Here is a 55,701-nt window from a genome sequence, read left to right on the forward strand (position 1 = left end):
TCGAGCGCAACGCCCGCACCTACGACTACACCCCGCCGCTGCCCGGCGAGGCCAGGCAGCTCGACCCGCTGACCGGCCAGCCCAGCGGCGGCGTCGATGCCTTCCTCGACCTGCTGCGCGAACGCATGCGCCCCATGGTCGCCGCCGTCGCCCCCATCGACGCCAGCCGGCAGACCCTCTGGGGCCACTCCTACGGCGGCCTGGCCGTGCTCCACGCGCTGTTCACCCGCCCCGGCGAATTCAGCGCCTACGCCGCCGCCAGCCCCTCGCTGTGGTGGCACGACGGCGCCATCGTCCGCGAAGCCGCGGGCCTGGAGCAGCGCCTGGGCGAAAGCCGCCCGCGCCTGCTGCTGATGCGCGGCGGCGACGAACCGGGCAACCCGCGCGGCCCGGCGAAAGGCGACGCCGAACGCCCGGCCCGCGAGCTGAGCGCCGACCTGGCGAAGGTGCCGGGCCTGCAGGTGCAGTACCAGCGCTTCGACGGCCTGGGGCACGGCCCCATGCTGCCGGCGTCGCTGCGCTACCTGATCGAGCACTACCCGTAGGGCGCATAACGCCTAAGGCGTTATCCGCCGTTGCCCCGGCACCGGAGCGTACGGAAACGGGGGCTTCGGGTTCGGATCCGCAGCGGCCGGGGAACAAGGTCAAGCGGCGGATAACCGCGAACGGTTATTCGCCCTACGCCCCGATCACCCTCGTAGGGCGCATAACGCCTAAGGCGTTATCCGCCGTTGCCCCGGCACCGGAGCGTACGGAAACGGGGGCTTTGGGTTCGGATCCACAGCGGCCGGGGAACAAGGTCGAGCGGCGGATAACCGCGAACGGTTATTCGCCCTACGCCCCGATCACCCTCGTAGGGCGCATAACGCCTACGGCGTTATCCGCCGTTGCCCCGGCACCGGAGCGTACGGAAACGGGGGCTTCGGGTTCGGATCCGCAGCGGCCGGGGAACAAGGTCGAGCGGCGGATAACCGCGAACGGTTATCCGCCCTACGCCCTGCCCTCCCCCTTTGCGTTGCTGGCAATCGGCAACCGGGCGGGAGCACAATCCGGGGTTCACCGTTCCAGGAAGCCTCCGGATGTCCGATAGCCTGCACGCGGCCTTGCGCCACTTCGTTTCCGCCCAGCGCCGCGACCCGGCGTTCCGCTCCCTGCGCCTGGTGCAGCGGCACAGCCTGGATTGCGGCGTGACCCGCGACCAGGTCGACCCGGTGCGGCACGGCCTCGACCAGGGGGCGATGCTCTGTGCCGAAGTCGACGGCGTGGAAGCCTTCGCCGCCACCAGCGACCTTGGCGAAAACGGCCTGCGCCAGGCCTTCGAACGTGCCCGCCAACTCGCCGCCAGCATCGCCGCCCGCGCCCTGCCGCGCCCGGCCCAGGCCGGCGCCGACCTCGGCCAGCAGCGGCGCAGCAGCCCGCATTTCGCAGCCCCGCTGCCGGACCTGGCGCAATGGCTGGACCTGCTGCGCGCGGAATGCGCCGCTGTGCCCCGTGACGAACGTATCGTCGACTGGAGCGCCAGGCTGGGCGTGGTGCGCGAACGCCAGCTGTACCTCGACCGCCACGGCAGCGACCTGCTGCACGAGACCCAGCGCCTCTACCCCTGGCTGTCGGTGACCGCCTTCGACGGCCAGCAGAGCCAGACACGTACCTTCGAAGTGGCCCGCCAGGGCGGTGCCGAGGTGATGTTGCACAGCGGCTTCGCCGGCGCCGCCGCACGCGTCGCCGACGAGGCCCTGCAACTGCTGCTGGCGCCCAACACCCCGGAAGGCACCCGCGACCTGCTGCTGATGCCCGACCAGATGATCCTGCAGATCCACGAATCCATCGGCCACCCGCTGGAGCTGGACCGCATCCTCGGCGACGAACGCAACTACGCCGGCACCAGCTTCGTCACCGCGGACATGTTCGGCCACTACCAGTACGGCTCGCCGCTGCTCAACGTCAGCTTCGCCCCGGACGTGCCCGACGAACTGGCCAGCTACGCCTACGACGACGAAGGCACGCCCGCCGAGCGCCAGCTGCTGATCGCCAACGGCATCCTCCTGCGCCCCCTCGGCGGCGCCCTGTCCCAGGCCCGCAGCCAACTCGCCGGCGTCGCCAACAGCCGCGCCTGCAACTGGAACCGCGCGCCCATCGACCGCATGGCCAACCTCAACGTCGAGCCCGGCGACAAGAGCCTGGCGCAGCTGATCGGCGGCATCGAGAAAGGCATCCTCATGGCCACCAACCGCTCCTGGTCCATCGACGACGCGCGCAACAAGTTCCAGTTCGGCTGCGAATGGGGCCAGCTGATCGACAACGGCGAACTCGCCGGTGTGGTGCGCAACCCCAACTACCGCGGCATCTCCGCGCAGTTCTGGCGCAGCCTCGGCGCGGTGGGCGACGCCTCCACCTTCAGCGTGATGGGCACCGCCAACTGCGGCAAGGGCGAACCCAACCAGGCGATCACCGTCGGCCACGCCTCGCCGGCCTGCGTGTTCAAGGACGTCACCGTGTTCGGAGGGCAGGCCTGATGCATCTGCGACTGTCCCCCGAACACCTGCGCGAACTCGCCGGCTGGCTGCAGGGCCGGCTGCGCGGCGGCGAGGAGTTCAGCCTGTGGCTCGCCGCCGAGGATTCAGACTTCGTGCGTTTCAACCACGCCCGGGTACGCCAGGCCACCCGCGTGCTGCAGATCGAGGCGCAGCTGCGGCTGATCCGCGGCGCCCGCCACGCCAGCCTGGAGCTGAGCCTCACCGGCACCGCGGAACAGGACCGCCTGCGCCTGCAACAGGGCCTGGAGCAACTGCGTGGCACCCTGGAGGCGATCCCGGAAGACCCCTACCTGCTGCTGGAGGACGAACCCTGGACCAGCGTCCAGGAAGCACCCGGCCGGTTGCCGGAAGTACGCGAGGTGATCGACCAGGTGGACGCCCAGGCGCGCGACCTGGACCTGGTCGGCATCTACGCCGGCGGCCCGCTGTACCGCGGCTTCGCCAACACCCGCGGCAGCTTCGGCTGGCAGGCCAGCGGCAGCGCCAGCCTGGACTGGAGCCTGTTCGCCGACAACGGCGAGGCGGTGAAGACCACCTACGCCGCCCGCGACTGGGACGCCGCCGAACTCGGCCGGGCCTTCGCCCGCGCCCGCGAGCAGCTGGAGTACCTGCAACGCCCGCAGCGCACCCTGCAGCCGGGAGCCTACCGTGCCTACCTGGCGCCGGCGGCGCTGGAAGAGATCGTCTCGCTGCTGTGCTGGGGCGGCTTCTCCGCCCGCGAACTGGCCACCCGCCAGAGCCCGCTGCTGTCGCTGCACCTGGGCCATGCCAGCCTGTCGCCCCAGGTCAGGCTGGAGGAGGCGGCCAGCAGCGGCCTGGAACCGCTGTTCGACAACGACGGCTTCCTGCGCCGCGACCAGACGCTGATCGACGGCGGGCGCATGGTCGGGCAACTGGTCAGCCCGCGCTCGGCGAAGGAATTCGGCCTGCCCGCCTATGGCGCCGGCAGCCACGAGATGCCGCGGTCCCTGGTCATGGCCGGCGGCGACCTGCCCGAGGACGAAGTGCTGGCGCGCCTGGGCACCGGCCTGTACATCGGCAACCTCTGGTACCTGAACTACTCGGACCTGGCCGCCGCGCGCATCACCGGCATGACGCGCTTCGCCAGCTTCTGGGTGGAAGACGGCCGGATAGTCGCCCCCCTGGCCAGCATGCGCTTCGACACCAGCCTGTACAGCCTGCTCGGCGAGCACCTGCAGGCCATCACCCGCGAACGCTCGCTGCGCATCGACACCAACACCTACGGGCGCCGCAGCGCGGCCACCCAGTTGCTGCCGGGGGCGCTGGTGGAGGGGTTCACGCTGACGCTGTAGGGCGTACAACCGTTCGCGGTTGTACGCCGTTACACCCATCTCGACGTTGGCCTCCTGGTCAAGCCCGGAGCGCTTGGAAACGGGAGCTTCGGGTTCGAATCCGGCGCGGCCTGGGGCCAAGGTCAAACGGCGGATAACCGCGAACGGTTATCCGCCCTACGCCACGGTCGGGCCTGGCGTAGGGCGCATAACGCCTACGGCGTTATCCGCCGTTTGACCTTGATCCCCGGCGGCTCCGGGGTTGAATTGGGCGCTGGCGGTGGCCTCGGTGTATCGGCGGATAACCGCGAACGGTTATCCGCCCTACGCCACGCCCAACGCCGTTACCAGTCGCAATAGCAACCGGTGGCCAGGGTGCTGGGGGACTTCACCTGGCGGCCTTCGACCAGCGCCTGGATCACCGGCTCGATGAAGCTGTTGGCCGAGGTGCAGGTGGCGCCTTCGCTGTAGGGGCCGAAGTAGGCCAGCTTGCCGTCGCGGTCCCACACCGCCACCGAGGGGCTGGCGGCGATGGGCGGCGGCGAGGGGAATTCCGGCAGCGGCTTCAGGCCCCACAGCTCGCTGGCCAGGCGGCCCTGGGTGCCGGGCTTGCGGTAGGCGTAGAAGTCCACGCCCTGGGGCTCGAAGCGCTTGATCAGCGAGGCCAGGTGCTGCTGGTTGGCGACGTTGCACGGGCATTCCGGGTCCCAGAAGTGCACCACGCGGATAGGCCCCGGGCCGGCCAGTTGCGCCGGCAGTTGCAGCGCCTGGCCATCGAACAGCTGGGTGGTGTCCGGATAGGTGCGCAGGTAGCGGCCGTGGAACGACCAGAAGGCGGCGAACAGGATGCCGAGCCAGGCCAGGATCAGCACGCCCGCGAGAACGACTTTGCGATTGAGCGACATGATGCGGAAGGGGGTGGACGGGAGGGCCGCTAGCTTGCCACGTCCAGCCGCCAGGGCAAGCCTTTCCTGACCGACAGGCTGCGGCCGGGGGGCGCAGTCAGGCCAGGTAGCGGCGGAACCAGGCCAGGGTGCGGTCCCAGGCGAGCCTGGCCGCGGCCTCGTCGTAGCGTGGCGTGGAGTCGTTGTGGAAACCGTGGTTCACGCCGGGGTAGATGTACGCCTGGTAGGTCTTGCCGGCGGCCTTCAGCGCCTGCTCGTAGGCCGGCCAGCCCTCGTTGATGCGCGTGTCCAGTTCGGCGTAGTGCAGCAGCAGCGGCGCCTGGATCCGCGGCACGTCCTCGCTGCGTGGCTGGCGGCCGTAGAAAGGCACCGCCGCGGCCAGCTCCGGGTAGGCCACCGCCGCCGCATTGGCCACCCCGCCGCCATAGCAGAACCCGGTGATACCGACCTTGCCGGTGCCGCCCTCGTGGCGCATCAGCCACTCCAGGCCGGCGAAGAAGTCGTTCATCAGCTTCTCGGGGTCGACCTTCGCCTGCAGTTCGCGCCCCTTGTCGTCGTTGCCCGGGTAGCCGCCGACGGAGCTGAGCCCGTCCGGCGCCAGCGCGATGAACCCGGCCTTGGCCAGCCGCCGCGCCACGTCCTCGATGTAGGGGTTGAGCCCACGGTTCTCGTGCACCACCAGCACCGCCGGCACCTTGCCCTGGACCCTGGCCGGCCGCACCAGGTACGCGCGCACCCGGCCATTGCCCCTGGGCGAGTCGTAGCCGATGTACTCGGGGGCGATGTCCGGGTCGGTGAACGGCACCTGCTCGGCCAGCGCATAGTCCGGGCTCAGCGCCGGCACCAGCGCGGCCGCGCCGACGGTGACCAGCGAAGCGCGCTGGATGAACTCGCGGCGGTTGATCAGGCCATGGGCGTAGTGGTCGTACAGCTCCAGCAGCTCGGGCGGGAAATCGCGGGCGGTAAGGCGCGGCATGGCGGGTTCCTCCTGAAAAGCGACGGGCAGACCTGCAGACTAGACCAGATACGCGCCCTTCCGCCGCGCCGGTGTAGCGCGACACCGATAGAACCGTAGGAAAGTTCCAAATCCAGCCCGACCCTCCCCTCGAACAGGAGGCTCCGTGGATACTCAGCACGCCGCCCCTGGCCACTCACCGACATACAGCTTGAAAAGCACAATATTCAGCGCATAATGCAACACACTTCAATTAGCCAAATAAACCGGCTAATAAAGCGCTGAAAGATCCACCGACGGGAGACCAGGCAATGGCAGCACTCATGGACCGCGCTGATCAGGCGGTGTCCGTCACGAGCATGGCGCGAAGCTTCAGTGCGAAGCTGCGGGACGTGGCGACTCGGAAGACCGAGAAGCTCGTCGTTTTCAAGGACAACGAACCCGCTGCGGTCATCCTCAACGTCGAGGCCTACCAGGAACTGCTCGACGAACTGGAAGACCTGCGCGTGGAGCGCGTCGCCCGTGACCGCCTGGACAGCTTCGACGCAAGCAAGGCGATCAGCCACGAGGACATGGTGGCTCGCTTCGCCGACTGAAGAAGGCCAGGCCGCATGGCATGGAACGTCATCTATCACGAAGCGGTCACGGACGACCTGTTGCGCCTCGGTAGGGTCGAGGCGCAGCGAATCCTCAAGGTCATCGGGCAGCGCATCGTCGAGGGCGAGCCCGACAAGCTGGGCAAGGCCCTGGCGGGCAGCCTCGCCGGCTGCCGCAGGATCAGGGTGGGCAACACCCGCATCGTCTACCGCGTGGACGGCCCGCGCATCGAAGTACTGATCATCGCGGTGGGCGCACGCCGCAACGACGAAATCTACGACCTGGCCAGCAAACGGCGCTGAAGCCTTGCCGCTCCAATCCAAGGGAACGGCGAGGTTCAGTCACCAGCGTCCATCACCCCGCCCAGCCACCCACATCCACCACCGCCTGGGCGAACGCCTGTGGCGCCTCCTGCGGCAGGTTGTGGCCAATGCCGCCACTCAGCGTGCGGTGCTCGTACTTGCCGGTGAACCTGGCGGCATAAGCGCTGGGTGGCGGGTGGGGGGCGCCGTTGGCGTCGCCTTCCAGGGTGATGGTGGGCACCGTGATCGGCGGGGCCTTGGCCAGCTTCCGCTCCAGCTCGTCGTACTTCGCCTCGCCTTCGGCCAGGGCCTGGCGCCAGCGGTAGTTATGGACGGTGATGGCGACGTGGTCGGGGTTGTCGAAGGCCTTGGCGCTGCGTTCGAAGGTGGCGTCGTCGAAGCGCCACTTCGGCGAGGCCTGCTGCCAGATGAGCCTGGCGAAGGCGTGGGTGTTCTGCTGGTAGCCGAGCCGGCCGCGCTCGGTGGCGAAGTAGAACTGGTACCACCAGAGGAACTCGGCTTCCGGCGGCAGCGGCTTGCTGCCGGCCTCCTGGCTGCCGATCAGGTAGCCGCTTACAGCCACCAGGCCCTTGCAGCGCTGCGGCCAGAGCGCGGCAATGATGTCGGCGGTGCGCGCGCCCCAGTCGAAGCCGGCGAGGATGGCCTTGTCGATCTTCAGCGCGTCCATCAGGGCAATGATGTCCGAGGCCACCGCCGCCGGCTGGCCGTTGCGCATCGTCCGTTCGGAAAGGAAGCGCGTGCTGCCGTAGCCGCGCAGCCAGGGCACTATCACCCGGTAGCCGCGCGCCGCCAGCAACGGCGCCACGTCGACGAAGGCGTAGATGTCGTAGGGCCAGCCATGCAGCAGGATCACCGGCGGCCCGTCGGCCGGGCCATCCTCGGCGTAGCCCACGCTGAGCAGCCCGGCATCGATCTGGCGGAGGGCGGCGAACGCGGTGTGCGCGCCGGCCTTCGTCGCCGGCGGGGTTTTCTCCACGGGCTCGCCGGCGGCCTCGGCAAGGCGCGGCAATTGCGCCGCCACCACGGCCACTGCCGCCATGCGCATCAGGTCGCGCCGTCTGGAATCGAAGTCCTCTGCCATATGTCCCCCTGGTTGGTTGCGGTACGGGGTGAAGCGTAGGCGAAAGCGCCCATGACGCACCGGCGCCTGTCGCCCTGCCTTCGCCGCGCCCGGCGCCGGTGTTAGCATGCGCGCCCCATGCGCCTGACCGACTTCGACCAACGCCTCGCCGACCTCGGCGCCCTGCCCCGCCACCGCGGGCGGATGCTGCGTGCCTGGCTGCAAGGCCGCGCGCTGGACGCCGGCACCCGGCGCCAGGCCAGCGAGGACTTCCTGCCGCTGGCGGTGCGCAATGCCGTGCCGGAACTGGCGGCGCAGTTGGAAGGCCTGGCGCGCCTGCATTCCCGCCACCCCGCCGGGGACGGCTCCGAGCGTCTGCTGGTGAGCCTGGCCGACGGGCAGATGGTGGAGAGCGTGCTGCTGCCGCGCGAGGGCCTGTGCGTGTCCAGCCAGGTCGGTTGCGCGGTGGGCTGCCGCTTCTGCATGACCGGCCGCAGCGGCCTGCTGCGCCAGGTGAGCGCCGCCGAGATGGTCGCCCAGGTGGTGCTGGCGCGGCGCCTGCGGCGGGTGAAGAAGGTGGTGTTCATGGGCATGGGCGAGCCGGCGCACAACCTCGACAACGTGCTGGAGGCCATCGACGTGCTCGGCAGCGACGGCGGCATCGGCCACAAGCACCTGGTGTTCTCCACGGTGGGCGACCCGCGGGTGTTCGAGCGCCTGCCGCGGCAACGGGTGAAACCGGCCCTGGCCCTGTCGCTGCACAGCACCCGCGCGGACCTGCGCGAACACCTGCTGCCCAAGGCGCCGAAGCTCACCCCGGACGAACTGGTGGAACTGGGCGAGACCTACGCCCGCCAGGTCGGCTACCCCATCCAGTACCAGTGGACGCTGCTCAAGGACGTGAACGATGGCCAGGACGAGCTGGATGGCATCCTGCGCCTGCTCAGGGGCAAGTTCGCGGTGCTCAACCTGATCCCCTTCAACGCCCTGGAAGGCGACGCCTACCAGCGCCCGGACGGCGCGCGCATCGTCGAGATCGTGCGCTACCTGCACAGCCGCGGCGTGCTGACCAAGGTGCGCAACAGCGCCGGCCAGGACGTCGACGGTGGCTGCGGGCAGTTGCGGGCGCGGGCGCTGGACCTGGTGAACACCAGCCGTCTGCACGGTTGAGGATTTCTGTACGCGTCCGATTCATCCGCGATTTCGCGGCGGGGCCCGGCCTATCGCGGACGGAGTCCGCTCCTACGACCGTGCTTCCCTGGAATTGTAGGAGCGGGCCCTGCCTGCGATTCGCGCGCAGGGCGCGCTCCTACAGGGGCACGACGTCAGGGCAACCTGTAGGAGCGGACTCTGTCCGCGATAGCCGGAAAATGCCGGCATCGGTGCCAGTTATTCGCCCTACGCGGCCCCACCCACATTGCGCCTACGGGCCTGCGCCCTCGGCGATCGCGCAGGGCGCCAGGCTCTGGCGGGCTTGCTCGATCCAGTCGTGCTCGCTGGCGAAGTCCGTCGAGTAGTCGGCCAGGCCCATGCTCAGCGACAGCGGCGGCAGCGACGCCCCGTCGAAGTTGCCGAACAGCTGGGCGATGCGTTCGACGCAGGCCCGGGCGCCGGCGCCGTGGGTCTGGCGGAACAGCACCAGGTACTCGTCCGGGTGCTTGCGGCTCACGTGGTCGGTGTTGCGCACCTCGGCCTTGATCAGGTGGCCCAGGCGCACGCTGAGGGCCTCGGCGGTGAGGTTGCCGTAGCGCAGGCGCAGGCGGGCATGGTCGTCGATGCGGATCAGCGCCAGGGTCGCCCGCGGCCCGCCGCGGCGGCAGCGGCCGAACTCCTGGGCCAGGCGGTGCAGCCAGACGTCGTAGGACAGCAGCAGTTGCTGCTGGTCGAAGCAGTCCACCAGGGAGAAGGCGCGGCGCTGGGCGTGCAGGCGGCGCGCCAGGCTGTAGCTGGTCCAGCCCACCGCCAGCGGGTAGAGGAACAGCATCGGCAGGCAGGCCCAGATCACCCGCCCGGGGGTCTCCAGGTCCACCTGGTAGCCGGTCAGCAGCCCCACCACTGCCATGCCCGCGACATTGGCCAGCAGGCCCTTGAGCATGAAGCCGGGCCCGTTGGCCGCCACGTTGTGCATGGTGACCATCGACAGCAGCAGCGCCGAAGGCAGCAGGCTGAAGTGCATCACGGCCACCCAGCCGCCGGCGAACAGCGAATCCAGCAGCAGGTTGCGCAGTTCGGCCCGGTAGGGCACCGCGGCACGCACGGCGATGGCCCGGGCCAGGCCCGGCCAGAGGAAGCCGTTGAGCAGCATCCAGGCCCAGAGCAGGGGGTTGCCCGGATAGACGAGCACCGCGATGAAAACGAAGCTCAGACCGCACCCCAGGCTGCGCGGCGCATGAATGCGCCTGGCGAAGGCGATACCGGCGGAAGTACTGCTTTCCATTTCCATACATCGATCCAGAGACGGCCTTCGGCGAAGGCTCGCCAGGCGGCATCGGCAACTGCGCCTGTAAATTGCCAGCATGTCTGACGTGCCTTTCCCGCTGGGCGCGTTATGCTTCCCCATTGGGTGAAAGCGTCAGCCTTCCGTCCACATGGGGAGCGACACCCACCCGCAAGACCGGCAATGTCAAAAAATCGCCATTGCCATGAACATTGATGACTTGCCCCCGCCGAGCGGGCGGCAAACGTTGACGAATCGGTCAGGAATGGAAGCCACCGCCTCCCTGCCGGCTATGGTCCCTGGCCATCACCGGAAGCGCACAGCTCTCGCGGCGGCTGCGAATCGAGAAGGGCCGTGCCGTCCCATGGCTGCCAGGTGCAGCGGGACAGAACGGGCACGGGCGGCCGCACGGCTGGCCAACCTTAAAATACGACCGTATTCTAATGCAGAAGAGGCCTGATGAGTAAACGCCCCGTCATTGATAGAGGCAAGGTCCTGGATGCTGCCGAAGGCGTAGTCATGCGCGAAGGCGTTGCGGCGCTGTCCATCGGCGAGGTGGCCAAGGCCGCCGGGATCAGCAAGGGTGGCGTGCAATCCTGCTTCGGCACCAAGGATGGCCTGATCGAGGCCATGTTCAACCGATGGAAAGCGGAGTTCGAGGTGGCTGTGCGCGACAACGCCCCAGACGAAGCGGAACCGCTCGACAGCCTGCGCGCCCATGTCCAGCTGATGGCCGCCAGCGACGAGGCCCTGGGCAAGCGCGCCGCGGCCGTGCTCGCGGCGATGCTCAGCCGGGAGGAACTGCGCCAGCGGTCCAGCGACTGGTACCGCCCCCTGCTCATCCAGGAAGGCGGCGAGGACGAGCGCAGCCGCAACGCCCGCCTGGCCTTCCTCGCCGCCAAGGGCGCCTTCCTGCTGCGCTCCTTCGGCCTCATGGAGGTGAGCGAGGAGGAATGGCAGGCGATCTTCCGCGAAATCGACACGCTGCTCGCCCCGCCGGAGTGAACCGGGCGCCGGGCGGCGCCTCCTCGCCCAGGCGCCACTGCAACTTCGGCAACTTCACCGGAAACCGTAACCATTTCATGACTTGTGGATATTCAAACAATGCCTAGACCAAACAACTAGCACCATATGGATATACCCAAAAGAACCGGCACGACGAATAATCAAAACAATAAAATCCCATTTATACGTGCCTTGGACAAAACCCCGTCATGCAAGCAAGCGCCAACTACGAAGACCAGGGCCTGGTCTGGATGTACGGCCACTTGAGAAGGATCGGCTGCACCGTTCCCACGTCGCTCTACCGCAGCCTGCGCTTCAGGCTGTGGGGCGATACGGGGCACTTCAGAAGCACCATCGGCTGGCAGAAGCTCCGCTTCCGCCGGACCGCCCACCACTAGTCGCCCCGCCTCGCATCCCGCCCTGCGCGGCCCTCCAGGCCGCTCCCCCACGCCGTGAACATGCCGCCATCCCCGCCGCCGGGATGGCTCCCCGCCCCCGCTGCGCTCATTCGTCCCCGGCATCGCGCCGCCGCCTGCGGGTGGAACTTCTCAATACCCGCAGGAATTCCAGGACGATAACCACGAACACGCCAGCAAGGATCGCAAAAAGCATGGTAGAGCCCTCGCTCTATATATCTTCGCAGCCAAGCGTTGTTTATCTTCGATAAACCTCTACAGCCTCGGGCCCTCGCTGAAAGAGCCCTGCCAATCAACTTCCAAACTTCCTGAAAAAACCACAGGGAGCGAACTTTCGTTCGCCCCCATCAACCCTCCGCCAACGGCAGGCGGATGACGAACAGCGCCCCCGCCTCGGCGTTGCTGACGCACAGGCTGCCGCCCATGTTGCGGATCAGGTCGTGGCTCACCGACAACCCCAGCCCGGTCCCCTGCCCCACCGGCTTGGTGGTGAAGAAGGGTTCGAAGATGCGTTCGAGCAGCGCCGGCTCGATGCCGCCGGCGCTGTCGCACACGTGCAGCTCCAGCCAGCCGGGTTCGGTGCAAGGCTGCTGGCCCAGGCGGATCCAGCGGGGGCCTTCGCGCTTTTCCAGCAAGGCGTCGCGGGCATTGGCCAGCAGGTTCACCAGCACCTGCTCCAGCTGGTCGGCGAACCCCATCACCTGCGGACGCGCCTGCGGCACCGCCAGTTCCAGCGCGATGCCTTGCTGGGCCATGCTCTCGCCCAGCAGCAGCACCACCGCCTCGCAACAGCCATGGGGGTCGAACGGGGCCATGTCCAGGTCGGACTTGCGGCTGAACACCCCCATGTGGTTGACCACGCGGGTCAGGCGGTCGACCTGCGCATCCACCCGCTTCAGCTTTTCACCCAGGTACTGCGGGTCGTCCAGCCGCTGCCAGGCATTGAAAAGCGCCAGGCGCATGACGTGCAGGGGCTGCTTCATCTCGTGGGCCATGCCGCTGACCATCTGCCCCAGGGCGGCCATCTTGGCGCCCTGGGCGAGTTGCTGCTGGGAGTGGCGCACCGAGGTGTTGTCCCGCGCCACCGCCTGGGCTTCGCGCAGCCGGCCCTGCTCGTCGAACAACAGGCGGTCGCTCCAGATCAGCCAGCGGCACTCCCGCCCGGGCAGGTTGAAGCGCAGCTCCCAGGATTCCTCGGCGCCGCTGCCGGCGCCTTCGACCAGGCGCGCGCGCAGCGCGCTGCAGTCGCGTTCGGACAGCCAGTAGTCCAGGCGGCGCCCCAGCAACTCGTCCACCGGCTCGCCGAGGAAGCTGGCGAAGGTCTGGTTCACGAAGGTCAACGCCAGGCTGGCCGAGTAGCGGCAGATCAGCGCCGGCGAGTCCTCCACCAGCATCCGGTAGCGCTCCTCGCTCTCGGCGATGCGCAGCGCCGCCTGGTGCCGCTCGGTCACGTCCAGCCACAGGCCCACCACTTCCCGCGGCATGCCCTGCACGTCGCGCAGCAGCTTGGCCTCGTCGTACAGCCAGTGCCATTGCCCGGCGCCATCGCGCAGGCGGTACTCGGCGTTGACGCGCCCTTCGCGCAGCAGCGTGCGGCCGCGCTCGAAGAAACTGCCCAGGTCGTCCGGGTGGACGCGCTCGGCCAGGGCCTGCCAGTTGTTCGCCTGCAGGTCGAGGCCCAGCAGGTTGCCGGCGCTTTCGCTGTAGAACTCCGGAATGAGCTGGCCGTTCTCCACGCGCTGCACATAGATCACCACCGGCGCCTTGTCGATCAGGTTGCGCAGCCGGGCATGGGTGGCCTCGGCCTGCTGTGCCTGCTGCCGCGCCTCGCTGACGTCGAGCAGCACGCCGCCGAGGAAGCCGTTGTCCATGCCGCCCTGCCGGCGGCCCTGCAGGCGCAGCCAGCGCCGCACCTGGGTCCAGGAATCCGGGCAGAGGCGCAGGTCCAGCTTCAGCTCCCCTTCCGGGCCCAGTTGGCGCAGGCGTATCAGCAGCTCGTCGGCATCCGCGGGGTGGAAGCGCTGCAGGAGTTCCTCCAGCGACAAGCGCGTCTGCCCGTCCGGCAGCTCCAGGATGGCCGCCACCGCGGCGGAGAACTCGAAGCCTTCGCGCGCCGCGTCATAGCGCCAGTAGCCGCCCTGCACCATGTTCTCCAGCAGGTTCAGCCGGTGCAGGCCGTCGCGCAGGCGCTTGCGCTCGAGGCGGCCGAAGACCTGCAGCGCCAGTTGCTCGGCCAGGCATTGCCAGTCCCCGGGCGAGAGTCCCGCGCGGCTCTCGTCGAGGCCCTCCGGCTCGCCGATCAGCCAGGCCACCTGCCCACCCTGCAGCGTCGCCGGAACGACCTGCAGGTGCTCGCAGCACAGTTGCCTGAGCAGTGCCGAGCCTGGCCCGTCAGCGCCGAGCAGGGTGCTGTCGGCCAGGGCGGCGAGCCCGCAATCCGGCAAGGCCAGGCCTTCGCGCAGCAGGCTGCCGGCGCCGGGGCGGACGAAGCTGGCGAACACCCGCCCGCCACCGCCCGGCTGCGCCAGGACCAGAGCCATGGACTGCAGCCGGAAGCTGTTCGCCATGACCTCGAGCGCTTCGCCGACCGCGCCCGGCAGCTCGGCCAGGGCGACGTGGCCGAGCCTGGAGAGCAGCAGCTTGATCACGTTGAAGCACTGCATCTGCGACTTTTCCCTGTCGCTCTGCCAGTTCAGGTCGGAGATGTCGGTGCCCAGCAGCAGGCAGCCGCGGCCGGCCAGCGGGCTGACGCGCATGCGGAAGACCAGCGGCTGCTGGTCGAGGCTGCGCAGGGCCAGGTCCACCTGCCCGGCCTGGCGCACCTCCAGGGGTGGGCCGGCGGGGCGCGACCTGCGCTCCAGGTAGTCGCCCAGGTACGCCGCATCGGCATGCCGTGGCGGCGCCAGGCAGCGGGCACGGCGCCCGCCCAGGCGGCACACGCGGTCCTCGGCGTCCAGCTCGATGCACAGGTCCCAGTGCTCCTGGCTCCATTGCCAGAACTGTTCGCAGAGCCCGCTCTGCACGTCTTGTCGGGGCATCGGCGCCTCACTGTCCGGCGCCGGGGCGGCCTTGTCGTTGGAATGGCCACGGAACAGACCCAGCATCGTCGACCTCACAGCAGCAGGCTGGCCTGGGCCTGCAGCACCGCGGGCAACCGCGGCACCGGGCCGATGCCCGGCAGCGTCAGCACCGGCACCAGCGGGGCGCCATCGGCGGGGTAGCGCACGCAGACGGTGATGCGCGTGTAGCGCCCCTCGGCCACCGGCGTGGCGACGAACTTGCCGCCGCTGCAGCCGGTGTACCAGCGGCTCGGCATCCAGCCGAGGCGGTCCGCCACGGCCTGGGCCACGGTGTCCTGCAGGGCCGCCTGGTACTGCTGCGAACCCAGCGTATCGTTCACCGACACCGCCACCCGCGCGCCGGCGGCCGCGGCATCGTTGAACGACTGCAGCACCAGCAGGGGTATGCAGTACGCCAGCACGCCGTAGAACACGGTGAAGAACAGGATGAAGGTGGCGGCGAACTCGATGGTCACGGCGCCGCGCTGGCGGGTTGGGTGTGTCTGCTGCATGGGTTCCCCCGTAGAGTCGTTGTTGCCTAGATCACCAGCGCGGCGCCCGGTGTCCGCAAGTCGATGATGCGCACGTCGAGGGTGCCGGTCTGGATGCCCAGCAACTGCAGCAACGGGTCGATCAGCTGGCTGCCCAGGCTGGCGAGCACCGAGGCCAGCGCCTGGGTCAGCAGGCTGGTCAGGTCGGCCAGCGAATTGACGAGGCCGCCGACCACGCCGTCGAGCAGTTTCCCCAGTGGGCAGAGCAGCCAGCCGACCAGGGGCGCCTTGCACAGCAGGCCCTGGGTGTTGAGCTCGACGGAGAGGTGCAGGTTCTGCGACAGGCTGGCGATGCCCGCCGCCAGCGAGGCGCCCAGGGGGCTTTGCACGCGCTGCACGGCGCTGGGCAGATCGGCCGGCGAGGCGATGTCGAAGGTCAGCGCTTGCTCGCCGGGGGCTGCGAGCGCCACCGTGCCCTTGCTGGTATTGACCGACACCTTGGCCAGGTAGGCCTGGCCGTTGCCCAGCAGCTTCACGCTCAGGTCGTTGAGCGCCACTGCCGCCACGCCGGGCTGCGCCTTGACCGCTACCCGCGAGGCGTTCCGGGCGCCACCGCAGGTGATGCTGTCCAGGGCCGCGTACCCCTGGGCCACGGTCGCGCCCAGGTCGACGTGGGCGTTGACCAGCCCCAGCTTGAGCAGGTCCACGTCCGCCACGACGTTCAGGGCCACCTGCACCGAGTTGGCCTGGGTCCGCCATTGCCCGTTGGCATTCTTGCCCGGATAGCCGATGGCGATGGTCGGCGGGCTGATCACCGTGAGCTTCACCGTCAGGCTGGTCACCCCCGGCACGTTCAGCGTCAGGCCGGGAATCGCCAGCGCATGTTCCTTGTTGGCCACCAGCGCCGTGGCCATCAGCAGGTCCAGCAGGTTGACGTCGGCGCCCAGGGCCGCGTCGCGCGCACTGTCCGGGGCGATGACACTGATGATCTGCGCCAGGCTGAGGTTCGCCGAGGGCACCTTGATGCTGGCGAGCGCGCTGCGCAGCAGGGCCAGGTTGACGCCGGCGACCTGCGAGGCGTCGGCGGCGTCGATGGCGGCCTGGAGCAGCTGCGCCACGCTGACGTCGGCGTCCAGCAGGCTGTCGACCGAGCCGAGGTTGAGGTCGACGCCGGCAGCCTGCAGTTGCTCGCCCAGGGCTAGCAGGTTGACGTTGGCCCCGGCGATGCCCTGGTAGGTCACCACGTCGAGGTTCAGGGTGGTGCCCAGCAGGCCGCCGAGCAGGGCATTGAGCAAGGGCGAGCTGGTGCTGTCCAGGCGCAGCAGGCCGCTGCCCGCCGACAGCCCCGCCAGCGCCTGGCGCCTGGCCACCGCCTGGGCCTGCAGGGTGACCTGGGTCGGCGTCCCGGCGCCGAACACCGCGGCGACGTTGAGCAGCAGGCTCGAGGGCACAGTGCGGCTGGCGACGACGCGCACCGAGTCGTTCCAGCTGGTGTTGGCAGCGCGGAAGACACGCTGCCGGCCGCTGGCGTCGAAGTCCACGTCGCCGAGGCTCGCGACCAGCCGGCCGTCGTCGGGCAAGCCGTTGCGCCGCGCGCTGGCCAGGGCCAGCGCCTGCACGTCGACGCTGCCCGGGGCGGCGCACATGCCGCTCTGGGTGGCGCTCTCCAGCGCCGCCATGTCGGCCACCCGCTGCAGCTTGCGCTGCTCCAGGTACAGGCGCCCGGTGTCTACCACCAGGGCCATGCAGATCAGCACCAACAGCAGGGTCAATGCCGCCAGCACACCGATCGCGCCGCGCTGCCGCTTGCCGAACATGGACATCTCCTTGACGTCGGGTATCACTTGCTGCCGGTGCTGAAGCCCCGGCTCTCGTCCAGCAGGTACTCGGGGATCGGGTGGCTGTAGCTGTCCAGGTAGCGCCGGTAGGCGCGGTCGCGCTCGGCCGGGGTGGCGGCCTGGTGGTTGGCCGAGGCCTGCCGGCCGCTACGCTGCAGTTGCAGCCACTGCTCGACTTCCCACTGGTCGCGGGTGCTGCCGGCCGGTTGCGAGCGCACCGATTCAGTGGCGCCGAGGGACAGGGGGGCGGCCAGCAGAAGGCCCGTGAGGATGATCCGTTTCATAGCTACTCTCCGCTTCCATCGCGGGCCCTGGCCGTCTTGTGGCCGGGCACCCGCCGTCGATTACCTTGTCTGCTGTTCCACCAGCGGCCTGGGCAGGGGCTGCGCCTGCACCTGGACCTGCGCCACGCTGGCACTGTCCGCCGCCTGCACCACCCGCGGCGGCGCGGCGCCGGCCCTGAGCGCGTCGGCGCGCTGGCGGGCCTGGCGTACCTGCTCGTCGGTCAGCCGCGCCTTCTCGGCCAGCGCCGTGGCCTGGGCGTTCCTGCCTTCCAGCAGCAGCAGGCTGAGCAGGTTGGAGGCCGGCAGCTTGTCGTCCCCGTCCAGTTCCAGGGCGGTGAGGAATTCGAAGCGCGCGCCCGCGCGGTCGCCCTTGCGCAGCAGCACCACACCCAGGTCGTTGCGGATCATCCGGTCGGTGGGCTGCAACCGCGCCGCCTCGCGCAGTTCGCGCTCGGCCTCGGCGATACGGCCCTCGCGCAGGGCGATCTGGCCCAGGCCGTGGTGCGCCTCGCCGGCCTTGCAGGTGCCGAGCAGGCCCTGGTATTCCGCCTTGGCCCGCGGGCTGCCGATGCGGCGCAGCGCGGTGGCCTTGCTTTCGCGCACCTCCAGCGAGTCGGCCGGGAGTGTCTCCAGGTGCGCCAGGGCGGCGTGCAGGCGGCCCTCGCGCAGCATGTCGCGGGCCATGTCCAGCTGCAGTTCCTGGGTCTGGCTCAACTGGCCGCCGCAGCGCTGGCCGATGCCCGCCAGGCCGTCGGCGAGGTTGTCCGGCAGGTTGGCGCAACCGCCCAGTGCCAGGCCCAGCAGGCCCAGCAAGCACAACGTCTTCATCACATTCCCCCCAGTGCCTTGGTGATGGCCATGAACCCCGGCCCGGCCAGGATGATCAGCAGCGCCGGGAACAGCAGGGCGATCATCACCAGGCTCATCTTCGCCGACAGCTTGCTGATCTTTTCCTGCAGCGAGGTCAGCCGGCGGTCCTCGAACAGTGCCTTCAGCGCCGCCAGCGAGGCGCGCGCGCTGCCGCCCTGGCGCAGCATCTGGCGCAGCACGCCGCAGCAGTCGCTCAGCTCGGCCACCTGCAGGCGCCTGCCCAGCTGTTCCAGCTCGTCGGCCAGGTCCAGGCCGCTGTCGGCGTGGGCCAGCACCAGGTCCAGTTCCCCGGCCAGCACCGGCACGATGTGGCGGCCCTCCAGGCGGACCACCCGCAGCGCCTGCTCCACCGTCAGGCCGGTGTCGAAGAGGATGCGGATCAGCTGGATGAACACGATGACTTCGTCGGCCAGGCGCCGGCAGCGCTTGTCCGCCAGGTGCGCCAGCACGCGCTTGGGCAGCAGGAAGCCGATGCCGGCGGCGAACGCCAGCGGCAGCAGCAGGTCGTCCAGGGCGGCGCCCCTGAGCAGGCCGACCAGCCCCGCCAGGGCGCAGGCCAGCAGCGGCGAGGCCAGCTGCGCGGCCTGGTAGAGGCTGCGCGGCAGGTTGCCGTTGCAGCCGGCGCGGGCCAGCAGGTCGTGGACCTCCTGGTCGCGCAGGTGCAGGCGCCGCCCCAGCGCACCGTCGCCGAACCGTTCGATGGCCCGGGCGCCCCAGCGCGCCGTGTCCTCGCCGCCTTGCGCGGCGGCGCCCAGGCGCTGCTCGATCAGGTGCTGCTCGCGGTTGGCCGCGCGGCTCTGCGACACCAGCAGGGCCAGCGCCGCGCCGAACAGCAGCAGGGCCAGGAGTACGTACCAGGTCGTGTCCATGTCCGTCCTCCTACACGCTCTTGAGCATGCGCCAGAGCGCAACGCAGCCGACCGCCTGCAGACCCAGCGAGGCCAGCAGCAGCGTGCGGCCGAAGCCGTCCGTCCACATGGCCATCAGGTAGCCGGGGTTGCTGGCCAGGATGTACATCCCCAGGCCCAGCGGCAGCACCGCCAGCACCAGGGCGCTGAAGCGCGTCTCGCCGGTCATGGCGCGCAGTTGGCGGCCGATCTTCTCGCGTTCGTGGATGACCTTGATGATGTTGTCCAGCAGCTCCGTGGTGTTGCCGCCGTAGCGGTAGTTCACTGCCACGCCCAGGGCCAGGATGTGCAGCTCTTCCACCTCGTAGAGCTCGGCGATGTCCTGCAGCGCCTCGGGCAGGCTGATGCCCAGCTGCACGTGGCTGCTGGCCCGGGCGAAGACCGCCCGCAGCGGGTCGTCGGCTGCCGCCACCGCCTGCTCCAGGGCGTCGCCCAGGGTGCGCCCGGCCTGCAGGCTGCGCACCACCTGGTCGAGGAAGGCCGGCATCTGCCGGATCATGCGTTGCAGGCGGCGGCGATACAGCAAACCGAGCAGGCCGTTGAACAGCGCCAGCACCAGCAGCACCGCCAGCAGCACGCCGAACACGTTGAGCAGACGCCCGAGCGGCACGGCCAGCACCAGCATCACCAGCGCCGCCCCGGCCAGCCAGGGGCGCATGTGCACGATGCCGGCGCGGCGCATGCGCCGTACCAGCCAGTGCTGGGTGCCCGGCCGCGCCGAGCTGATGTCGTCCGGAGCCTGGCCGGGTACCAGGCGGCGCACCACCTGCTCGTTGTTGCGCGCGCGCAGGCCCAGCCCCAGCAGCAACAGCGCCAGGCCCACCAGCAGCAGGCTGGCGACCGCCAGCAGCCACACGCCGCCGCTCATGCCGGCACCTGGCGGAGTTTCGCCCCGGACGGCACGCCGGTGCGCACGAACCTGCCGCTGGCGCGCCTGTCCAGGCTGAACAGCGAGTTGGTCACGTAGATGCCGTCGCGCACCTCCAGCACCTCCAGCACTTCGCTGATGCAGCGCCGGCCGTTGGCCTGGCGGGTGATCTGCACCACGATGTCCAGCGCCGCGCAGATCATCTGCCGCAGCGTCTGCTCGGGCAGCTTGTGCCCGGCCAGGCCCACCAGCATTTCCATGCGCAGCAGCGAATCCATCGCCGAGTTGGCGTGCACCGTGCTCATCGAGCCGTCGTGGCCGGTGTTCATCGCCTGCAGCACGTCCAGCACTTCCACCCCGCGGATCTCGCCGAGGATGATGCGGTCCGGGCGCATGCGCAGGGCGTTGCGGATCAGGTCGCGGGCGGTCACCTCGCCATAGCCCTCGGCGTTCGGCGGCCGCGTTTCCAGGCGCACCACGTGGTCGTGGCCCAGTTGCAGCTCGGCGGTGTCCTCGATGGTGACGATGCGCTCGCGCGCGTCGATGAAGCCGCTCAGCACGTTGAGCAGCGTGGTCTTGCCGGTGCCGGTGCCGCCGCTGATGAGGATGTTGCAGCGGTTCTCCACGGCCTGGCGCAGGAACGCCAGCAGCGCTTCGTCGACGCTCTGGTAGGCCAGCAGGTCCGCGCTCTGCAGCAGTTCCTTGCTGAACTTGCGGATGGAGAGGCAGGGGCCGTCGAGGGCCACCGGCGGGATGATGGCGTTGACCCGGCTGCCGTCGGGCAGGCGCGCGTCGACCATCGGGCTGGACTCGTCCAGGCGCCGGCCCAGCGGCGCCAGGATGCGCTGGATGACGCGCTGCACGTGGTGCGCGTCGATGAAGCGCAGGTCGCTCTGGTACAGGCGGCCGCGCTGCTCGACGAAGACGCGGTCGGGGCCGTTGACCAGGATCTCGCTGATGTCCGGGTCGCGCAGCAGCACTTCCAGCGGGCCGAAGCCGGTCAGCTCGTCCACCACCTCCTCGGCCAGGCGGTCCAGCTCGTAGCGGGAGATCGCCAGCTGGCGCCGCGCGGCGTACTCGCCGACCTTCTCGGAGACGTACTGGGCCACCGCCGCGCGCGCGCCTTCCAGCAGGTTCACGCCGTCTTCGTCGATCTCGTCGATGATGTAGCGGTGCAGGCGCATCTTCAGGCGCTGCATCTCCTGCTCGTGGCTACCGAGGCTGCTGGCGTAGTTCATGGGCGCGCGCCCCGGAAGCGGCCGAACCAGGGGAAGCGCCGCCGCGGCTGGCCGTCCAGCGCGCCGAGCGGCTCGGCCAGCGCGCGCAGCTTGATGGCCAGCGGGTCGCGCGGGGCCACCTCGAACAGGCTGCGGCCGAGGTTCTTCGCCCGCAGGCGCGCCTCCGCCGAGGCCGGCAGCACGCCGAAGAGCTCCAGGCCGAACATGCGGCACAGCGCCTGCTGGTCCGGCGGCACCGCCGGCAGGTAGCGCTCCACCAGCAGTTCGACGGGGGGCAGCGCCTGGCTGTTCTCGCGCAGGCGACGCAGGCTTTCCAGGCCCTTGCGGCACGCCGGCACGCTCTGGTCCACCAGCCACAGCACGCGGCTGGCCTGCTGCAGCAATTGCCGGGCGAGCTCGCCTTCGGGCATGGCGGTGAAGTTGATCAGCACGTGGCTGAAGGCCGTGCGCAGGTTGCCCAGCAGCAGGTACAGCTCGGCGGTGGTCATGCGCTCCAGCACCCCGGGCTCGTCGGTCAGGCTGAGCAGGCGCAGGCCGGACTCGTGGCGGCTGAAGGCGCTGTCGATCAGCGTCTGGTCGAGGCGGCGCAGGTTGCGCATGGCATCGGCGAAGGTGAAGGGCGCGTCCATGCCGAGGATGGCCAGGGCCTCGCCGGCCGGCTGGCCGATGTCCACCAGCAGCACCCGGTTGCCCGCCTGGGCCTGCAGGGCCAGCGCCAGGTGCAGGGCGACGAAGGCGCCGTCGGCGTCCGGCCGGGCGCAGGCCAGGGCGACCAGCTCGCCCTGGTGCACGGCGCTCACCGGCACGCTGGGCAGGCGCCCGCCCAGGCGCCGGACCAACCCGCCCAGCTCGCTGGCACGGGCGCCATAGGTGATGAAGTCGCGGGCGCCGGCGCGCATGGCCGCCAGCACCAGCTGGTTGTCCAGGCCGTCGCCCACGGCCACCACCGAGAGCAGCGGCCGCGCCGACACCAGGCCCTCGATCAGGGCCCCGTGCACCATCAGGTTGGCCTTGCCCAGGCTGATGAAGAGCACGCTGGCGCCGGTCACGTCGAGCAGCGCCAGCAGTTCCTCGAGGGTGCCGCTGGTGGCGCAGACCACCTGGCCGGTGCTGGCCAGGCTGCTCTGCAGCCACTCCAGCTCGCCCGCATGCTGGGTCAGCGCGACGAAGGTCTGCCCGGCGTTGCGGCCCGACGTGGCGGGCACGCGGCTGCCGCTGCGCCCCAACAGGTCGCCGGCCATCACTCGGACATCCCGTTGGCGGAAGCGCGGCCGTCGAACTGGCCGTTCTCCAGGAAGTAGAACTCGCCGAAGCCGGGGTCGTACTTGCGCAGGCCCTCGCCGGGCAGCTTGGGCAGACTGGCGTTGGCCGCCAGCGGCTGGACCAGGTGCGGGGTGACCACCATCAGCAGTTCGCGGTCGTCCTTGTCCAGCTGCGAGGAGCGGAAGAACGCGCCCAGCACCGGCAGGTTGCCCAGGCCGGGGAACTTGTCGACGTTGCTCACCGTGTTGCTGCTGATCAGGCCGCTGATCACGAAGCTCTCGCCATCGGCGAGGTTCACGCTGGTGTCGGTGCGCCGCACGTTGAGCGCCGGCACCGCGATGCCGTCGGTCTTGATCCCGGCGGAGAAGTCCAGCTCGCTGACCTCCGGCGCCACCTTCAGGGCGATGCGCCCGCTGGACATCACCGTCGGCGTCAGGGTCAGGCGTACGCCGTATTCCTTGTACTCGATGGTGATGTTGTCGTTGTTGCCGTTGGGCACCGGGATGGGGAACTCGCCACCGGCCAGGAAGGACGCGCTCTGCCCGCTGGTGGCCACCAGGCTCGGGCGCGCCAGGGTATAGGCGAAGCCGCTGCCCTCGAGCATGTTGAGGAAGCCCAGGACCTTGCTGCTGCCACCGCCCCAGATGACGTTGAAGCCGCTGTCGCCGGTGCCGAAGTTGCCGCTCACGCCGCCATCGGAACCGACGCTGATGCCGCTCAGGCTGCCCGGCGCGCCGAGCACGAACAGGTTGGAACCGCGCCGCACCAGGGACGAGCTGGCCTGCTTGAGCTTGCTGCGGCTGACCTCGACGAAGCGGATGTCGGTCTGCACCTGGCTGGGCAGGGTCGTGGCGGCAGCGTCGCTGGCGGCGCCCACGTCACGCACCGAGCGCCCGGCCACCTGCACCTGGGCCCGCAGCGGGTCGCCCGGGCAGCCGGTCCAGACCAGCAGGCTGGTCTCCCCCTGGGCCTTGCCGGTGACCAGGAAATTGCGCTTGTCCAGCAACTGCACGTCGGCGATCTGCGGATCGCCAATGGCCAGGCGCTTGATCGGCAGCGGCAACTGCTGGTCCTGCTGGGCACCCTGCTGCACCGCCAGTACCAGTTTCTGCGGCAGCAGAGCCAGCCCTTCGCAGGCCTTGGGCGCGGCTTGCGCCGAAGCCAGCAGCGCCCATGCCATGGCGCCCGCGAGGCAGACGCCTACCCGACCAGCCGGACGCCGGTCTCCCATCTTGCAAGCCATCCTACTACTCCCTTTCCCTGCTCCAGGGGCTGATTCAAGGCGCCTCGTGCGCAACCGTGCCGCCGCGGTAGACCGCCACGCCCGCCGCGGCCCGTGGCCGGGCCTGGCTGCGCGGGGCGGCCGGGGCCGCCGGCGGACGGCGGCCGAGCAGCTGGTCCAGCGTCACGGCCTCGGTGTTCGCGGGGTTGAGGACGGTATGCAGGTAGCTGCCCTGCTGCTCTTTCTCGTAGAGCTTCTCGTCCTTGCTGCGTACCGCCAGGCGCAGCGAACCGGCCTGGCTGGCCAGCATGAGGCGCGCGGTGGCGTTCGCCGGCACCGCCAGCACCGCGGTGCGCGCCACCTTGCGTTCCTTGTCCTTGCCGTCGTCGGCATGGCGGGCCTGGCCGTCGCCGGCCACGGCGATCTGCTCGCCATAGGTGAGTACGCGCACGCCCGGCAGCACCAGCTGGGCGCGGATGTCGCGCTGGATGCCCTGCTGGTCGGCGACGTAGAGCACCACGTCGACGTAGTCGCCCGGCAGCACGAAACCGCCGCCGCCGACCACGTCGTCCACGGCGATGGCCATGGCCCGCTCGTCCGGGCGGATGGTCCGCGCCAGCGGCCCGCCGGGCTCCAGCACCGCGCCGGAAAGGATGCTGCCGGCCGACACCGGTACCCAGACGCGCTGGCCGAGCAAGGCTTCGGCCTTGGTGTAGCTGCCCACCGGCGCGGTCTGCAGGTATTCCAGGCGCAGGTCGTCCTTGCCCAGCACGGCCAGCGCCGGCAGGTCGCGGGTGACCACCACCACGGGGGTTCTCTGCAACTTGTCGGTATCGGTGGGAACCACGGCGGGTACGGGCTCGCTGGCCACCGCCGGCGCCTCGGGCCGGCCGATGGACAACCCCAGGTAACCGACCACCACCGCCCCCAGCAACAGAAGCCCGGCAAACGCCATCAACAATTTACTTTTCATGATAATGATTTCGTTGCAGCCAACGGAAAGCACATTCAGGAAGCAAGTAACGAAAGTCGCGGGGGCACTTGAAAAACAAGTAACCGATAGCAGACTCAGCGTCCTTGCGAGGAGGCGGCAAGTTACCTTGGCGGCATGTGGAATAAAACAACCAGAAGCTACTAGGACTTTGCTACTGGTTGTCAAAAAGTGCGGAGAATCGAAGAATTGAAAAATATACCCGCAATGGAGGCACCATGAACTTCAAGTTGAAAATCCAGAAACTCATTTCTTCCACCAAGGCATTCGCCAAGGACAAGGAAGGGGCCACCGCCATCGAATACGCAGTCCTCGCCGGCCTGATCTCCGTGGCCATCATCGCCACCCTGAAAATCCTCGGCCCCAAGCTGGTTGCGACCTTCCAGAGCATCTCCGACGCGCTCTGAGCCTCTCGCCGCGGCAACCGCCTCGCCCCACGGCTTCGGCAAGACCGGCAAGGGTTCTGGCCTGTGAAAGTGGGGCAACCCGATGAATATCCGCGCGTGCGGCTGGGCAACCAAAAGCGATCAGCCTTGCCCAGCTTGAATGAAAAAGGAAACAGTCCAACCCAACTTGCCCAGAACTCCGGAATAGCGATGCTAACCCGATCGGAACTTCCCCTGATATTGCTCGTTGACGACGACCCCGACGCACTGGCCTCGACGGCAGAGTTGCTCGAAAGTCTCTTCAATATAAAAACCGCAGGCTCCGGCCATGAGGCCCTCGGCAAGTTGCAGGAAGTCCCCCTTCCGGATATCGTCATCGCCGACCTGGGCATGCCGGGCATGAACGGGCATCGCTTGTGCGAAGCGATCAAGTCCGACGCGCGGACGAAGGACATCACCATCATCTTCCTCACCGGCGAGGACACCACCGAGGCCGAGCTGGAAGGCTTCGAACTGGGTGCGGCCGACTTCATCCCCAAGCCGGTGGAGCCGCGCACCTTCCTCAGCCGGATACGCTCGCACATGCGCAGGAAGCTGGAGCGCGACAGGCTCCAGGACCTGAGCGAATACCTGGAACTGCGCTCGCGCAACCTCCCGCAATCCGGCTGAACGCAGCGCGGCATCCGGCCTGGGCCGGCGCCCGCGCAACAAGGTGTAGAGACAGTGGCGACAAGAAAAGCGGAGCTGCACGGGCACCAGATACTCATCCTCGACGACGAGCCCGACATCGTCGAAGAGGTGGTCGACCTGCTGGACTGCGCCGGCTACCGCTGCCTGGGCGCCGGCACGGCGGCACAGGCCCTGGCTCTGTTCCGGGACAACCCCGGCATCGACCTGCTGATCCTCGACTTCGACCTGCAGGACAGCCAGGGCCCCAGGGTGCTGGAGCAAATGCAGGCGCTGGCCGGCGGCGAAAGGCTCTTCGAGGCCATCACCATCAGCGGGCGGGCCGGCAAGGACGAAGTGATCGACGTGCTGCGCAGCGGCTTCGCCGACTTCCACACCAAGCCGCTGAACCCCGAGTTGCTGCTGGCCTCGCTGGAGAAGCTGGCCGGCAGGCTGGAGGAACGCGTCCGGAACCGCCAGCGGGTCATCCAGGCGGAGTCCAGGCTGGACGTGCTGACCGAGAGCCTGAAGTCCCTGGCCAGCGATGCGAAGAAGGCGATCAACTACGTGAACACTTCGTCCAGGGCGGCGAAGGGCGAGGCGCCGATGGACAGCGGCGGGGCGAAAGCGCCGGAAGACCCGCTGGCCAACCCGTTCTTCGCCAAGCTCTCGCTGCGCCAGCTCGACGTGGTGAAACTCATCGGCAAGGGCCTGAGCAACTACCAGATCGCCTGCAAGCTGGGCATCAGCGAGCACACGGTGAAGCTCTACGTCTCCCAGTCCCTGCGGCTCACCGGGCTCAGCAACAGGACCCAGCTGGCGCTCAAGTCGTCGCCGCGGCGCCGGGTGAATCAGGACCTGTAGGGGCCCGCAGGCCTCCCCGGGACTCGCCGCGGGCTACCTCAGCGAACCCCGGGCATCCATGCCCCCCGGCGCCACGGAAGAGGCGGCGAGCAGCATGGCCAGCTGCGTCCGGTTGCTCACGCGCAGCAGCTTGAATATCTGGGTGATGTAGAGCTTCACGGTGTTCTCGGAAATACCCAGTTCATGGGCCACCCGGTAGTTCGAATAGCCCTTGCAGATCAACTGCGCCACTTCCTGCTGGCGATGCGTCAGGTTGCAGAACAGCGGGCTGCTGATATCCATCTTCCTTGAACTGTCTTCTTCGTCCGCTGCCAGGCCGAATACGTCCTGGCCGCCGTGGACATCCATCTTTATCGCGCTGACATCCTGGAACAGCGAGTTCAGCGACTCCGCTATGTGTTCGAGGCGCCCGTTCAGGTGCAGTATCTTGCGTTGCCGCCTGATGCTCTGCAGCAGCTTGCTTTCGATGCGCTCCACGGACCCGATCAGTTCCTGTGGCGATACCGGCTTCATGAGGAAGTCGGAGGCCCCGGCGCGCATCGCCTCGACCACCTTTTCGCTTTCACCGAAACCGGTGAGGACGATGACTTCGAAAAGATAATCGTCCCCCACCGCGCGCCTGATTTCCCCGATGGCGTCCAGGCCCCATTCGCGGCCCAGGTTCAGGTCGCAGACCAGTATCCGCAACTTGGCGTTCTTCCTGAAAAGCGCGACCGCCTCGCCGATGGAACTGCAACCGACCGAGGCGAAACCGACGCTCTCCAGCACTTCTGAAAGTTCCGAGGCGACCTCGGGCTCGTCATCGATGACCAGCACCTCGAACGCCCGGAATTCTTTGTTTTTCATTTTCCCCCCCACTCAACCCCTTGGGCATGCAAGCTGCCGGGGCCTTGCCTTTCTCAAAAGTAAAACTCAAGACTTCACTGGTCGCTTTCCAGCAACCAGCCCATCGTTTTTCTATGGAGTCCAAGTCCCCTGTTTCTGCCAGTTCCCGCAAGTGCACCGCCAACGCCTGGCAGGAATCGGCGAGTGTTCGACTCCACTCGATGAGGTCGGTGACGGCACCGGCTTCCACCAGTGCCTGAAGTTGTTGCTGCTGCCCTGGCGTCAAGGATTTCAACTGTTCGGCAAGGACTTCCTGACGGCGGTCATGCTTTTCATCCACGGCGCCCAGGCCGCCGCGCAGGTGCAGCAGCTGGGCCAGCGTGGCGCCCAGGTCGGCCAGGCTGATGGGCTTCACCAGGCTGGCGTCGAACGGCAGCCCGCCGGCCTGGCCGAGGCTCTGCATGGTCTGCTGGGTGGCGGACATCAGTATCACCGGCAGGTCGGGCCAGCGTTCGCGCAGCGCCCGCAGAAGCTCGCCGCCATTGCAGCGCGGCATCAGGTAGTCGGTCAGGACCAGGTCCGGCCGCTGACCGCCCGGCGCCATCAGGCGCTCCCGGCAATCCCCCCGTCGACGGCCGCCTCGACGCGGAAGCGGCTGGCCACCAGCAGGTCCACCAGCATGTCGCGGATGTCGGCGTTGTCCTCGACGACCCAGACCAGGCGCCCCTCGCCGCGCACGGGCAGGGTCTTCATCGGCAGGTCGAACAGCTGCGGCTGCTGCATGTCCTGCTCGGTGCCGACGGCCAGGGTCAGCTCGAAGCTGGCGCGGGTCCCCTCGCCGGGCGCGCTCTGCACCCTCACCCGCCCGCCCATGAGCTGGACCCAGTGCTCGACGATGGCCAGGCCGAGCCCGGCGCCCTCGACGTCGCCGCCGGCGCCGCGGAAGAACGGCGTGAAGAGTTTCGGCAGGTCCTCGGCGGGAATGCCGCAGCCGGTATCGCTCACGCAGAAGCGCAGTTGCGCCAGGCCAGCCTGGGGCGCGCGCTCGGTGGCCTCCACCTGCAGGCCGATACGCCCGTCGTGGGTGAACTTGGCAGCGTTGTCCAGCAGGTTGATCAGCACCTGGCGCAGGCGCTTGGCATCCAGTTGCAGCACCGTGGGGATGTCGCCGGCCAGCGTCAGCCGGAACGCGTTGCGGTTGCGCCGGGCGAGGATGTGCGCGTCCATCGCCACCGCGTCGAGCAGGCCGTGGATGTAGACCGGCTGGACGTCCAGCTGGTCGCTGGAAACGCCGCGGGCATGGTCGATCAGATCATTGACCAGGGCCAGCATGTGGCTCGCGCTGCGCAGGATGACGCCGGCCTTGCGGGTGCCGCGCCCGCCCTCCTCCTGCAGCAGCTGGGCATAGCCGATGATGGAGGTCAGCGGCGAGCGCAGGTCGTGGCTGACCCGCCCGAGGAACTCGACCTTCGCCTGGTTGGCGTCCTTGGCCTTCACCAGCGCCGCCTGCAGCTCCGCGGTGCGCCGGGAGACCGCCTCCTCCAGCCGGGCGTTCTGCCGGCGCTCGCTCTGCAGGCTCTCCCGCTCCATCCATTGCTTGCGCATCTGCTGCTGCAGGCTGAACAGGCCGATGATGCCGACGATGACACTCAGCCGGAGCATGAGCGCATCGATGCTGAACAGCCCGCTGTAGCCGCGGTTGAGGACGTAGGAAAGGGTGAACCAGAAGCTTTCCGCCCAGCTCAGCAGGAACAGCGCCACCAGGACCTGCCGGCAGAAGTCGCCGCGCAGCCGCAGGGATAGCAGCGACAGCGGCCAGCACGCCAGGATGCAGAGGCTCAGCGCCAGGTTCAGCGTGCGCGCCTGGTTGTTCCCGAGCCCGGGCAGCGCGACGAGCAGCGCCAGGCAGGCGAAGATGCCGGCCAGGTACAGGCGCCGCCAGGTGCCCCGCCCGGCCAGGCCGAGCAGGCGCCGGGCGGCGGCCAGGAAGCCGACCAGGGAAACCAGCCAGAAGGCGATGCGCATGCCCGGGCCATGGGCGGACAGCCCGCTGAACAGGTGGAAGGCCAGGTAGCCTTCCTTTTCCGCCTCCATCGCGTAGGCGGCGCCCAGCCACAGGGCGAGCATGGCGAAGCTCCAGTCCAGGCGCAGCAACAGCAGCACGGCCAGAGTGAGCACGCAGCCGAGCAGCATCGACTGGGTCAGCTGCTCGAGGTTGTCCTGGGCCAGCACGGCGCCCATGTCCCACAGGCTCAGGGCCAGGCTCCGGCGGTTCTCGCTGTACACCCGCAGCAACAGCTCGCGGCTCTCCCCCGGGGCCAGCGCCACCGGCAGAAGGTTGCGCCGGCTATGCAGCGAGCGTTCGGCCAGGGGCACCGACAGGCCGACGTGCCAGTGCCCGACGACGCGTTCGCCGGCCGCGTCCAGGCGGTACAGGTCGACCTCGCCGACCCGCCAGGGCGCCACTTCCAGCCAGCGCTCCCAGGCGATGGCATCCGGGTTGGTCAGCCGCAGGCGCAGCCACAGCGTCGACTCCCGCCGCGGCGCGGCCAGGCTTCGCGCATCGGCCGGCTGCCAGCCCTGCAGCCGCCAGGCCTGCGCCGGCGTGAGCAGCTGGCCGGGCGCCTCCTCCAGCACCTGGGCGGCGCTGGTCAGGTCGATGTGGGGTTCCTGCAGGTCGCCACGGTTGAGCAGCAGCGACACGCCCACCACCACCAGCAGCGCCAGGCACCCCAGCAGGGCGGTGAAGGCGGCGCGGGGGTCAGGGCGCATCGCCGGGCTCCAGGTCCAGGCGCGACTGCCGGAACTGACTGGGCGAGAGGCCGTAGCGCTCGCGGAAGGCGGTGGAGAAGTTGGCGCCGCTGGTGAAGCCCACTTCCAGGGCGATGGCCTGGATCGGCAGGCCGGTGCCGCTGAGCAGCACGCAGGCCTCCTTCATGCGCTCCTCGCGCAGGTACTCGAACACCGTCACCCCCACGCACTGGCGGAAGGCCTCGTTCAGGCGCTTGCTGTTGGTGCCCACGGCGTCCGCCAGCTCCTGCAGCTCCGGGGTGTGCGACAGCGAACGCACCAGCAGCTGGCGGGCCGACTGGAACAGGATGCTGTCGAGGTTGCCGACGTGGTTGAGCGGCGTGGACTCGGCCTGCCTGTCCGTGCCCCAGCGGCGCAGGTGGATGGTCAGGCGCAGGCGCACCTCTTCCAGGTTGAAGGGCTTGGAGATGTAGTCGACGGCGCCGACGAGCAGGCCGCGGACGCGCTCCTCTGGGGTGCAGGCGCCGGTCAGGAAGACCACGGGAATGTTCCGCGTATGGGCGTTGGCCTGCATCATCCGGCAGCAGGTCAGGCCATCCCAGACGGGCATCAGCACATCCATCAGCACCAGGTCGGGGTTGACCAGCTGGACCTTCTTGAAGGCGTCCTGGCCGTTGCTCGCCAGGTAGATGCGGCAACCCCGCTGCTGCAGGTATTCGGCGAGCAGCCGGCGCTCGCTCTCGACGTCATCGACGACCAGGATGCGCTGCCCCTCCAGCACATCGGGAATAAAGCTCGGCATTCCGATGAGTTCCTACACGTCAGTCTCCGACCGACCGTTACTTTGCCATTACAGAGCGGGTTTTCCGTATTCGACGAAAATATTTTCCCCGCTGGCAAAGGGCCTCTACGCTCCGGCAGAAGCGCCACTTCCTGGCGCCGAGATAATGGCACTCGACGAAGACAGCCCTTGGCCCACAGGTGCCCCATGCTTAAGCGGATCCACACCGACCAGGTTCGCCTGGGAATGTTCATCCAGTCGCTGGAGGGCAACTGGCTTTCCCACCCCTTCTGGAAGACCCGCTTCATGCTGGAAAACCCCGGCGACCTTCGCGCCCTGCAGAACAGCGGCGTGCAGTGGCTATGGATCGACGATGCGCGCGGCCTGGGCGTCACCGGCACCGCCGATGCCCAAGCGCCGGCGCAGAGCCCCGCGGCGCCTGCCGCAGGCATCGCCGGCCTGGTCCTCGAGCCCGTCATCGAACCGCCGCCGCCCAGCTACCCGGACGAATTCCACGAGGCCGCGCGCATCCTCGAACGCTCCAGGAAGACCCTGATCGGCCTGTTCCACGAGGCCCGCATGGGCCGGGCGATCGACCTGGACCTGTGCCTGCCGCTGGTGGAGGACATCTGCGCCTCGCTGGCCCGCGACGCCTCGGCGCTGATCAGCCTGGCCCGGCTGAAGAACAAGGACGAATACACCTACATGCACTCGGTGACGGTGTGCGCGCTGATGGTGGCCCTGGCCCGGCAGCTCGGCCTGGACGTCGAGGCCCAGCGCGAGGCCGGCCTGGCCGGGATGCTCCACGACATCGGCAAGATGGCCATGCCGCCGGCGATCCTCAACAAGCCCGGCAAGCTCGACGAAGCCGAGCTCGCCATCATGCGTACCCACCCCGAGCGCGGCCACGAGATACTGCGCCAGCACACCCGCCTGTCGGCGCAGGTGCTGGACGTGTGCCTGCACCACCACGAGCGCTACGACGGCACCGGCTACCCGCACCGTCTGGCGGGTAACCAGATCAGCCTGCTGGCCCGCATGGCGGCGATCTGCGACGTCTACGACGCCATCACCTCGGACCGCCCCTACAAGTGCGCCTGGGAAGCCGCCGGCTCCCTGGCCCGCATGGCCAGCTGGGAGGGGCATTTCGACCCGCAGCTGTTCCAGGCGTTCGTCAAGGCCATCGGCATCTACCCCATCGGCAGCCTGGTGCGCCTGGAGTCCGGGCAGCTCGGCGTGGTGGTCCAGCAGAACCCGGAGAACCTGACGCGCCCGCAAGTGAAGGTGTTCTTCTGCACCCACCGGCGCCAGGCGATCGCCAAGGAGCTGCGCGACCTGGCCGACGTGCGCATCTACGACCGCATCGTGCAGCGCGAGGACCCGGCGCGCTGGGGCTTCCGCAACCTGGAGCGGCTCTGGCTGCCCGACGGCCTGGTGCTGCCCGGCACGCTCCCGGAGCGGGACAGGAACGGCGGGCGCCACTGAGCGACGGGTAGCGCACGGAGCGCCACCCGTCCGGGCTCAGACGTGGAAACGCCCGACCAGCGCCTGCAGCTGCCCGCCCAGGCGCGCCAGTTCCACGCTGGAGGCGGCGACCTGCTCGCTGGCGGCAGCGGTCTGTTCCGAGACGTCGCGCACGCTCGCCACGCTGCGGCTGATCTCCTCGGCCACGGCGCTCTGCTGTTCGGCGGCGGTGGCGATCTGCAGGTTCATCGCCTGGATGCTGGACACGGTGCGGGTGATGCTGCCCAGGGATTCGCCGGCCTGGCGGCTCAGGGCCACGCTGCTGGCGGTGAGTTCGCGGCTGCCGAGCATGGTGCTGGAGACCTGGCGGGTGCCGCTCTGCAGGGCGGCGACCAGGGCCTCGATCTCCTCGGTGGACTGCCGGGTGCGCCGGGCCAGGCCGCGCACCTCGTCGGCCACCACGGCGAAGCCGCGGCCCGCCTCGCCGGCGCGGGCGGCCTCGATGGCGGCGTTGAGGGCCAGCAGGTTGGTCTGCTCGGCCACCGACTTGATCACGTCCATGACCTTGCCGATCTTCTCGCTCTCCTGCTCCAGGCGCTGCATGGCGTCGGCGGAGCGCTCGACTTCCGCGGCCAGGCGCTCGATCCGCTCCACCGCCTGGTTCACCACGCGGTCGCCGTCGTGGGCCTCGCGGTCGGCGGCGGAGGCGGCCTGGGAGGCCTGCTCGGCATTGCGCGCCACTTCCTGCACGGTGGCGGACATCTCGTGCATGGCGGTGGCCACCTGGTCGGTCTCGACCTTCTGGCTGTTGGCCCCGGCGCTGGTCTGCCCGGTGACCGCCGAGAGTTCCTCGGCAGCGCTGGCGATCTGCGTCACGCCATCGCGGATGCCGCCGATCAGGTCGCGCAGGTTCCAGCTCATGCGTTGCATGCTCTGCTGCAGGCTGCCCAGTTCGTCGCGACGGCTGACCTGGATGTTCTGCGACAGGTCGCCCGAGGCGATGCGCTCGACCACCTGCATGGTCTCGTGCAGCGGCCGGGTGATGCGGCGGGTGATGAACCAGGCGGCCAGGGCGCTGGCCAGTATCGCCAGCAGGGCCACGCTGGCCTGGGCCATGCGGCTGAAGGCCGCCACCTCGTCGCGCAGTTCGATCTGCTGGCGGGTCAGCGTCTGGGTGATCTCGCGGGTCTGCTCGGCGACCTTGATCAGTACCTGGCGGGCCTGTTCCACCGTGGCGGTGGCAGCCCGGTAAGCCTCGATGCACTTGGCGTAACTCTGCTGGTCCGCCGCCACCGCCAGCAGCTCGGCAGGGGGCTGTGCGCCGAAGACCTTGGCCTGGCGCGGGAAGTTTTCCATGGCCAGGCGCATCTGTTCGTTCAGCAGCCGCTCGGACTCCGGCCCGGGGTGGGCCACGTAGCCCGCCGCGCGGTAGCGGACCAGCAGCAGGTCCTGCATCAGCTGCGTGCCGGCCTGGTAATAGGCGAAGCGGCGCTCGTCATGCTCGTCCAGGCCCGCCGCCAGCGCTTGCAGGGCGCTGAGCGCCTTGAAGGCCCGCTCGGCGCGCTCGGCCATCTCGTCGCGAACGGCGCTGGCCGCATGGTTGGCGGCCTGCAGCTTGCCGAGGGCCTGGCGGTAGTCGCCGACCAGTTCGCTCTGCTTCTGTTCCAGGGCGAGCAGGTCCGCGCGGGTGGACAGCTTGCGCGCACGCATCGCCGCCTGCTGGCGCTCGAAGTCGTCCAGCGCCGCGCCCAGGCGCTGCTCGCTGTCCGCCTTGGCGCCGTCCAGCAAATAGTCCTGCAGCGACAGGCGCAGTTCCGCCAGCGATTCGTTGAGCGCGCCGTAGACCTCCTGGGCCCGGCTGCGCTGCAGCAGGCTCTCGCGGCTGATCCAGTCGCCCACCGCGAGCAGCGCGGTAAGGCACAGGACCAGGCCGAAGCCCAGCCCCAGCTTGTAGGTGACACCGAGGTTGTCAAACCAGTTGCGCATGGCGCGAGTCGCTCCCGTTCCGGGCCCCCGGCACCCGGCGTGCGCGGAACGGGCCAGTTGATCCAGCTGTGCGAAAGGCCCCGCCGGCGATTGCCGGCGGGGCCCGTTGCGGTGGCTAGAAGTTGTTGGCGAGGTCGATGCCGGACTTGCCCGGCGAGAGGATGTTGTTCGGGTCCAGGGCGCGCTTGATGGCGTGTTCCACCTTGCGCTTGACCGGGCCGTAGATCTGCGCCACCCGCTCCTGGAAGGCGGTGTTCACGCGGTACACCGCGTAGCCCTCCTTGGCGAACTCGTCCAGCAGCTCGGCGAAACAGTCGTGGGCGCGCTGGGTCTCCTCCGGGTCGGTGCGGTCGTAGAGCACGTCGATCACGTGGTGCATGTCGCGCCAGCCGACGATGAACTCGCCGGTGTAGTCCAGGCCGTGCTTGTTGAGGATCCTCTTGGCCAGCACCTTCTGTTTGTCGCATTCGCTGCCGCGCGCCTGGCTGACCGGGGCGAACCACATGGAGCCACCGCCGCCACGCCAGTTGTACAGGCCGAACTCCTGCAGGTTGGGCACGCCGCTCATGAGCTCGGCGCGGTACTTGAACGGCTGGGTGTCGCCAGCCTGCTCCTGGGTGACGATGCGGCCCTTGCCGGACTTCTTCACGGTCTCGGTGACGATCTTCCAGTTCACCTCCACCTGCTCGGCGGTGCCGTACAGCGCCGCGTAGACGTTCCACTGGCCCAGGCCCTTGTCCTTGACGATCTTCTGGATCACCGAGTCCGGCGTCGCCCCCTTCTCCTTGATGTAGTCGGCGCGGCGCACGCTGATGCCGGCGGCCTCCCACAGCGCGTTGGCGATCACCACCGCGTTGGGGATGATCTGGGCGATGCGCAGCGGACGGATCATTTCCACGATGTCGGCGATGTCCGCCTCGTCGTCGTAGACGATGCAGAAGGGCTTGAACACCGGCGGCTTGGGCATCAGCCAGAAGCCCATCTTGGTGCAGATGCCGTAGTTGGCCTGGGTGAACATGCCATCCAGGGTCGGGCCATAGCCCCACTTGAACACCTGCCAGGCCTTGTCGCCCGGCACCCCGCCCATGCCAGTGCGGTAGACGTCGCCGTTGGCCAGCACCACTTCCATGCCGCACTGCATGAGGAAGTGCTCGCCGTAGGGGGTGTAGCCCACGCCGCGGTCCATGGTGTTGCCCACTGGGCCGGCGATGGCCGAGGGCGCGGAGAAGGACAGCATCAGCGGCAGGTTGTGCTCCTGCAGGTAGTCGTAGAGCTGGCCGTAGGTGACGCCGGGCTCGACCAGGGCGGTGCACAGCTCGGGGTCGATGTGGAGGATCTTGTTCATCTTCTTCAGGTCGAGGATGACCTGGCCGCGTTGCGCCGGCGCCGCCGAGCCGTAGCCAAAGTTGCGGCCGGTGGAGATGGTCCACAGCGGGATCTTGAACTCGTTGCAGATCTTCACCACGCCCTGCACCTGCTCGAGGCTGGTGGCGGTGACGGCGGCGGAGGGCGCGTGCTCGGCGTTGTCCACCGGCATCATGATCTTGCCATAGGGGATCAGCTGGTCGTCCTTGGCCAGGACGTTCTCCTCGCCCAGCAGCTTGCGGAACTTGGCCAGCGCCTGCTGGAAGTGGTTCGCATCGACTCCGCGCGGGAGCACGGCCTTGTTGGTTGCGTCAGTCATGGGATGTGCTCCTTCAAGCCTGGATCGAGAACGAAACGAAATGCCCGGCCAGCGGGCTCGGGTGGCCGGCGACCAGCGGCGCGGGCGCCGGCTCGCGCTCGCCCAGAGCGGCCAGGCCGTAGCCCAGGGTGGCGGCCCATTGCTCGGCGCTGCCGGCGCTGCGGCCGGCGGCGCCCAGCCGCAGGGGCTGGCGGCTGCCCAGCGGGCATTGCTCGCGCAGGTCGAAGCCGGCGCCGCAGGCATCCAGCTGCAGGCCCAGTTGCAGGGCGTGGCCGTGGGCGGCGTCCGCGGTGATCAGCCGGTGCCGCGAGGCGCGCGCATCGGCGCTGTGCTCACCGAGCCACTGCACGCGGGCGCCGGCGCTGCGCGCCAGGTCGACCACCAGCGCGGCGCTGGCATCGTCCAGCAGGCCGACGATGCGTTGCGGCCGTCCGGTCTCCAGGCGCCGCTGCAGTTCGCGGACGAAAGCCAGGCTGGCATCGCTGCGCAGCACCTGGGCATGGGCGCCGGCCGGGCTGGCGGCGATGCCCTGGAGGAAGGCCGAGCCGACCACGGCCGGGGCCACCAGCACCAGGGCCGGCTGCGTCGGGGCGGCGCCGCCGATGTTGCGCGCCAGGGCCAGGCCGGGGCCGCCCAGGGTCATGCCCGCCAGGCCGCCCAGGGCCATGCCCTTGAGCAGGGAACGACGTTCGAGATTCATGGCGTGCTCCTCAGGGCTTGGCCGCCGGCGCGGGCGCCTGCGAGATGTAGTCGGCGACCTGCTGCAACGCCTTGTCGTCGATGAAGGAAGCCGGCCAGGCCGGCATCGCCCGCAGGCCGTTGCGCGCCACCGCGACTATGTAGGGCGACGGCAGTTGGCGCCCCTTCAGCTCCGGCCCGATGCCGGTCTCGTGGCAGCGGCCGCAGACTTTCTCGTAGACGTTCGCGCCGCCTTTCCACACGCCGTCGCCGTCGGCGAAGGCGCTACCGGCCAGCACGAGCAGGGGCACGCAAAGGCAAGCAGCGAAGGTCCGTTTCACAGCCGGGCTGTCGAAGGATAAGGACATTTCGTACTCCATCTTGTTATTGGATTGGTGGGACCAGCGGCCGCTCAGAAGGGATAGGGCCGTGGCGAGTGCTGCAGGGTGATCCAGTGGTCGGTGGTGAACTCCTCGATCGCCCAGTCGCCGTTGAAGCGGCCCAGGCCGGAGTTCTTCTCGCCGCCGAAGGGCGCGTTGGGTTCGTCGTTGACCGGCATGTCGTTGACGTGGGTCATGCCCGCGTGGATGCGCTGGGCGAACTGCACGCCGCGCTCCGGGCTCGACGTGAACACCGCGCTGGACAGGCCGTATTCGCTGGCGTTGGCCAGCTCCAGCGCATGCTCGGCGTCGCGCGCGGCCTGGATGCCCACCAGCGGGCCGAAGATCTCCTCGCGGGCGATCTCCATGCCGGCGTGGACGTCGCCGAACACGTGGGGCGGCATGACGTTGCCCTGGGGCTCGCCGCCGACCAGCAGCCGGGCGCCCTCGTCCAGGGCCTTGGCGACCTTCTCGCGCAGGCCCTGCAGCTGGCGGTCGTTGATCACCGGGCCGACCACGGTTTCCGGCTTGCGCGGGTCGCCGTAGGGCAGTGCCTGGACGCGCTCGACGAAGCGCCGGGTGAAGGCTTCCAGCGCCGGCTGCTCGACGATGATGCGGTTGATCGCCATGCAGATCTGCCCCTGGTGGAGGAACTTGCCCACCACCGCGGCGTTCACCGCCTGCTCGATGTCGGCATCGGCCAGGACCACGAAGGGGCTGTTGCCGCCCAGTTCCAGGGCCACGTGCTTGAGGTGCGCGCCGCCGCTGGCGATACGGCCGATGTTGCGCCCGACCTGGGTCGAGCCGGTGAAGGAGATGAAGGCCGGCACCGGGTGCTCGACGAAGGCGTCGCCGATCTCGCTGCCGGCGCCCACCACCACGCTGAGCACGCCGGCCGGCAGCCCGGCCTCCTCGAACACGCGCGCCAGCAGCAGGCCACCGGACACCGGGGTGTCGCTGGCCGGCTTGACCACCACGGCGTTGCCCAGGGCCAGGGCCGGGGCCAGCGAGCGCTGGGTGAGGTGCAGCGGGAAGTTCCACGGGCTGATCACCCCGATCACCCCGAGTGGCGTGCGGTACACGCGGCTTTCCTTGCCCGGCACGTTGGAGGCGACGATGCGCCCGTGCACGCGGTTCGGCAGACTGGCCGCCTCCAGGGTGATGGCGCGCGCCGCGCCCCATTCGATCTGCGCCTTGAGCAGGGTGCTGCCGGACTCGCGGACGAGCCAGTCGATGATCTCTTCGCGGCGCGCATCGAGGATGCGCACCGCCTCGAGCATCACCCGGGTGCGCTCGGCGGGTGCGCTGGCGGCCCACGCCTGCTGGGCCTCGGCGGCCTTGGCATAGGCGGCGTCGAGGTCGTTGCGGTCGGCCAGGGCCAGGCGCAGCAGGTTCTGCCGGGTGTAGGGGTCGACGACCTCCAGGTGCCGGCCGCTGCTCCCGGCGCGCCAGGCGCCGGCGATCGGCTGTAGCTCGAGGTTCTGGTAGGGCTGGGGTCTGGTGCTCATCGTTGCTGGTGCCTCTTGACTGGACGAGGGACGGCCGCCGCCGGCCTGGGCGAAGGCCACGGAAACAGGGAAAAGGGCTGGGCGAAGGTCAGTCGCCGGGGCGGGCGAAGCGGCGCCGGGCAAGGGCGGGATGGGCTAGTGCACGGGCATGGCGGAAAGCGCAGGGGATGTTCATGTCGAAATCACCGGTTTCTTGTTATGGAGGTTCTGGGTTGCTGGTGTTTCGGCATTAACAACTATCGTGCCACTACCGCGTTCTATAAAAATATCCTTTAAAAACAATATCTTGTGTTTTTAGCAGGACGATTCTGCGGCGTTTTCCGCAACCGCGGCGGCCCGGGCGCGGAATTTTGTGCAGAGAAAGTCGCGGCGGCGGAGAAAGCTCGACGGCCGCGGGATGTTGTGCGGTTATCGTACGGATGCGGCCGTTCCCTCCCCTCCGGGCAGGAATCCGATTGACCGCCGTGGCCGGCCCGGCATACTCCCCGGACCAGCCTGCGTCTTCTTGAACTGCCTCATGACTATTACAAATACGGGCAAGAACGGGCGCGCGGCGGATGAGGAGTTCTTCCGGCACATGCTCAGCCGGCAGAAACGCCTGATCGTCGACCGCGCCTGCCAATTCGATCCACGGGGCCTGCCTTCTGCCGAGCAACTGGCCGAGACCGTGGCCTTCTCCCCCCAGGACGGCAGCATCTGGCTATGCGGCCAGCGCATGATGCTCCTGCAGGGTTCCGCCTTCGGCGCCATCCGCCGCGAGCTGATCGAGGCCCAGGGGCTGGACAAGGCCCGCGGCCTGCTCACCCGCATCGGCTGGCAGGCCGGCGCGCGCGACGCGGCCCAGGTCAGCGAGCAGTGGCCCGAGGGCGACCATGCCAGCCTGTACAGCGCCGGCCCGCGCCTGCACATGCTCGAAGGGATGGTCAACGTCGAGCCGATCAATTTCGAGATCGACTCCAGCATCGGCCACTTCTATTCCGAGTTCCTCTGGCACAACTCGCTGGAGGCCGACGAGCACATCGCTACCTATGGCCTGGGCAGCGAACCCTCGTGCTGGATGGGCATCGGTTACGCCAGCGGCTACGCTTCCTCGCTGCTCGGGCGGCTGGTGGTGTTCCGCGAGGTGGAGTGCCGCGCCATGGGCCACCACGCCTGCCGCATCATCGGCAAGCCGGCGGAGGAATGGGACGACATCGACGCCGACCTGGCCCACCTGGACGCCAGCGACTTCCTCGGCCGCAGCACCTACGGCAGCGGCCAGGCGACGACGGTCGCCGCGCTGCCCAGCCCCGCCGACGACCAGCCGATGGTCGGCATCTCCGCCGCCTTCATGGCCGCCAGCCAGCTGCTGCAGCGCGTCGCGCCGACCCAGGCGACGGTGCTGCTGACCGGGGAATCCGGCGTCGGCAAGGAACTCTTCGCCCGCACCCTGCACCAGGCCAGCAAGCGCAGCCAGGGGCCGCTGGTGGCGCTGAACTGCGCGACCCTGCCGGAGAACCTGGTGGAGGCCGAGCTGTTCGGCGTCGAGCGCGGCGCCTTCACCGGCGCCGAGCGCTCGCGGCCCGGCCGCTTCGAAAGGGCCAACGGCGGCACCCTGTTCCTCGACGAGATCGCCACCCTGAGCCTGGCCGCGCAGAGCAAGATCCTGCGTGTGCTGCAGGAAGGCGAGCTGGAGCGGGTCGGCGGCACCGCGGCGATCCGCGTGGACGTCAGGGTGGTCGCGGCCACCAACCTCGACCTGCGCCGCGAGGTGGAGGCCGGGCGTTTCCGCGAGGACCTGTTCTACCGCCTGAACGTCTTCCCCATCCACCTGCCGCCGCTGCGCGAGCGCCGGGAAGACATCCCGCTGCTGATGAGCTACTTCCTGCGCAAGTTCAGCCTGCGCCACGGCCGGCAGCTGGCGGGCTTCAGCACGCGGCTGGTCAACGCGCTGCTGACCTACCGCTTCCCCGGCAACATCCGCGAGCTGCAGAACCTCATCGAACGCGGCGTCATCGCCGCCGCCGATGGCGAGGTGATGGACGTCATCCACCTGGCCGAAGGCGGGGCCGCGCCGATCGCCACGCCCATAGGGCTGACGGCCGAAGGCCGGCTGTCCCGCCCCTCGCCGAAACCGACAGCGAACCGCCCGCACAGCCGCCGACGCAGCCCGAGGCCACGGCCAGCAAGGCCGTCGAAGAACCCGAGCTGGCCAGCCTGCTCGCCTTCGTCTCCGGCCGCAACCCGACCCTGGGCATCTCGCTGGAAGACGTCGAACGCCGCCTGGTGCAGGTGGCGATGGAGCGCACCGGCGGCAACATCACCGCCGCCGCGCAGATGCTCGGCATGAGCCGCGCCCAGGTCAGCTACCGCCTGAAAGGGCGCTGAGGCCGCAGGACGAGAGCGACGTAGGCGTTATGCGCCCTACGGCCGTGCTTCCCTGGACCCGTAGGAGCGGACTCCGTCCGCGATTTCGCGCGCAGGGCGCGCTCCTACAGGGGAATGGCGTGGGTGGGGCACTGTAGGGCGAATAACCGTTCGCGGTTATCCGCCGCCAGCCGGGTTGCCGGTGCCCGAGAAAAATGGCGGATAACGCCATAGGCGTTATCCGCCCTACGGCCGTGCTCCCCTGGACCCGTAGGAGCGGGCCCTGCCCGCGATTTCGCGCGCAGGGCGCGCTCCTACATGGAATGGTGTGGGTGGGGTAGCGTAGGAGCGGATCTCATCCGCGAATCGCGCCGGAACCTCCGGCCATCGCGGACAAGGTCCGCCCCTACACGCGCCCCGCCCCTCAGAGCGGCGTGGTGAACTTGAACCAGAAGGTCTGCCCATCCGGGCGATTGCGCACGCCCGAGTCGTCCTGCCACTTGGCGCTGAAGAACCAGCCATCCTTGCTCGCGTACTGCACCGCGGGGCCGATGGAGAAGCTTCGCCCGCGGGAATCCTCGACCTCGTGGCCATCGAGCTTGTCGTCGCTGATCTGCTGGTAGGCGTGGCCGCCGACGCCGAGCACCCAGCCGTTGCCCATGCCCCAGCCGAGGGTGTAGTCGGCGTGCAGCTCGCGGCCGGACTGGTAGTCGGTGGCGCGGTTCTCGAAGTTGTAGTCGTGCATCAGGCGGATGTCGGCGTTCGGCCCCGTCGGGTCCACGTAGGTCATCGCCAGCACCGCCTGCACGGTGTAGTAGTGGGTGCCCAGGTTGATGATGTCGTCCTTGTCGTAGCTGCCGGTGGGCAGCACGAAGTCGACGCCGGTGGCCACGTGGAACTTCTCGCTCGGGTGGAGGCCGATCACCGGCCCCAGGTGGGCGTCGCCGATGCCGCGCTTGTGGTCGTGGGGGCCATTCTTGATGTTCAGGCGCATGTCGGTCAGCGGCAGCAGGGCGTGGAACCCGAGGTCGCCGCCCAGGACTTTCTGCTCGGTGACCCAGACGAAACGCGGCACCAGGGTGGAGACCCGCAGGTCGATGTCGGCGGCCTTGTGGCCACCGTTGTCACGCAGCGTATCGGCCAGGTAGTTGCCCGCGAACAGCTGGGCGTAGGTGCCAGGCGGTGGAAGGATGCCCATCCCGTAGATCTCGATGCCCATGGGCCAGGAGGAGGTGCCGCCCTCGGTGGCGAGGGCCGAGGTGGCGGCGCCAGCCAGGAGCATGGCGCAAGCGAGGCGGGATACGCGAAGGCGAAGGGTCTTGTCGAACATGAGTGCCGGCCTTTGTTGTTATTGAAGTGGCGCGCGGCCGCTTCCGCATGCCGTGCCGGCGACACTAATCAATTACCATGCCAGTCGTTAATTACTTTAAAATCAATAACTTGAAAATAAACTTCAGATAAACCAAGTAAATACTCTTAAGAAAATTCCGCTTTCCGCGGAAAAGTCTCCAGCCACTGGCGTCATCCATGAAAAGTCCAGGTTATCTGTTGGATAGTGCCTTCTGCGCCAGGGCCCACCCACCAAGAATGCAGGCGCCAATAACGACCACCGAACCGCGACCTGGAGGCATGGTGATGGGCATATTCGACTGGAAACACTGGCTGGTCCTGCTGCTGGTGGCACTGCTGGTCTTCGGCAGCAAGCGGGTGAAGCACCTGGGCAGCGACCTCGGCGAAGCCATCAAGGGCTTCCGCCGCTCGGTCAATGCCGACGACGAGCCAGCGGCGCAGAAGCTGGCCGGCGAGGAAGCCGTCGCCGAACCCAGGCGACTGCAGGAAAGCGCCCGTCAGCAAGCCTGAAAACGGGCCCACTCACGAGAGAAACACCTCGCGTCCCCACAACCTGTAGGAGCGGGCCCTGCCCGCGATTTCGCGCGCAGGGCCCGCTCCTACAAGGGAATGGCGCAGGTGGGGCAGCGTAGGAGCGGATCTTATCCGCGAATCGCGCCGGGGACGGCCGGCTATCGCGGACAAGGTCCTACGTTCCAGGCGAGCACGGCTTTTCGTAGGAGCGAGCTTGCTCGCGAACCGCATGGCACCGCGCTTGTTCGCGAGCAAGCTCGCTCCTACAAGAGCATCTCGGCCAAACGCCCTACCGCCTGCTCGAACGCCACCTTCATCTCCTCGACCACCGCATCGGTGTGGGCGAAGGACAGGTACAGCCGGCCGTACGGTGACGGCATCAGCAGCAGGCCCGCGCGGCGCAGTTCCAGGTGCAGGGCCTTGCTGAAGGCGGGGTTGGCGACGCGCGCGGCTTCGTCGAAGTCCCTCGGCGCCTGCTCGGCCGGCCAGAGGCCGAAGACGTTGCCATAGCCGCTGGTGGCCAGGGGCAGGCCGTGGCGCTCGAACAGTTCCACCAGCCAGGTGCGCAGGGCATCCCCGCGTGCCGTCAGGGCGGGGTAGTCGGCACTGGCCAACTGCTCCAGGGTCGCCTGCACCGCCGCGCAGGCCATGGGGTTGCCGCTGAAGGTGCCACCACGCAGCACCCGGCCTTCCTCGAAGCCGGCCAGGATGTGCGCCTTGCCCAGCACGGCCGAGACCGGCACGCCGTTGCCGATGGCCTTGCCGACGCTGGCCAGGTCCGGGTCCAGCCCTCGTACAGGCTGCTCAGCCCGGGGTGGCGGCGAAAGCCCATCAGCACCTCGTCGCTGATCACCAGCGCGCCGTGGGCATGGGCCACGCGCTGCACGTGCGCCAGGTAGCCGGGCGCGGCCATGATGCAGCCGGCGTTGGCCAGCATGGGTTCGAGCAGCACGGCGGCGATGTCCCGGTGCTCGGCGAACAGCCGCTCGACGTCGTCGAAGTCGTTGTAGCGCAGCAGCGTCATGCGCTCGCTCGCCGGGCGCTGGCCGGGGGCGAAGGTGGCCTCGACGGAGCCGACGTTGCCCAGGGTGACCTCGTCGAACCAGCCGTCGAAGCCGGCGGCCATCTTGGCGATGCGTGGCCGGCCAGTATGGGCGCGCGCGGCGCGGCAGGCCAGGTGCACCGCCTCGCTGCCGGAGTTGGTGAAGATCACCTTGTCGAGCCCGCCGCCATGGCGCGCCAGGCAGTCGGCGGCGGCGTGCTCGCGCACGTGGGCCCAGGACGGCGCGGCGGCGTCCTGCAGGGCTGCGCCCACCGCCTCGATCACCTCCGGCTCGGAATGGCCGAGCAGCACCGCGCCGAAGCCCAGCGCGGTATCGATGTAGCGCCGCCCCCGGTCGTCCCAGAGGTAGGCTCCCCTACCCCGCCGGATGAACAGCTTCTCGCCGTCCAGGTCGGGAAGAATGCGCGCGGCGCTGGATACGTCACCCACCAGATGGGCCATGGTCTACTCCTGCAGCGTGCCCGCCGTGCGGGCGCCTCGTGATTGGGTCGGAAGGGCCTGCCCTAGGACAGGCTCCAGGGAGCCTCGCGCAGGCGCTGTTCGAGGAAGTCGCGGAAGACCTTGATCCTCGGGCTCAGGTGCTTGCGGTTGGCATAGATCAGGTACACCGGCTCGCGCAGGTCGCTGGGGTATTCCTCCAGCACCTGCACCAGGCGGCCGGCGCGGATGTCGGCGCCGATGTGGAAGTCGGCCAGGCGCACGATGCCGGCGCCGGCCAGGGCCATGTCGCGCAGCAGGTCGCCCTGGGCGAAGGTCGCCGCCGGGGCCACCGGAACGCTCAGGCGCTCTTCGCCGGCACGGAAGCTCCAGCGGTTCCACGGGCTGTCGAAGCTGAACTGGAAACAGCGGTGCTGCAGCAACTCCCGTGGGTGGCGGGGCGTGCCGCAGCGCGCCAGGTAGGCCGGGGCGGCGCAGGTGATCCACTGGGTCTCGCCCAGGCGCCGGGTCACCCGGCTGGAGTCCGGCAATACGCCGCTGTGGATGGCCAGGTCCAGGCCCTGCTCGAACTGGTCGACATACTGCGCGCCGACCTGGATCTCCACCTGCAGCGCCGGGTAGCGGTCGAGGAATTCCGGCAACCAGGGCGCTATCTGGTGCTTGGCGAAAGTGGTCATGGTGTGGATCCGCAGGGTGCCGCTGACCCGCGTCGGCAGCGCCTCGGCCAGCGAATCCGCCTCGGCCATCGCCTCCACCACGGCGCGGGCGCTGCGCAGGTAGGCGGCGCCTTCCTCGGTCAGCGCCAGGCTCCGCGTGCCGCGCTGGAACAGGCGCACCCGCAGGCGGTCCTCCAGGCGGCTGATCAGCTTGCTGATGGCCGAAGGGGTCATCTCGTGGGCGCGCGCCGCGGCGGAGAAGTTGCCGTGCTCGACCGCCCAGATGAAGGCCAGCAGTTGCGAATAGTTGTCCATGTCCGGTCCTCGATGCGCCGTGGCGGCGAGCATAGCGCCCGCCGCGCCGGCCTGCGTCAGCGGATGAAGCGCTCGACGTAGTCCTCGCCCAGGCCGATGGACGCGTAGTGCCGGCGCGCCGCCTCCAGCTTGGTGAAGACATCCTCGTAGCCCACCGCCACGCCCTGCGGGTCGACGTAGGTGTAGCCGCCCTGGACGTGGAACCAGGTGATCATTTCCTCGACGTCCTCGGGCACGAACAGGGTGTGGGTCTCGCCCGGCGGCTCGAAGGCGAAGGAGCCCCGCTCGGCGACCCAGTCGTGCTCCAGGTACCACCAGCGGCCCTTGAGCACCAGCGCGTGCACGCCGCCGGTGTGGCGATGGCGCGACAGCACGCCGCTCTGGCGCACGCGCAGCAGGTTGATGTAGTAGCCGCCGCTCACGCTCAGCAGCAACGGCTTGAAGGACACGCTGGCGGTCACCGGGACCCACAGCTGGTCGTCTTCCAGCCACTGGTCCAGCACGCCGGGCAGGACCATGTCCGGCGCCATGAAGGGCACTTGCGGCAGTTGGTAAGGAATCGCCAGTTCGTCCGGCTTCATCGCGATGCTCATCGGTCACTCTCTATCAGGCAGTTGGGGAAGTCCGCGGCGGGCTCGGCGAGCCCCGCCACGAGCAGGTTAGGTGTGCGCCGGCGGCGGAAAAACCGGGCCGCCGGCACAGGCGCTGTGAAGCGGCGTCACAGCGCCGCCAGCTCGCCGAAGCCGCCCCGCGCGCGCTGCGCGGAGAGCTGCGGCTGGCGCTTCTGCAGGTACAGGCCGATGCCCGCCAGCAAGGCGCTCAGGCCCAGGGTGGTGAGCAGCTCGCCACGGTGGCCGGGGAACACCGACATGATCGCCAGGATGCCGACGATCAGCGCGATGGTCGCCAGGGTCAGCCAGGGGAAGGCCCACATCTCCACCGCCAGGGGCTCGCCGCTGGCGCGCAGCTTGCGGCGCATGCACAGCTGGGTGACGGCGATCACCAGGTACATCAGCAGGGCGATGGCGCCGCTGGAGGCGAGCAGGAAGTCGAACACCTCCTTGGGCAGCAGGTAGTTCGCGCCCAGCGCCAGCAGGGCCACGCCGGCTGTGCTCAGCACCGCGGCCAGCGGCACGCCGCGGTGGCTGGTGCGGCCCCAGGCGCGCGGCGCGTCGCCCCGGTAGGCCAGCGAATAGGCCATGCGCGAGGCGGTGTAGATCGCCGAGTTCAGGCAACTGCTCACCGCCACCAGCACCACCACGCTCATGATCTGCGGCGCATAGGGGATGTTCATCGCCGCCAGCACCGACTGGTACGAACCCTGCGCCAGCCCCGGCGCGTTCCACGGCACCAGGCACACCACCACCAGCATCGAGCCGAGGTAGAACAGCCCCAGGCGCCAGACCACGGCGCGGATCGCCTTGCGGATGTTGGCGCGCGGCTCCTTGGTCTCGGCGGCGGCGATGGTCACGATCTCGCTGCCCTGGAAGCTGAACATCGCCGTGAGCATGGCGGCCACCACCGACACCGGCCCCTTGGGCATGAAGCCGCCGTCGGCATACAGGTGCCGGACGCCGGAGGTGGAAGAGCCCGGCAGCAAGCCGAGGATCGCCAGCACGCCGAGGACGATGAAGCCGACGATGGAAACTACCTTGAACAACGCCAGCCAGTACTCCAGCTCGCCGAAGTTGCCCACGCTCAGGCAGTTGCACAAGGTCAGCGCCAGGGTGATGCCCAGCGCCGCCACCCAGGGCGCGACGCCCAGCCAGGGTGCCAGGATGTTGCCGGCGACGATGGCCTCGATGCTGATCACCAGCACGTAGAACCACCAGTACAACCAGCCGATGGAAAACCCGGCCCAGCGCCCCATGGCCTGGTCGGCATAGGACGAGAAGGAACCGGTGTCCGGCCGCGCGGTGGCCATCTCGCCGAGCATCTGCATCACCAGCACGACGATGACCGCAGCCAGCAGATAGGCCAGCAACACCGCCGGCCCGGCGGTGGCGATGGCATTGGAGGAACCGACGAAAAGCCCGGCGCCGATCACGCCGCCGATGGAAATCATGGTCACCTGGCGGCTCTTCAGGCCGTGGCCCAGGCGGTTCTTGGGTGGGTTCTCAGGCGTCGCGTTCATCGACAGCACCTCGGCACGCAGGATTGTTCTTATGTGATTGTCCAGGGCCGTGGGGGCCATGGCCTGCGCAGGGTAGGAAGCTTATGGGGGGGTGATAATCCCCATTGCCGGCACAGCTACTGTGAACGCTGTTCACAGTAGCTGTGCACATAGCACCTTGCCCCTTGGCCTAGACGCTCTCCTCCAGGCGCAGCTCCGGGGGTTGGCGCCGCAAGCCACCCGTCAGGTAGACCAGGTAGGTTGCCCCAAGGCACAGCCAGGTCAGCCCCAGCATGACGGCCTTGCGGTCCAGGCTGAGCATCAGCCAGAGGTCTGCCACCACGCCTGCCACGGGCAACAGCAGGTAGAGCAGCGTGGCTTGGGCACCTCTCCGGCCCTCGGTTCTCCAGTAGTGGAATACCACTGACAGGTTCACCAGCACGAAGGTCAGGAAGGCGCCGAAGTTGATGAAGGAGGTCGAGGTGGTGACATCCATCCCCAGCGCCAGCAGAGCCACAGCGCTGCAAAGCAGAATGCATAGCACGGGGGTGCCGAAACGCGGCGACAGGTAGCCGAAGAAAGCACGCGGCAGCACGGAGTCGCGTCCCAGGACGTACAGCAGGCGGGAAGCACTGGCCTGCGCAGCGATGCCGGAGGTGAACTGGCCAACCACCAGGCCGATGAGGAAGATCGAAACGAACAGGTCTCCGCCTATGTTGCGGGCGATTTCGTAGGACGCCGAATCGGCATCGGCGAAGGCGAAAGAGGGGTGGGCCAGTTGGACGACGTACGAAGTGCCGACGAATATCACCCCCCCGATCAAAGTGACCAGCAGGATGGCCCGGGGCAGCGTTCGACGGGGATCGCGCGTTTCTTCGGACATGGTGCTCACGGCATCGAACCCCAGGTACGAATAACAGGCGATGGCCGCCCCGCTCATGATCATCGGCCATTGCACTTCCCCGCCGATGAATGGTTGCAGGCTGAACAGCGGCCGGCCCGGGTCGCCCAGCAGGTAATGCACGCACAGCATCACGAAGACGCCCAGCACCAGTGTCTGCAGCAACAACAGGACGATGTTCACCGCCGTGGCCAGCTTGAGGCCTATCACGTTGATCAGCGTGGTGAGCCCGATGAACGCCAGCAGCCAGACGAATTGCGGCACCACCGGCATCGCGGAGTGCAGGTACGCGGTGCCGATAAGCCAGATCGCCATGGGCAGGAACAGGTAGTCGAGCAGGATCGCCCAGCCGGTCATGAACCCCAGCCGTGGATCGATAGCCTTGCGGACATAGCTGTAGGACGAGCCGGAAACCGGATAGGCACGCGCCATGTGCGCATAGCTCAAGGCGGTGAGCAGCATGGCCACCAGTGCAACCAGGTAAGCCATGGGAACATGGCCGCCGCTTGATTGCGCCAGAATGCCGAAGGTGCCGAGGACGATGATGGGCGTCATAAGGCCTACCCCGAAGAGCACCAGGGTGCCCAGGGATAGGGTGCGTTTGAGTTGAGCCATGACCACTCCGAATAATGATTGTTGGAAACCGCTCTGGGCGGCTGGGTGTTTGGCAGCAGCAAGGAAGATGAAGCCGGGGTTGGGGTAGCCCTAGGGGATGAGCAGTTCCCGGCGGGTTCCGTTTTCGATGACCTGGCCCCCAGGCGCAGGCGCTGGTGGCGGTCGTAGATATAGGGTTCGCGAACGCGGCGCAGGTGGTCCAGGTCAAGCCGGGTGCGCAAGCGAGCCTCCTTGCGGCCCGCCTCCAACTGCATGTCGCCGAAGGGGTCGACGACCGCGCTGCCCCCGGCGAACACCAGGCCGTCGTCACCGACGCCGACCCGGTTGACCATGACGGCGAAAGCCTGGTTTTCCAGAGCGCGAGCCATGATGCAGGTGCGATGCGTACTCCCGAACGGGTCGAAGTTGCCGTTGGTTACGATCAGCAGTTCGGCGCCCAACTGGCCAAGCGCACGCGCCGTTTCGGGAAACTCGATGTCGTAGCAGATCAGCAAGCCTACGCGGATGCCATTCCACAGCCCCGTCACCAGACGGTCGCCGGCTTCGAACACCTCCCGCTCACCCGACCACAGGTGCGTCTTGCGGTAACGCAGGGCGACCCCCTCTTGCGGAGTGATCAGGACGGTGGTGTTGAAATAGCGCCCCTGATCCTCCTCCGCCACGCCCACGGCCACCGATATCCCTCGCCGCCGGGCGGCCCGATGGACCGCGGCGATGACCTCGCCCTCCAGCGGCTCGGCGATTCGAGCCACGTTGTCAATCGTGGGGAAGCCGGTAAGGTAGGTTTCCGGGAAGACCAGCAGCTGACTATCGTCGGCGGCCGTTTCGATGGCCTGGACGGTACGTTCGAGGTTATAAGCGGTATCGCCATCGCGCCCTTCGAGCTGGGCAAGTTCGACCTTCATTGTTTTTCTCCTGACGCCAGCGCACGGTCCTGCACCGGTCAACCAGACGCATTATGGCGGGGCGGGGGCGGGTGAAAATTACACGGGGTGGTTAACCCCGGATGTCCCCTACGCTGCAAGAGATTGCCTGGTATAGAGCCTTCGGCCTGCTTATCGACGCCATCGACAAGGAGGACTTCTGGCACCTGCTCGTCAGGCGCCTGGAGGAACTGGTCGCCTTCGACAACTGGGTAGCCCTGGCCTTCGTCGAGAAACGCCCATACCTACTGGCCGAATCGCCCGCTCTCGACGGCGGACCGGATCCCCTGTTTCGCGACTACCTCAGCGGCATCTACCTGATCGACCCGTTCTACCGGGTCAACTGCGAATCGCCACAAACCGGGCTGTTCCGCCTTCGGGACGTGGCGCCGGACTGCTTCGAGCAGACCGATTACTACCAGCGCTATTTCAGGCTGAACATTGTCGCGGACGAGATCCAGTACAACTGCCGGATCGATGGACAACGCATGCTCTGCCTGTCATTCGGCGCACGTCATCTCTTCAGTGAAACGGACATTGCACAGCTCAGCCTGATGCAACCCTGGGTGCTTGCGCTGATGCGCCAGCGCATGCATTTCGAAGAGCCTGCAACCACCGGCAGCGGCCACCAGGAAACCCTGGAAACGCTACGCGGGCTGCTCACGGGCAGAGAATTCGATGTCTGCCAGCTAATGCTCGGTGGCCATTCCAGCAAAGAGATCGCCAAACGACTGAGCATCTCCCTGGATACCGTGAAAACCCATAAACGCCATATCTATGGGAAGCTCAACATCAACACCCAGTCGGAATTGTTTGCTTACTTCCTGCAAGGCCAACAATGACCTGCAATACCGAAGGCCCGGGTAACTTCTGCGACCTATGCATCCAGCGGGAAGGAAGAAGGAAGGCATCCCACCAGGCTGGCGCCCAGAGCGAGTAGTCAAACTTGCAGGCATGGTGCGCCAGATGGATCGCCATGTGCCGTCCACTGGTCCGGCCCGCAGTGCCCCCAACTCAGAAGAACACGTCCACCGGCACGTTGAAGCGGGCAGCCAGGGCGCGGATGTGGCGCACGTTGAGCTGGCGCTTGCCGGCCAGGATTGCCGAGACCACCGACTGCGGCCCTACTTCGGGCAGATCGTCCTGGTGGAGGCCATGCTCCTGCATCAGGAAACGCAGCACTTCGTGCCCTGGCGCATCGGGGATGGGGTAGCGCTCGAGGTCGTATTGGCTGACCAGATCGCCCATGCGCGCCGCCAGGCCCGCCAGCGGGTGGCCTTCAACCCCGCCGATTTCATCGAGCAGTTCATCCAGGGTGGCGACCAGGGCGTCGTAGTCGGCTTCGCTCTGCGGCGGCGACAGCAGCGGGGCGACATAGCGCCAGTGCTCCATCGCCTGCTTCAGGATCGCACTCATTGTCCACCTCACTTCCACTGATCGCGGTCGTACTCTTTGTGATCGAGCACGGCGCGGATGAAGACCTTCTTGAACTGATAATCCACCACGGCGATCAGGCGTAGCTTGTTGCCGCCGATGTCGAACACATGCTTGTCCGCGACCTTGTCGACACTGGGAAAAGCCTGCTTCATGGCGGCGAAATCCCCCGGCTCCACACGGCGCATCAGCCGGTACCAGGCTTCCAGGGCAGTAGCGGCGTGGGGCCACTTCTGCCGGGCGTCCCAGATGCGCTTTTGGGTGATGACGTGCATGCCTGACGCTTCATCGCAAAATGCTATGTCCGGCATGGTATGGCAATACCGATGGCATAGCAAACTGCGATAGTCAGGCGGTGAGGATCAGCCCGTAGTTTCTGCCCTCAGTCTTCCTTCGGAACTTTCCAGCCCCAAAAGCAAAGCCCCCGGCAACTGACGCTGCCGGGGGCTTTGCAAGGATTCTGGAGCGGGCGAAGGGAATCGAACCCTCGTCATGAGCTTGGGAAGCTCAGGTAATGCCATTATACGACGCCCGCTTGGGGGTGCCTTTTTACCAGAAGGCGCGGGCGGAGTGAAGCCTTGGTGCTTCAGTTGGGGGCATTCGCCGATTCGGAAGCGGCGGGTGGTGCCAAATGCCAGCATCGGCGGTATCTTCCGCTCCCATCGATTTCCCCGGGTTGGGGGTGAGGCAGGTTCATGGGCAATACCCTGGTGCGTGCGGCCGTGCTCGGCCTTTCCTTGCTGTGTTCCACGGCGGCGTTCGCGCGGGTCGAGGTTGCGCCGGTGCAGAACAAGTCGCTGGGGCTCACCCTGGCGGTGCGCATCACCGAGGACATCGCGCCGGGGGATTACGAGCGCCTGCTGCAGGGGCTGAAGCACAACCCCGGCAAGTTCGCCCGCAAGATCGCCCTGCTCGACTCCATCGGCGGCAGCCTGGGCGAGGCCATCAAGATGGGCCGGCTGCTGCGCGAAGCCGGGTTCGACACCTGGGTGCCGCGCAACAGCGTGTGCCAGGGCACCTGCGTCTACCTGCTGGCCGCCGGGCATACGCGCCGGGTGCGCGGCTATGTCGGGCTGCACCGCCCCTATTTCCCCGGCGGCGATTCCTGGCTGGCCGACGGCGCCAGCCGCTACAGCCCGGCCGCCTACCTGCGCGAGATGGATGTGCCCACCGCCCTGCTGGACGACATGGCGGCCATCGAGCCAGGGCGCATGCGCGTGCTTTCCGCGCAGGACCTCGCGCGTTACCGGCTCAATTGAGCCACCTGGCACGACGGTACGCCTTGTAACAGGCGGTGCCGGAATTCCGTCGCCGCGCCCGCCAGCCCTGTTTCCGCCCCTGACCTCCAGGCTAGAGCCGCCGCGGGCCGGCGGCCGGGCAATGGCCGGGAGCCATTATCGGGAATGGTTCTTGCTGTCGATCCATGCGGAAGACCCAACTTACCGCACGGATAGAAGAAAATCGGAGCAACCTGCATGTTCAAGACCTTCGGCAAAACCCTGCTCGCCGTGACTCTGGCGGGCGCTGTGGCTGGTATGGCGCAGGCGGACAACAAAGTGCTGCACGTTTACAACTGGTCCGACTACATCGCCCCTGACACGGTCGACAAGTTCACCAAGGCCACCGGCATCAAGGTCGTCTACGACGTCTACGACAGCAACGAAGTGCTCGAGGCCAAGCTGCTGGCCGGCAAGTCGGGCTATGACGTGGTGGTGCCGTCGAACAACTTCCTCGCCAAGCAGATCAAGGCCGGCGTCTACCAGCCGCTGGACAAGTCCAAGCTGCCGAACTGGAAGAACCTCAACCCGGACCTGATGAAGACCCTCGAGATCAGCGACCCGGGCAACAAGTTCGCCATCCCCTACATGTGGGGCACCATCGGCCTGGGCTACAACCCCGACAAGGTCAAGGCCGTGCTGGGCGACAACGCCCCGGTGGACTCCTGGGACCTGGTGTTCAAGCCCGAGAACATCCAGAAGCTGAAGCAGTGCGGCGTGAGCTTCCTCGACTCGCCCACCGAGATGCTGCCGGCGGCCCTGCACTACCTGGGCTACAAGCCTGACAGCAACGATCCGAAGGAAATCAAGGCGGCCACCGCGCTGTACCAGAAGATCCGCCCGTACATCACCTACTTCCATTCCTCCAAGTACATCTCCGACCTGGCCAACGGCAACATCTGCGTGGCCGTCGGCTACTCCGGCGACGTCTACCAGGCCAAGGCCCGCGCCGCCGAAGCGAAGAACAACGTCCACGTGCTCTACAACATTCCGAAGGAAGGCGCCGGCGCCTTCTTCGACACCGTGGGCATTCCGAAGGATGCCGAGAACCCCGAAGGCGCGCTGCAGTGGCTCAACTTCCTGCTCGAGCCGCAGGTCATCGCCGAGATCAGCAACGTCACCTCCTTCCCCAACGGCAACGCCGCGGCCACCCCGCTGGTGAACGAGGAAATCCGCAACGACCCGGGCATCTATCCGAAGGAAGAGGTGATGAAGAAGCTGTACGCCTTCCCGGACCTGCCGGCCAACACCCAGCGCCTGATGACCCGCAACTGGACCACCATCAAGACCGGCAAGTAAGCCGCGCCTTGCGGGACACCTGACGCACCCATATGGTGCGCAACAGCCAGGCACGCCCCCTTTTCGCCCAGCGAGAGGGGGCGTGCCGCTTTCCGCTTCCCGCCGGGCGGCGCTGCCTTCCGTCGTCCGCGGGCTCGAATTCGATCCGCACTCCAGGCATGATGGCTATAAGACATCACTGCATTTCACTGCGCAACGGAAGCCATCGGTCGGGCCGGGCAACCGCACCGCCATGGACCGAGGCGCCAGCGCGTCGGGCCGGCGCGTGCCCACCCCTGCCGTACCGTCCCGGGGCGCCCCCAGGAGCCCAGGCATGAGCGCCTACGCCGACACCACCCCAGCGCTGCCCGAGCGCCCCGCCGAGGACTACCTCGCCGAGCGCGTCGCCACGCTGTTCTCCACCAGCCCGTCCACCGCGGTGGGCAACGTGTTCTCCGGCACCATGGTGTTCGGCGTCTACCATGCCAGCGCGCCCTTGCTCGGGCGCTGCCTGTGGCTCGCCGTGCTGGTGTTGCTGATGAGCGTACGCCTGGGCCTGGTGTACGCCTGGCGGCGCGACCCGCAGCGCCTGGCGCCGCATACCTGGGCGCGCCTGACCATGCTGCAGTGCGGCGCGGTGGGGCTGGCCTGGGGCATCGGCGCCATCTGGCTGATGAGCTACGGCACGCCCTACGAGGACGTGATCTACGGCTGCATCGCCCTGGCCTCGGTGATGGTGGCCATGAGCAACGTGTCCTACTGGCCGGCGCACCTGGCCTTCCACGTGCCCATGTTCTTCTTCCTGGGCATCGCCTATTTCCGCGACCCCGAACCCCAGGCAACCTTCCTGGCGGTCTCCGCCTGGGTGGTCTGCCCCTTCATTGCGGAGATGGGCCGGCGCCTGCAGATCCGCTTCAACGAGGCGCTCAAGCTGGCCTGGGAACACCAGGTGCTGGCGCACAAGTACGCGCTGGCCAACCAGGAGCTGGCGGTGCTCAGCCGCACCGACGACCTCACCCGCATCGCCAACAAGCGCCACCTGGACGAGACGCTCAAGCGCGAATGGCACCGCTGCGCCCGGCACGCCGAGCCGCTGAGCGTGCTGATGCTGGATATCGACCACTTCAAGCTCTACAACGACGGCTACGGCCACCTCGCCGGCGACGTCGGCATCCGCCGCGTGGCCGAGGCCATTCGCAATAACGTGCGCGAGCACTGCGACTTCGTCGCCCGCTTCGGCGGCGAGGAGTTCACCGTGGTCATGCCCGGCGCCGACCTGGCCACCGCCTGCGCCATCGGCGAGCGCATCCGCGCCGCCGTCGAGGCCCTGCAACTGCCCCACGCCTGGGCCGCCCGCGGCCACCTGACCGTGAGCATCGGCGTGGCCTCCACCGCCCAGGGCCCGGTGGCCAGCCAGGAAGCCCTGGTGGGCAACGCCGACGTGGCCCTGTACGCCGCCAAGCATGGCGGGCGCAACCGGGTGGAAGCCTTCAGCGGCGACCCGGCCAAGGCGCCGCTGCCGCCGGGCCAACCCTGCCTGCCCAACTGACGCCCCCAGCGCACAAGGCTGCAGACGCAGCGCCCGCTCAAGGGTGCGGCTGGCGTGCGCGTGGCGAGCCTCCGTGAAAATGTTCAGTATAATTTTCACGAAAGCGCCGGTTGCGTAAAAAATATTGGACCGATATTTATCGAATTAACTTAAAAACACTTTAAAAACATATAGTTAAAAACGAAACCGCCATGCGTTTCGGCCATTATTTTTGACGATCGAAAGCGAAATTGTTTGACATATTTTACGGCTCTGGCAGGCTGGTGGGCAGGCTTCGACCGTTTGCGGGCGCCTCCAGCCCCGCCGCGGCAGTGCTCGGAGCCCCAGGTAGCGCCCCTCCCGGCCGCGCCTGCACATAAACGACAGGCCGAGCCTGTCCCAAGGTGACATATGTCCAA

The 55,701-nt window shown here is 68.2% G+C and carries 51 protein-coding genes, 1 tRNA gene and 2 pseudogenes (2 of these 54 running past the window's edge); 19 read left to right on the forward strand and 35 right to left on the reverse strand.

Translation table 11 applies throughout. The features are described 5' to 3' along the window. The 3 genes from PKO50_RS24165 to PKO50_RS24175 form a co-directional block, all read left to right on the forward strand. On the forward strand, positions 1–545 hold the 3' portion of the coding sequence (locus PKO50_RS24165) for an alpha/beta hydrolase (RefSeq protein WP_275627437.1). Its footprint begins 349 nt before the window's first position; only the last 545 of its 894 coding nucleotides appear in the window; its start codon lies beyond the left edge, outside the window; it ends in the stop codon at positions 543–545. A 534-nt stretch (positions 546–1,079) separates the two neighbouring features. Next, positions 1,080–2,516 (forward strand): TldD/PmbA family protein, encoded by a 1,437-nt coding sequence (locus PKO50_RS24170; protein ID WP_275627438.1) that lies wholly within the window; start codon positions 1,080–1,082, stop codon positions 2,514–2,516. Beyond that, positions 2,516–3,850 carry a metallopeptidase TldD-related protein gene (locus tag PKO50_RS24175; protein ID WP_275627439.1) on the forward strand — a complete coding sequence of 445 codons (1,335 nt, stop codon included), beginning with the start codon at positions 2,516–2,518 and terminating at the stop codon, positions 3,848–3,850. The genes PKO50_RS24170 and PKO50_RS24175 overlap by 1 nt, the downstream gene beginning before the upstream one ends. A 323-nt stretch (positions 3,851–4,173) precedes the next feature. Here the strand turns inward: PKO50_RS24175 and PKO50_RS24180 are convergent, their stop codons facing one another. Beyond that, positions 4,174–4,734, reverse strand: a complete 561-nt coding sequence (locus PKO50_RS24180; protein WP_089394712.1) for a DUF6436 domain-containing protein — start codon at positions 4,732–4,734, stop codon at positions 4,174–4,176. A 97-nt stretch (positions 4,735–4,831) separates the two neighbouring features. Continuing rightward, entirely contained in the window at positions 4,832–5,710 is an 879-nt protein-coding gene (gene yghX / locus PKO50_RS24185; protein WP_275627440.1) for a YghX family hydrolase, read from the reverse strand. A gap of 290 nt (positions 5,711–6,000) precedes the next feature. On the opposite strand from yghX, the gene PKO50_RS24190 reads away from it, so the two are divergent. Together PKO50_RS24190 and PKO50_RS24195 are read left to right on the forward strand one after the other, a co-directional pair. Next, on the forward strand, positions 6,001–6,285 hold the full coding sequence (locus PKO50_RS24190; protein WP_089394710.1) for a Phd-YefM: 285 nt from the start codon (positions 6,001–6,003) through the stop codon (positions 6,283–6,285). Positions 6,286–6,300: 15 nt separating this feature from the next. Beyond that, entirely contained in the window at positions 6,301–6,588 is a 288-nt protein-coding gene (locus tag PKO50_RS24195) for a type II toxin-antitoxin system RelE/ParE family toxin (RefSeq protein ID WP_089394709.1), read from the forward strand. A gap of 52 nt (positions 6,589–6,640) precedes the next feature. Here PKO50_RS24195 and PKO50_RS24200 read toward each other — a convergent pair whose 3' ends face one another. Beyond that, positions 6,641–7,690 (reverse strand): alpha/beta hydrolase, encoded by a 1,050-nt coding sequence (locus PKO50_RS24200; protein WP_275627441.1) that lies wholly within the window; start codon positions 7,688–7,690, stop codon positions 6,641–6,643. 117 nt (positions 7,691–7,807) lie between these two features. On the opposite strand from PKO50_RS24200, the gene PKO50_RS24205 reads away from it, so the two are divergent. Beyond that, positions 7,808–8,839 carry an RNA methyltransferase gene (locus PKO50_RS24205; RefSeq protein ID WP_275627442.1) on the forward strand — a complete coding sequence of 344 codons (1,032 nt, stop codon included), beginning with the start codon at positions 7,808–7,810 and terminating at the stop codon, positions 8,837–8,839. Positions 8,840–9,092: 253 nt separating this feature from the next. On the opposite strand, the gene PKO50_RS24210 is transcribed toward PKO50_RS24205, so the two are convergent. After that, the gene (locus PKO50_RS24210) at positions 9,093–10,106 is read right to left on the reverse strand and encodes an MASE2 domain-containing protein (protein ID WP_275627443.1); all 1,014 of its coding nucleotides are present in this window, start codon (positions 10,104–10,106) and stop codon (positions 9,093–9,095) included. A gap of 459 nt (positions 10,107–10,565) precedes the next feature. Between PKO50_RS24210 and PKO50_RS24215 the strand changes: the two genes are divergently transcribed. Both PKO50_RS24215 and PKO50_RS24220 read left to right on the forward strand, forming a co-directional pair. Next, positions 10,566–11,111: a TetR/AcrR family transcriptional regulator gene (locus tag PKO50_RS24215; RefSeq protein ID WP_275627444.1), complete on the forward strand. Its 546-nt coding sequence runs from the start codon at positions 10,566–10,568 to the stop codon at positions 11,109–11,111. A 209-nt stretch (positions 11,112–11,320) separates the two neighbouring features. Next, positions 11,321–11,509: a hypothetical protein gene (locus tag PKO50_RS24220; protein ID WP_109935684.1), complete on the forward strand. Its 189-nt coding sequence runs from the start codon at positions 11,321–11,323 to the stop codon at positions 11,507–11,509. Between the two features lie 365 nt (positions 11,510–11,874). Here PKO50_RS24220 and PKO50_RS24225 read toward each other — a convergent pair whose 3' ends face one another. The 11 genes from PKO50_RS24225 to cpaB form a co-directional block, all read right to left on the reverse strand. Then, complete coding sequence (locus PKO50_RS24225; RefSeq protein WP_275627445.1) at positions 11,875–14,631, reverse strand: PAS domain-containing sensor histidine kinase; 2,757 nt, start codon at positions 14,629–14,631, stop codon at positions 11,875–11,877. 8 nt (positions 14,632–14,639) lie between these two features. Beyond that, a complete protein-coding gene (locus tag PKO50_RS24230) occupies positions 14,640–15,098 on the reverse strand; it encodes a TadE/TadG family type IV pilus assembly protein (RefSeq protein WP_089394702.1) in 459 nt (152 codons plus the stop codon). Positions 15,099–15,124: 26 nt separating this feature from the next. After that, the gene (locus tag PKO50_RS24235; protein ID WP_275627446.1) at positions 15,125–16,894 is read right to left on the reverse strand and encodes a pilus assembly protein TadG-related protein; all 1,770 of its coding nucleotides are present in this window, start codon (positions 16,892–16,894) and stop codon (positions 15,125–15,127) included. Between the two features lie 23 nt (positions 16,895–16,917). Further along, a complete protein-coding gene (locus PKO50_RS24240; protein ID WP_275627447.1) occupies positions 16,918–17,199 on the reverse strand; it encodes a DUF3613 domain-containing protein in 282 nt (93 codons plus the stop codon). A 60-nt stretch (positions 17,200–17,259) separates the two neighbouring features. Then, positions 17,260–18,027, reverse strand: a complete 768-nt coding sequence (locus PKO50_RS24245) for a tetratricopeptide repeat protein (protein ID WP_275627448.1) — start codon at positions 18,025–18,027, stop codon at positions 17,260–17,262. Continuing rightward, the gene (locus tag PKO50_RS24250) at positions 18,027–18,938 is read right to left on the reverse strand and encodes a type II secretion system F family protein (RefSeq protein WP_275627449.1); all 912 of its coding nucleotides are present in this window, start codon (positions 18,936–18,938) and stop codon (positions 18,027–18,029) included. Before PKO50_RS24250 ends, PKO50_RS24245 begins: the two co-directional genes overlap by 1 nt. 10 nt (positions 18,939–18,948) lie before the next feature. Further along, positions 18,949–19,845, reverse strand: a complete 897-nt coding sequence (locus tag PKO50_RS24255) for a type II secretion system F family protein (protein WP_275627450.1) — start codon at positions 19,843–19,845, stop codon at positions 18,949–18,951. Further along, positions 19,842–21,083, reverse strand: a complete 1,242-nt coding sequence (gene tadA / locus PKO50_RS24260) for a type 4b pilus Flp biogenesis ATPase TadA (RefSeq protein WP_109936697.1) — start codon at positions 21,081–21,083, stop codon at positions 19,842–19,844. The genes PKO50_RS24255 and tadA overlap by 4 nt, the downstream gene beginning before the upstream one ends. Next, a complete protein-coding gene (tadZ, locus tag PKO50_RS24265) occupies positions 21,080–22,324 on the reverse strand; it encodes a type 4b pilus Flp biogenesis protein TadZ (RefSeq protein WP_275627451.1) in 1,245 nt (414 codons plus the stop codon). Before tadZ ends, tadA begins: the two co-directional genes overlap by 4 nt. Continuing rightward, entirely contained in the window at positions 22,324–23,526 is a 1,203-nt protein-coding gene (locus tag PKO50_RS24270) for a type II and III secretion system protein family protein (protein WP_109936698.1), read from the reverse strand. The genes tadZ and PKO50_RS24270 overlap by 1 nt, the downstream gene beginning before the upstream one ends. Positions 23,527–23,623: 97 nt before the next feature. Next, positions 23,624–24,541: a Flp pilus assembly protein CpaB gene (cpaB, locus tag PKO50_RS24275; protein ID WP_109936699.1), complete on the reverse strand. Its 918-nt coding sequence runs from the start codon at positions 24,539–24,541 to the stop codon at positions 23,624–23,626. 236 nt (positions 24,542–24,777) lie between these two features. On the opposite strand from cpaB, the gene PKO50_RS24280 reads away from it, so the two are divergent. The 3 genes from PKO50_RS24280 (at position 24,778) to PKO50_RS24290 (ending at position 26,475) form a co-directional block, all read left to right on the forward strand. Next, positions 24,778–24,966, forward strand: coding sequence for a Flp family type IVb pilin (locus PKO50_RS24280; protein ID WP_275627452.1), 189 nt, complete (start codon positions 24,778–24,780; stop codon positions 24,964–24,966). A gap of 63 nt (positions 24,967–25,029) precedes the next feature. Then, positions 25,030–25,614 (forward strand): response regulator, encoded by a 585-nt coding sequence (locus PKO50_RS24285; RefSeq protein WP_275627453.1) that lies wholly within the window; start codon positions 25,030–25,032, stop codon positions 25,612–25,614. A gap of 54 nt (positions 25,615–25,668) precedes the next feature. Next, positions 25,669–26,475: a response regulator gene (locus PKO50_RS24290; protein ID WP_275627454.1), complete on the forward strand. Its 807-nt coding sequence runs from the start codon at positions 25,669–25,671 to the stop codon at positions 26,473–26,475. Between the two features lie 33 nt (positions 26,476–26,508). On the opposite strand, the gene PKO50_RS24295 is transcribed toward PKO50_RS24290, so the two are convergent. The 4 genes from PKO50_RS24295 to PKO50_RS24310 are packed head-to-tail and all read right to left on the reverse strand — an operon-like array spanning position 26,509 to position 30,853. Then, a complete protein-coding gene (locus tag PKO50_RS24295) occupies positions 26,509–27,321 on the reverse strand; it encodes a response regulator transcription factor (protein WP_109936703.1) in 813 nt (270 codons plus the stop codon). Continuing rightward, positions 27,275–27,904, reverse strand: coding sequence for a response regulator (locus PKO50_RS24300; protein WP_275627455.1), 630 nt, complete (start codon positions 27,902–27,904; stop codon positions 27,275–27,277). Before PKO50_RS24300 ends, PKO50_RS24295 begins: the two co-directional genes overlap by 47 nt. Beyond that, on the reverse strand, positions 27,904–30,072 hold the full coding sequence (locus tag PKO50_RS24305; protein WP_275627456.1) for an ATP-binding protein: 2,169 nt from the start codon (positions 30,070–30,072) through the stop codon (positions 27,904–27,906). The genes PKO50_RS24300 and PKO50_RS24305 overlap by 1 nt, the downstream gene beginning before the upstream one ends. After that, a complete protein-coding gene (locus PKO50_RS24310) occupies positions 30,062–30,853 on the reverse strand; it encodes a DNA-binding response regulator (RefSeq protein WP_109934448.1) in 792 nt (263 codons plus the stop codon). Before PKO50_RS24310 ends, PKO50_RS24305 begins: the two co-directional genes overlap by 11 nt. 186 nt (positions 30,854–31,039) lie before the next feature. On the opposite strand from PKO50_RS24310, the gene PKO50_RS24315 reads away from it, so the two are divergent. Then, positions 31,040–32,317, forward strand: coding sequence for an HD-GYP domain-containing protein (locus tag PKO50_RS24315; RefSeq protein WP_275627457.1), 1,278 nt, complete (start codon positions 31,040–31,042; stop codon positions 32,315–32,317). 36 nt (positions 32,318–32,353) lie between these two features. Here PKO50_RS24315 and PKO50_RS24320 read toward each other — a convergent pair whose 3' ends face one another. From PKO50_RS24320 to PKO50_RS24340, 5 genes are all read right to left on the reverse strand, one after another. Next, a complete protein-coding gene (locus tag PKO50_RS24320) occupies positions 32,354–34,282 on the reverse strand; it encodes a methyl-accepting chemotaxis protein (protein WP_275627458.1) in 1,929 nt (642 codons plus the stop codon). A 115-nt stretch (positions 34,283–34,397) separates the two neighbouring features. Then, complete coding sequence (locus PKO50_RS24325) at positions 34,398–35,966, reverse strand: FAD-binding oxidoreductase (RefSeq protein WP_275627459.1); 1,569 nt, start codon at positions 35,964–35,966, stop codon at positions 34,398–34,400. A 13-nt stretch (positions 35,967–35,979) separates the two neighbouring features. Next, positions 35,980–36,666, reverse strand: coding sequence for a hypothetical protein (locus PKO50_RS24330; protein WP_275627460.1), 687 nt, complete (start codon positions 36,664–36,666; stop codon positions 35,980–35,982). A gap of 10 nt (positions 36,667–36,676) precedes the next feature. Further along, entirely contained in the window at positions 36,677–37,012 is a 336-nt protein-coding gene (locus PKO50_RS24335) for a cytochrome c (RefSeq protein ID WP_009618272.1), read from the reverse strand. A gap of 44 nt (positions 37,013–37,056) precedes the next feature. Further along, positions 37,057–38,532: an aldehyde dehydrogenase family protein gene (locus PKO50_RS24340; RefSeq protein WP_275627461.1), complete on the reverse strand. Its 1,476-nt coding sequence runs from the start codon at positions 38,530–38,532 to the stop codon at positions 37,057–37,059. 517 nt (positions 38,533–39,049) lie between these two features. Between PKO50_RS24340 and PKO50_RS24345 the strand changes: the two are divergent. Continuing rightward, positions 39,050–40,899 (forward strand): annotated as a pseudogene (locus PKO50_RS24345) (sigma 54-interacting transcriptional regulator). 403 nt (positions 40,900–41,302) lie between these two features. On the opposite strand, the gene PKO50_RS24350 reads toward PKO50_RS24345, so the two are convergent. After that, a complete protein-coding gene (locus PKO50_RS24350) occupies positions 41,303–42,160 on the reverse strand; it encodes a transporter (protein WP_275627462.1) in 858 nt (285 codons plus the stop codon). A 353-nt stretch (positions 42,161–42,513) separates the two neighbouring features. Between PKO50_RS24350 and tatA the strand changes: the two genes are divergently transcribed. Further along, positions 42,514–42,738: a twin-arginine translocase TatA/TatE family subunit gene (gene tatA / locus PKO50_RS24355; RefSeq protein WP_275627463.1), complete on the forward strand. Its 225-nt coding sequence runs from the start codon at positions 42,514–42,516 to the stop codon at positions 42,736–42,738. A 266-nt stretch (positions 42,739–43,004) separates the two neighbouring features. On the opposite strand, the gene PKO50_RS24360 is transcribed toward tatA, so the two are convergent. The 7 genes and pseudogenes from PKO50_RS24360 to PKO50_RS24390 form a co-directional block, all read right to left on the reverse strand. Next, positions 43,005–43,484, reverse strand: coding sequence for an aminotransferase class III-fold pyridoxal phosphate-dependent enzyme (locus PKO50_RS24360; protein WP_275627464.1), 480 nt, complete (start codon positions 43,482–43,484; stop codon positions 43,005–43,007). Between the two features lie 134 nt (positions 43,485–43,618). Continuing rightward, positions 43,619–44,245 (reverse strand): annotated as a pseudogene (locus PKO50_RS24365) (aminotransferase class III-fold pyridoxal phosphate-dependent enzyme); the annotation flags it as partial. Between the two features lie 62 nt (positions 44,246–44,307). Then, on the reverse strand, positions 44,308–45,213 hold the full coding sequence (locus tag PKO50_RS24370) for a LysR family transcriptional regulator (RefSeq protein WP_275627465.1): 906 nt from the start codon (positions 45,211–45,213) through the stop codon (positions 44,308–44,310). A 56-nt stretch (positions 45,214–45,269) separates the two neighbouring features. Beyond that, on the reverse strand, positions 45,270–45,806 hold the full coding sequence (locus tag PKO50_RS24375; protein WP_275627466.1) for a 2,4'-dihydroxyacetophenone dioxygenase family protein: 537 nt from the start codon (positions 45,804–45,806) through the stop codon (positions 45,270–45,272). A gap of 125 nt (positions 45,807–45,931) precedes the next feature. Further along, positions 45,932–47,347, reverse strand: coding sequence for an amino acid permease (locus PKO50_RS24380; RefSeq protein WP_275627467.1), 1,416 nt, complete (start codon positions 47,345–47,347; stop codon positions 45,932–45,934). 169 nt (positions 47,348–47,516) lie between these two features. Then, positions 47,517–48,842 carry an APC family permease gene (locus PKO50_RS24385; RefSeq protein WP_275627468.1) on the reverse strand — a complete coding sequence of 442 codons (1,326 nt, stop codon included), beginning with the start codon at positions 48,840–48,842 and terminating at the stop codon, positions 47,517–47,519. Continuing rightward, on the reverse strand, positions 48,788–49,747 hold the full coding sequence (locus tag PKO50_RS24390) for a carbon-nitrogen hydrolase family protein (RefSeq protein ID WP_346770483.1): 960 nt from the start codon (positions 49,745–49,747) through the stop codon (positions 48,788–48,790). Before PKO50_RS24390 ends, PKO50_RS24385 begins: the two co-directional genes overlap by 55 nt. Positions 49,748–49,848: 101 nt before the next feature. Here PKO50_RS24390 and PKO50_RS24395 point away from each other — a divergent pair, with 101 nt between their 5' ends. Beyond that, on the forward strand, positions 49,849–50,607 hold the full coding sequence (locus PKO50_RS24395) for a LuxR family transcriptional regulator (protein WP_275627469.1): 759 nt from the start codon (positions 49,849–49,851) through the stop codon (positions 50,605–50,607). Between the two features lie 172 nt (positions 50,608–50,779). Here PKO50_RS24395 and PKO50_RS24400 read toward each other — a convergent pair whose 3' ends face one another. The 3 genes from PKO50_RS24400 to PKO50_RS24410 all read right to left on the reverse strand — a co-directional run bounded on the left by PKO50_RS24400 (position 50,780) and on the right by PKO50_RS24410 (position 51,734). Continuing rightward, the gene (locus PKO50_RS24400; protein WP_275627470.1) at positions 50,780–51,181 is read right to left on the reverse strand and encodes a transcriptional regulator; all 402 of its coding nucleotides are present in this window, start codon (positions 51,179–51,181) and stop codon (positions 50,780–50,782) included. A gap of 8 nt (positions 51,182–51,189) precedes the next feature. After that, entirely contained in the window at positions 51,190–51,474 is a 285-nt protein-coding gene (locus tag PKO50_RS24405) for a type II toxin-antitoxin system HigB family toxin (protein ID WP_275627471.1), read from the reverse strand. A gap of 186 nt (positions 51,475–51,660) precedes the next feature. Beyond that, a tRNA-Gly gene (locus PKO50_RS24410) sits at positions 51,661–51,734 on the reverse strand. Between the two features lie 160 nt (positions 51,735–51,894). Here PKO50_RS24410 and PKO50_RS24415 point away from each other — a divergent pair. The 4 genes from PKO50_RS24415 to PKO50_RS24430 form a co-directional block, all read left to right on the forward strand. Further along, entirely contained in the window at positions 51,895–52,458 is a 564-nt protein-coding gene (locus tag PKO50_RS24415; protein WP_275627472.1) for a hypothetical protein, read from the forward strand. A 216-nt stretch (positions 52,459–52,674) separates the two neighbouring features. Beyond that, positions 52,675–53,775, forward strand: coding sequence for a polyamine ABC transporter substrate-binding protein (locus PKO50_RS24420; protein ID WP_109936377.1), 1,101 nt, complete (start codon positions 52,675–52,677; stop codon positions 53,773–53,775). A 313-nt stretch (positions 53,776–54,088) separates the two neighbouring features. After that, positions 54,089–55,303, forward strand: coding sequence for a GGDEF domain-containing protein (locus PKO50_RS24425; protein ID WP_275627473.1), 1,215 nt, complete (start codon positions 54,089–54,091; stop codon positions 55,301–55,303). 390 nt (positions 55,304–55,693) lie between these two features. Continuing rightward, positions 55,694–55,701, forward strand: the 5' end (the start) of a protein-coding gene (locus PKO50_RS24430; RefSeq protein WP_109936379.1) for a type 1 glutamine amidotransferase. The gene runs 802 nt beyond the window's last position; the window shows 8 of its 810 coding nt (coding positions 1–8); it begins with the start codon at positions 55,694–55,696; the stop codon falls past the right edge of the window.

The sequence above is a fragment of the Pseudomonas sp. 273 genome (genome assembly GCF_029201425.1).
In the GTDB taxonomy this organism is placed as follows: domain Bacteria; phylum Pseudomonadota; class Gammaproteobacteria; order Pseudomonadales; family Pseudomonadaceae; genus Pseudomonas; species Pseudomonas delhiensis.

Coding starts and splice junctions, on each gene's coding strand:
- PKO50_RS24170 (WP_275627438.1), top strand. CDS start 1,080: ATGTCCGATAGCCTGCACGCGGCCTTGCGCCACTTCGTTTCCGCCCAG.
- PKO50_RS24175 (WP_275627439.1), top strand. CDS start 2,516: ATGCATCTGCGACTGTCCCCCGAACACCTGCGCGAACTCGCCGGCTGG.
- PKO50_RS24180 (WP_089394712.1), bottom strand. CDS start 4,734: ATGTCGCTCAATCGCAAAGTCGTTCTCGCGGGCGTGCTGATCCTGGCC.
- yghX (WP_275627440.1), bottom strand. CDS start 5,710: ATGCCGCGCCTTACCGCCCGCGATTTCCCGCCCGAGCTGCTGGAGCTG.
- PKO50_RS24190 (WP_089394710.1), top strand. CDS start 6,001: ATGGCAGCACTCATGGACCGCGCTGATCAGGCGGTGTCCGTCACGAGC.
- PKO50_RS24195 (WP_089394709.1), top strand. CDS start 6,301: ATGGCATGGAACGTCATCTATCACGAAGCGGTCACGGACGACCTGTTG.
- PKO50_RS24200 (WP_275627441.1), bottom strand. CDS start 7,690: ATGGCAGAGGACTTCGATTCCAGACGGCGCGACCTGATGCGCATGGCG.
- PKO50_RS24205 (WP_275627442.1), top strand. CDS start 7,808: ATGCGCCTGACCGACTTCGACCAACGCCTCGCCGACCTCGGCGCCCTG.
- PKO50_RS24210 (WP_275627443.1), bottom strand. CDS start 10,106: ATGGAAAGCAGTACTTCCGCCGGTATCGCCTTCGCCAGGCGCATTCAT.
- PKO50_RS24215 (WP_275627444.1), top strand. CDS start 10,566: ATGAGTAAACGCCCCGTCATTGATAGAGGCAAGGTCCTGGATGCTGCC.
- PKO50_RS24220 (WP_109935684.1), top strand. CDS start 11,321: ATGCAAGCAAGCGCCAACTACGAAGACCAGGGCCTGGTCTGGATGTAC.
- PKO50_RS24225 (WP_275627445.1), bottom strand. CDS start 14,631: ATGCTGGGTCTGTTCCGTGGCCATTCCAACGACAAGGCCGCCCCGGCG.
- PKO50_RS24230 (WP_089394702.1), bottom strand. CDS start 15,098: ATGCAGCAGACACACCCAACCCGCCAGCGCGGCGCCGTGACCATCGAG.
- PKO50_RS24235 (WP_275627446.1), bottom strand. CDS start 16,894: ATGTTCGGCAAGCGGCAGCGCGGCGCGATCGGTGTGCTGGCGGCATTG.
- PKO50_RS24240 (WP_275627447.1), bottom strand. CDS start 17,199: ATGAAACGGATCATCCTCACGGGCCTTCTGCTGGCCGCCCCCCTGTCC.
- PKO50_RS24245 (WP_275627448.1), bottom strand. CDS start 18,027: ATGAAGACGTTGTGCTTGCTGGGCCTGCTGGGCCTGGCACTGGGCGGT.
- PKO50_RS24250 (WP_275627449.1), bottom strand. CDS start 18,938: ATGGACACGACCTGGTACGTACTCCTGGCCCTGCTGCTGTTCGGCGCG.
- PKO50_RS24255 (WP_275627450.1), bottom strand. CDS start 19,845: ATGAGCGGCGGCGTGTGGCTGCTGGCGGTCGCCAGCCTGCTGCTGGTG.
- tadA (WP_109936697.1), bottom strand. CDS start 21,083: ATGAACTACGCCAGCAGCCTCGGTAGCCACGAGCAGGAGATGCAGCGC.
- tadZ (WP_275627451.1), bottom strand. CDS start 22,324: ATGGCCGGCGACCTGTTGGGGCGCAGCGGCAGCCGCGTGCCCGCCACG.
- PKO50_RS24270 (WP_109936698.1), bottom strand. CDS start 23,526: ATGGCATGGGCGCTGCTGGCTTCGGCGCAAGCCGCGCCCAAGGCCTGC.
- cpaB (WP_109936699.1), bottom strand. CDS start 24,541: ATGAAAAGTAAATTGTTGATGGCGTTTGCCGGGCTTCTGTTGCTGGGG.
- PKO50_RS24280 (WP_275627452.1), top strand. CDS start 24,778: ATGAACTTCAAGTTGAAAATCCAGAAACTCATTTCTTCCACCAAGGCA.
- PKO50_RS24295 (WP_109936703.1), bottom strand. CDS start 27,321: ATGAAAAACAAAGAATTCCGGGCGTTCGAGGTGCTGGTCATCGATGAC.
- PKO50_RS24300 (WP_275627455.1), bottom strand. CDS start 27,904: ATGGCGCCGGGCGGTCAGCGGCCGGACCTGGTCCTGACCGACTACCTG.
- PKO50_RS24305 (WP_275627456.1), bottom strand. CDS start 30,072: ATGCGCCCTGACCCCCGCGCCGCCTTCACCGCCCTGCTGGGGTGCCTG.
- PKO50_RS24310 (WP_109934448.1), bottom strand. CDS start 30,853: ATGCCGAGCTTTATTCCCGATGTGCTGGAGGGGCAGCGCATCCTGGTC.
- PKO50_RS24315 (WP_275627457.1), top strand. CDS start 31,040: ATGCTTAAGCGGATCCACACCGACCAGGTTCGCCTGGGAATGTTCATC.
- PKO50_RS24320 (WP_275627458.1), bottom strand. CDS start 34,282: ATGCGCAACTGGTTTGACAACCTCGGTGTCACCTACAAGCTGGGGCTG.
- PKO50_RS24325 (WP_275627459.1), bottom strand. CDS start 35,966: ATGACTGACGCAACCAACAAGGCCGTGCTCCCGCGCGGAGTCGATGCG.
- PKO50_RS24330 (WP_275627460.1), bottom strand. CDS start 36,666: ATGAATCTCGAACGTCGTTCCCTGCTCAAGGGCATGGCCCTGGGCGGC.
- PKO50_RS24335 (WP_009618272.1), bottom strand. CDS start 37,012: ATGTCCTTATCCTTCGACAGCCCGGCTGTGAAACGGACCTTCGCTGCT.
- PKO50_RS24340 (WP_275627461.1), bottom strand. CDS start 38,532: ATGAGCACCAGACCCCAGCCCTACCAGAACCTCGAGCTACAGCCGATC.
- PKO50_RS24350 (WP_275627462.1), bottom strand. CDS start 42,160: ATGCTCCTGGCTGGCGCCGCCACCTCGGCCCTCGCCACCGAGGGCGGC.
- tatA (WP_275627463.1), top strand. CDS start 42,514: ATGGGCATATTCGACTGGAAACACTGGCTGGTCCTGCTGCTGGTGGCA.
- PKO50_RS24370 (WP_275627465.1), bottom strand. CDS start 45,213: ATGGACAACTATTCGCAACTGCTGGCCTTCATCTGGGCGGTCGAGCAC.
- PKO50_RS24375 (WP_275627466.1), bottom strand. CDS start 45,806: ATGAGCATCGCGATGAAGCCGGACGAACTGGCGATTCCTTACCAACTG.
- PKO50_RS24380 (WP_275627467.1), bottom strand. CDS start 47,347: ATGAACGCGACGCCTGAGAACCCACCCAAGAACCGCCTGGGCCACGGC.
- PKO50_RS24385 (WP_275627468.1), bottom strand. CDS start 48,842: ATGGCTCAACTCAAACGCACCCTATCCCTGGGCACCCTGGTGCTCTTC.
- PKO50_RS24390 (WP_346770483.1), bottom strand. CDS start 49,747: ATGAAGGTCGAACTTGCCCAGCTCGAAGGGCGCGATGGCGATACCGCT.
- PKO50_RS24395 (WP_275627469.1), top strand. CDS start 49,849: ATGTCCCCTACGCTGCAAGAGATTGCCTGGTATAGAGCCTTCGGCCTG.
- PKO50_RS24400 (WP_275627470.1), bottom strand. CDS start 51,181: ATGAGTGCGATCCTGAAGCAGGCGATGGAGCACTGGCGCTATGTCGCC.
- PKO50_RS24405 (WP_275627471.1), bottom strand. CDS start 51,474: ATGCACGTCATCACCCAAAAGCGCATCTGGGACGCCCGGCAGAAGTGG.
- PKO50_RS24415 (WP_275627472.1), top strand. CDS start 51,895: ATGGGCAATACCCTGGTGCGTGCGGCCGTGCTCGGCCTTTCCTTGCTG.
- PKO50_RS24420 (WP_109936377.1), top strand. CDS start 52,675: ATGTTCAAGACCTTCGGCAAAACCCTGCTCGCCGTGACTCTGGCGGGC.
- PKO50_RS24425 (WP_275627473.1), top strand. CDS start 54,089: ATGAGCGCCTACGCCGACACCACCCCAGCGCTGCCCGAGCGCCCCGCC.